At 70.2% G+C, this 52,056-nt stretch carries 34 protein-coding genes and 2 pseudogenes (1 of these 36 running past the window's edge); 20 read left to right on the top strand and 16 right to left on the bottom strand.

What is annotated here, in order from left to right:
- The first annotated feature begins 706 nt into the window (after positions 1 to 706).
- The 3 genes from GPZ80_RS10375 to GPZ80_RS10365 all read left to right on the top strand — a co-directional run bounded on the left by GPZ80_RS10375 (position 707) and on the right by GPZ80_RS10365 (position 13,861).
- The gene (locus GPZ80_RS10375) at positions 707 to 1,231 is read left to right on the top strand and encodes a hypothetical protein (RefSeq protein WP_187220086.1); all 525 of its coding nucleotides are present in this window, start codon (positions 707 to 709) and stop codon (positions 1,229 to 1,231) included.
- 178 nt (positions 1,232 to 1,409) lie between these two features.
- Positions 1,410 to 7,991 carry a LamG domain-containing protein gene (locus GPZ80_RS10370; protein ID WP_187220085.1) on the top strand — a complete coding sequence of 2,194 codons (6,582 nt, stop codon included), beginning with the start codon at positions 1,410 to 1,412 and terminating at the stop codon, positions 7,989 to 7,991.
- A gap of 35 nt (positions 7,992 to 8,026) precedes the next feature.
- Entirely contained in the window at positions 8,027 to 13,861 is a 5,835-nt protein-coding gene (locus GPZ80_RS10365; RefSeq protein WP_246476929.1) for an RHS repeat-associated core domain-containing protein, read from the top strand.
- A gap of 50 nt (positions 13,862 to 13,911) precedes the next feature.
- On the opposite strand, the gene GPZ80_RS10360 is transcribed toward GPZ80_RS10365, so the two are convergent.
- The 3 genes from GPZ80_RS10360 to GPZ80_RS10350 form a co-directional block, all read right to left on the bottom strand.
- Positions 13,912 to 17,037, bottom strand: a complete 3,126-nt coding sequence (locus GPZ80_RS10360; RefSeq protein WP_187220084.1) for an AfsR/SARP family transcriptional regulator — start codon at positions 17,035 to 17,037, stop codon at positions 13,912 to 13,914.
- A 387-nt stretch (positions 17,038 to 17,424) separates the two neighbouring features.
- Entirely contained in the window at positions 17,425 to 17,586 is a 162-nt protein-coding gene (locus tag GPZ80_RS33985; RefSeq protein ID WP_187220083.1) for a tyrosine-type recombinase/integrase, read from the bottom strand.
- A 589-nt stretch (positions 17,587 to 18,175) separates the two neighbouring features.
- Positions 18,176 to 18,823: a Crp/Fnr family transcriptional regulator gene (locus GPZ80_RS10350; RefSeq protein ID WP_187220082.1), complete on the bottom strand. Its 648-nt coding sequence runs from the start codon at positions 18,821 to 18,823 to the stop codon at positions 18,176 to 18,178.
- A gap of 68 nt (positions 18,824 to 18,891) precedes the next feature.
- Here GPZ80_RS10350 and GPZ80_RS10345 point away from each other — a divergent pair, with 68 nt between their 5' ends.
- The 4 genes from GPZ80_RS10345 to GPZ80_RS33975 all read left to right on the top strand — a co-directional run bounded on the left by GPZ80_RS10345 (position 18,892) and on the right by GPZ80_RS33975 (position 22,549).
- On the top strand, positions 18,892 to 20,073 hold the full coding sequence (locus GPZ80_RS10345; RefSeq protein WP_187220081.1) for a hypothetical protein: 1,182 nt from the start codon (positions 18,892 to 18,894) through the stop codon (positions 20,071 to 20,073).
- An 81-nt stretch (positions 20,074 to 20,154) separates the two neighbouring features.
- Entirely contained in the window at positions 20,155 to 20,802 is a 648-nt protein-coding gene (locus GPZ80_RS10340) for a hypothetical protein (RefSeq protein ID WP_187220080.1), read from the top strand.
- A 686-nt stretch (positions 20,803 to 21,488) separates the two neighbouring features.
- Positions 21,489 to 21,899 (top strand): radical SAM protein, encoded by a 411-nt coding sequence (locus tag GPZ80_RS33980; RefSeq protein ID WP_376771663.1) that lies wholly within the window; start codon positions 21,489 to 21,491, stop codon positions 21,897 to 21,899.
- 269 nt (positions 21,900 to 22,168) lie between these two features.
- Positions 22,169 to 22,549 carry an SPASM domain-containing protein gene (locus tag GPZ80_RS33975; RefSeq protein ID WP_376771666.1) on the top strand — a complete coding sequence of 127 codons (381 nt, stop codon included), beginning with the start codon at positions 22,169 to 22,171 and terminating at the stop codon, positions 22,547 to 22,549.
- Positions 22,550 to 22,619: 70 nt separating this feature from the next.
- Here GPZ80_RS33975 and GPZ80_RS10325 read toward each other — a convergent pair whose 3' ends face one another.
- The 3 genes and pseudogenes from GPZ80_RS10325 to GPZ80_RS32595 all read right to left on the bottom strand — a co-directional run.
- Positions 22,620 to 22,916 carry a hypothetical protein gene (locus tag GPZ80_RS10325; RefSeq protein WP_222719115.1) on the bottom strand — a complete coding sequence of 99 codons (297 nt, stop codon included), beginning with the start codon at positions 22,914 to 22,916 and terminating at the stop codon, positions 22,620 to 22,622.
- Positions 22,917 to 23,064: 148 nt separating this feature from the next.
- The gene (locus GPZ80_RS34210) at positions 23,065 to 24,876 is read right to left on the bottom strand and encodes an Ig domain-containing protein (protein ID WP_246476969.1); all 1,812 of its coding nucleotides are present in this window, start codon (positions 24,874 to 24,876) and stop codon (positions 23,065 to 23,067) included.
- Positions 24,877 to 26,911: 2,035 nt separating this feature from the next.
- Positions 26,912 to 27,113, bottom strand: a pseudogene (locus GPZ80_RS32595) (hypothetical protein); the annotation flags it as partial.
- Positions 27,114 to 27,808: 695 nt separating this feature from the next.
- On the opposite strand from GPZ80_RS32595, the gene GPZ80_RS10310 reads away from it, so the two are divergent.
- Positions 27,809 to 30,655, top strand: a complete 2,847-nt coding sequence (locus GPZ80_RS10310) for an ATP-binding protein (protein ID WP_187220075.1) — start codon at positions 27,809 to 27,811, stop codon at positions 30,653 to 30,655.
- Between the two features lie 119 nt (positions 30,656 to 30,774).
- Here the strand turns inward: GPZ80_RS10310 and GPZ80_RS10305 are convergent, their stop codons facing one another.
- Both GPZ80_RS10305 and GPZ80_RS10300 read right to left on the bottom strand, forming a co-directional pair.
- Entirely contained in the window at positions 30,775 to 32,574 is a 1,800-nt protein-coding gene (locus GPZ80_RS10305; protein ID WP_222719114.1) for a fibronectin type III domain-containing protein, read from the bottom strand.
- A 99-nt stretch (positions 32,575 to 32,673) separates the two neighbouring features.
- Positions 32,674 to 34,638 (bottom strand): S8 family peptidase, encoded by a 1,965-nt coding sequence (locus GPZ80_RS10300; protein WP_187220074.1) that lies wholly within the window; start codon positions 34,636 to 34,638, stop codon positions 32,674 to 32,676.
- Between the two features lie 268 nt (positions 34,639 to 34,906).
- On the opposite strand from GPZ80_RS10300, the gene GPZ80_RS10295 reads away from it, so the two are divergent.
- The gene (locus tag GPZ80_RS10295) at positions 34,907 to 35,074 is read left to right on the top strand and encodes a hypothetical protein (protein ID WP_187220073.1); all 168 of its coding nucleotides are present in this window, start codon (positions 34,907 to 34,909) and stop codon (positions 35,072 to 35,074) included.
- Between the two features lie 323 nt (positions 35,075 to 35,397).
- Here the strand turns inward: GPZ80_RS10295 and GPZ80_RS10290 are convergent, their stop codons facing one another.
- Complete coding sequence (locus GPZ80_RS10290) at positions 35,398 to 35,649, bottom strand: hypothetical protein (protein WP_187220072.1); 252 nt, start codon at positions 35,647 to 35,649, stop codon at positions 35,398 to 35,400.
- Between the two features lie 464 nt (positions 35,650 to 36,113).
- On the opposite strand from GPZ80_RS10290, the gene GPZ80_RS10285 reads away from it, so the two are divergent.
- Complete coding sequence (locus GPZ80_RS10285) at positions 36,114 to 36,671, top strand: TetR/AcrR family transcriptional regulator (protein ID WP_187220071.1); 558 nt, start codon at positions 36,114 to 36,116, stop codon at positions 36,669 to 36,671.
- Positions 36,672 to 36,725: 54 nt separating this feature from the next.
- Here GPZ80_RS10285 and GPZ80_RS10280 read toward each other — a convergent pair whose 3' ends face one another.
- On the bottom strand, positions 36,726 to 37,307 hold the full coding sequence (locus tag GPZ80_RS10280; RefSeq protein WP_187220070.1) for a hypothetical protein: 582 nt from the start codon (positions 37,305 to 37,307) through the stop codon (positions 36,726 to 36,728).
- Positions 37,308 to 37,759: 452 nt separating this feature from the next.
- Here GPZ80_RS10280 and GPZ80_RS10275 point away from each other — a divergent pair, with 452 nt between their 5' ends.
- From GPZ80_RS10275 to GPZ80_RS10245, 7 genes are all read left to right on the top strand, one after another.
- A complete protein-coding gene (locus GPZ80_RS10275) occupies positions 37,760 to 38,761 on the top strand; it encodes a protein kinase family protein (protein ID WP_187220069.1) in 1,002 nt (333 codons plus the stop codon).
- A 1-nt stretch (position 38,762) separates the two neighbouring features.
- A complete protein-coding gene (locus tag GPZ80_RS10270) occupies positions 38,763 to 39,743 on the top strand; it encodes a hypothetical protein (protein ID WP_187220068.1) in 981 nt (326 codons plus the stop codon).
- Positions 39,743 to 40,972 (top strand): adenylosuccinate synthetase, encoded by a 1,230-nt coding sequence (locus tag GPZ80_RS10265; protein WP_187220067.1) that lies wholly within the window; start codon positions 39,743 to 39,745, stop codon positions 40,970 to 40,972. The genes GPZ80_RS10270 and GPZ80_RS10265 overlap by 1 nt, the downstream gene beginning before the upstream one ends.
- A gap of 19 nt (positions 40,973 to 40,991) precedes the next feature.
- Entirely contained in the window at positions 40,992 to 41,627 is a 636-nt protein-coding gene (locus GPZ80_RS10260; RefSeq protein ID WP_187220066.1) for an NUDIX hydrolase, read from the top strand.
- 377 nt (positions 41,628 to 42,004) lie between these two features.
- Complete coding sequence (locus tag GPZ80_RS10255; RefSeq protein ID WP_187220065.1) at positions 42,005 to 44,731, top strand: ATP-binding protein; 2,727 nt, start codon at positions 42,005 to 42,007, stop codon at positions 44,729 to 44,731.
- Between the two features lie 108 nt (positions 44,732 to 44,839).
- Positions 44,840 to 45,208: a YciI family protein gene (locus GPZ80_RS10250; protein ID WP_187220064.1), complete on the top strand. Its 369-nt coding sequence runs from the start codon at positions 44,840 to 44,842 to the stop codon at positions 45,206 to 45,208.
- 246 nt (positions 45,209 to 45,454) lie between these two features.
- Positions 45,455 to 45,838 carry a hypothetical protein gene (locus tag GPZ80_RS10245; protein WP_187220063.1) on the top strand — a complete coding sequence of 128 codons (384 nt, stop codon included), beginning with the start codon at positions 45,455 to 45,457 and terminating at the stop codon, positions 45,836 to 45,838.
- Positions 45,839 to 46,054: 216 nt separating this feature from the next.
- Here GPZ80_RS10245 and GPZ80_RS10240 read toward each other — a convergent pair whose 3' ends face one another.
- Positions 46,055 to 46,915, bottom strand: a complete 861-nt coding sequence (locus GPZ80_RS10240; RefSeq protein WP_187220062.1) for a poly(ethylene terephthalate) hydrolase family protein — start codon at positions 46,913 to 46,915, stop codon at positions 46,055 to 46,057.
- A gap of 359 nt (positions 46,916 to 47,274) precedes the next feature.
- Between GPZ80_RS10240 and GPZ80_RS10235 the strand changes: the two genes are divergently transcribed.
- Positions 47,275 to 47,460: a DUF742 domain-containing protein gene (locus GPZ80_RS10235; RefSeq protein WP_187220061.1), complete on the top strand. Its 186-nt coding sequence runs from the start codon at positions 47,275 to 47,277 to the stop codon at positions 47,458 to 47,460.
- A pseudogene (locus tag GPZ80_RS10230) lies at positions 47,441 to 47,825 on the top strand (GTP-binding protein); the annotation flags it as partial. The gene GPZ80_RS10235 and the pseudogene GPZ80_RS10230, both read left to right, overlap by 20 nt.
- Positions 47,826 to 48,080: 255 nt before the next feature.
- Here the strand turns inward: GPZ80_RS10230 and GPZ80_RS10225 are convergent.
- Together GPZ80_RS10225 and GPZ80_RS10220 are read right to left on the bottom strand one after the other, a co-directional pair.
- Positions 48,081 to 48,611 carry an AMIN-like domain-containing (lipo)protein gene (locus GPZ80_RS10225; RefSeq protein ID WP_187220059.1) on the bottom strand — a complete coding sequence of 177 codons (531 nt, stop codon included), beginning with the start codon at positions 48,609 to 48,611 and terminating at the stop codon, positions 48,081 to 48,083.
- Between the two features lie 105 nt (positions 48,612 to 48,716).
- On the bottom strand, positions 48,717 to 49,121 hold the full coding sequence (locus GPZ80_RS10220; protein ID WP_187220058.1) for a CoA-binding protein: 405 nt from the start codon (positions 49,119 to 49,121) through the stop codon (positions 48,717 to 48,719).
- A 34-nt stretch (positions 49,122 to 49,155) separates the two neighbouring features.
- Between GPZ80_RS10220 and GPZ80_RS10215 the strand changes: the two genes are divergently transcribed.
- Entirely contained in the window at positions 49,156 to 50,001 is an 846-nt protein-coding gene (locus GPZ80_RS10215; protein ID WP_187220057.1) for an NmrA family NAD(P)-binding protein, read from the top strand.
- Here GPZ80_RS10215 and GPZ80_RS10210 read toward each other — a convergent pair.
- The 3 genes in view from GPZ80_RS10210 to GPZ80_RS10200 are tightly spaced (at most 12 nt apart) and all read right to left on the bottom strand, a layout consistent with a single transcriptional unit that may run on beyond the window.
- A complete protein-coding gene (locus tag GPZ80_RS10210; RefSeq protein ID WP_187220056.1) occupies positions 49,977 to 50,759 on the bottom strand; it encodes a maleate cis-trans isomerase family protein in 783 nt (260 codons plus the stop codon). The genes GPZ80_RS10215 and GPZ80_RS10210 overlap by 25 nt on opposite strands.
- Positions 50,760 to 50,768: 9 nt before the next feature.
- Positions 50,769 to 51,683: a DMT family transporter gene (locus GPZ80_RS10205; protein ID WP_187220055.1), complete on the bottom strand. Its 915-nt coding sequence runs from the start codon at positions 51,681 to 51,683 to the stop codon at positions 50,769 to 50,771.
- A 12-nt stretch (positions 51,684 to 51,695) separates the two neighbouring features.
- Positions 51,696 to 52,056: the 3' portion of a TrpB-like pyridoxal phosphate-dependent enzyme gene (locus tag GPZ80_RS10200; protein ID WP_187220054.1), read on the bottom strand. The gene runs 1,004 nt beyond the window's last position; 361 of the gene's 1,365 nt are visible here — the last part of the coding sequence; its start codon lies beyond the right edge, outside the window; it ends in the stop codon at positions 51,696 to 51,698.

The following is a 52,056-nucleotide window of genomic DNA, read 5'->3' as shown; positions in this document are numbered from 1 at the left end:
TGAAACCCGGTGTCCGACTCCCGGGGGGAACCTCACTGGGGCGCTTGGGTTTCCGCTGGTCAGAGTCCTTTGTGGTCCCGACTGGCAGTGTGAGGGTCAGGAGCGGATGTGGAGCGGTGGCTATTCCCGTACTCACGTAGCCCGGCCTGAAGTGGCTTGAACGGACCTGTCGTGTGCAGAGGATTCGATGTTTGTGCAGGTCAGCGCATGATCGGGGCGCCGCTGGGGGTCAAGGGGTCGCAGGTTCAAATCCTGTCAGCCCGACGGTCATCGAAACGCCCGTCGTCCTGGAAGTTTACCCAGGTCGGCGGGCGTTTCGATATTGAACGACACTCCCGTTGTTGATCGTCCCTTGTGGACGGAAAGATCGTTCTACCGGCCAGTATGGAGCGAAACTGGAGCCGGGTCCTCCCGCGGTGCCTGTTGATCTCGTTGAGGGGTCATAGTCGATCTTCTCGATGGGTGAACTTTCCCAACCGACCCGTACTGCGGCCATTCGCCCTTGTCAGGCCCGTACGGTCAGCAATCGGTACGTCGCCGATTGACCGCCGTTGACGCCCGCAGACGCCGCCATGGGGCCGTCGCGGCCCGGACCGGGCAGTACATGCTGGTTGACCGCGATGACGCTCCGGCGGCCAGTCTGGAGACGTCCGGGCGACTGTCGATCGTCAGAGGCTGTGCGATCCGGTCGTCGTATGCTCGCTGGATGGGTGACTCTGAGCCGCGCCGGGTCAGAGTGAGTATGGAAGTTGTCGTCGAGGTGCACGACCCGGTGGCGCTGGAGAAATATGCGCTCGACAGCATCGACGCCTGCACCTTCGCCACCGACGACGGTGACAACGAAACCGCACGGCAGCAGGAACGCGCTCTGGTGATGGGCGATGCGGCTCAGGCGGTGAGCTGGATCGCCGACCCCTACGCCGCGATCTCCGACGACGCCGGTGTAGAGGCGACCGAGAGCAGCCACAACGCCGTCGAGCTCGACTCCGACCACCTACCGATCACCGACACGGATATCCCGGACTTCGCCACCCAGTTCCCGGCGTGCACGTGCAACAAAGACAGCTGCGCGGGCTGCTCGGGGCTCCAACTCACGCCCCGCACCGCGTCGGTTCTGTGGTCGTCCTGCCAACTGCGGGCCGATCTGGCCTACGAGGACGTCATCGTGTTCGGCGACGAGCCATCGGGTCGGCGACGTTTCAGCGACGTATCGCTGACGTGGGTCGCCTAGCCGGTGACGGGACCGTCAGAAGCGTGGTTGTCTGCGCTGCGTTCCGACGGGGCGGGACGAATCGACATGCGCACCTGACCTTGGGGGAACAATGCGGCTACGCCGGGTGGTGGTAGCTACCGCGGTCACGGCGGTGGTGGGTTCATCGCTGGCCGTCCTTTCGGCGAGCGTTCCTGTCGTGCCCTCACGGCAGGCGCCCGTCATGGAGGCGCCGGACACGGTTTCGGCGATGGCCGCGTCGAGGGCGCAGGGGACCAAGGTCGAGGCGGTCGATCAGCGAACGGCGACACGGACCGTGTTCGCCAATCCGCACGGAACGCTGACCGCGGAGCTCACGCCGGTCCCGGTCCGGACCAAGGTCGCGGGTGAGTGGCTGCCCATCGACACCACCGTGGTGCGCCGCTCGGACGGAACGATCGGACCCAAGGCGGCCGAGGGCGAGCTCGCGCTGTCCGGTGGCGGGTCCTCCGCGCCGCTGGCCGCGTTGCGGCGAGACGGCAAGACGCTGTCCCTGCGGTGGCCGGACGCGCTGCCCGTCCCTGTCGTCTCGGGCAACCAGGTGACCTACCGCGAGGTGTTCCCCGGCGTTGACCTGGTGATGTACGCCGACCAGGACGGCTTCCGCCAGCACCTCACGGTGAAGACCGCCCAAGCGGCGAAAAACCCGGCGCTCAAGGCGATCCGGATGCCCATCAAGGCTGACGGCCTGACCGTGGCGGTGGACGAGGACGGCGCGCTGCGCGCGCTCGACGACACGGGCGCCGAGCTGTTCAGCGCTCCGCCGTCGATCATGTGGGACTCGGCGGGGAAGCGCGCTCCGATCGGGGTGTCCGTCGCGGGCGGTGCGCTTGACCTTCGACCGGACCAGCGCTTCCTCTCCGATCCGGCGCGGCGGTTCCCGGTCGTCATCGATCCGACGTTGCGGACCCACGAGAAGACCGCCTGGGCGACCGTGCTGTCCGGCAAGCCGGACGACGAGTACTGGAACACCAGCGGCGACGGGGCGAACGCGCAGGTCGGGCAGTGCCCTCGGGACTACCCCGACAGTTACTGCAACGGCATCGGCGAAGCGCGGGCGTACTTCCAGTACGACACGGCGTTCCTCGCCGACAAGGACGTCCTGGGGATCTCGCTGGCGGGGGTTGTGGTGTCCAGCCCCGAGTGCAACGAGCCGTGGCACGACGTCTACCGCGTCGGCGGCACGCTCTGGAGCGGGATGAACTGGTGGAACAAGCTGGAGGGTGACCGCGTCGCCTCCAGCAAGGTCCCCGGCGTGCACTCCGGGTGCCCTGGCTGGAAGAACGCCGGGTTCGGCATCCCCGAGAAGGACATCAACAAGTCGGGCCCGACCGTGTACTTCCTCAAGGCCTTCGACTCGGGCGCGCAGTCCGCATGGCGGAAGTACAACCCGGCGGAGATGAAGCTGAAGGTGACGTGGAACCGGGCGCCGCACGTCCCCGGCAGCCTCACGACCGACCCGTCGCTGAAGGCCCCGTGCCACCACTGCGGCGGCATTGCGTGGGTCGGCGACGAGTGGATCACCCTGAAGGCCCACCTGACCGACCCCGACGGCGACGACCTGCGCGCGCAGTGGCGGATACACGACGGCACGGAGACCGCGTGGGACGCCGACATGAAGGTCAACGGCTCGGTCCACAGCGCGACCATTGATCTGCGGGCCCGGCACGGCAGGGCGATGAGCTGGTGGCTGCACGCCTCGGACGGCGCGACGTCCAGCGGGGCCGCCCACGGGGCGCGGTTCGGCATCGACCGGACCGACGTCACCGTGGCGCCGACCGTGGCCAGTGAGCTCTACACCGAGGACAACCGGTGGCACGGCGGCGTCGGGGTGGAGGACGAGTTCGTGTTCGGCTCCGCCGGGGTCGACGACATCGACCACTACCGCTACGGCTGGCAGGACTCGCCGACCGAGACGGTCGTCGCCGAGACGCTCGGCGGCCCCGCGCGGGTACGCCTCGCGCCGCGCGTGGACGGTCCGCAGACCCTCTACGTCCAAAGCGTGGACCGGGCGGGCAACGACAGTCCGATCCGTGCCTACCGCTTCTACGCCCGAGCCGGGAACGGCCCGCTCGCGCACTGGGCGCTGGACGCCGACGCGAAGGACAGCGCGTTCCTCGGTGACCGGCACGGCACGCTCCACGGTGGCGCGACCTACACCGCGCGGGGCGCGTCGGGGTCCGCGGTGAAGCTTGACGGCGTCGACGACCACGTGAGCGCGCCGAACACGATCCGTAACAGCGCGGGCTTCACCGTCTCGGCCTGGGTGAACCCGCAGCACGCCGGCGGCGCCAGGGCGGTGGTCAGCCAGGACGGCGCGTTGCTGCCCGGGTTCGCGCTGTGGCACCGCGCCGAGCCGGACGGCTCCAACTCGCGCTGGGTCTTCGGCGTGCCCAACTCGACGTCCGCCGACCGGGGCGTGCCGATGGCGACCTCGGCGGTCGGCATGCCGCAGCTGAACGAGTGGACGCACCTCGCCGGTGTCTACGACCCCGTGGCGAAGAACGTCAAGCTGTACGTCAACGGGACCCTGGCCGCGACGACACCGCACACCGCGGTACCGGACTGGGCGTCCGGCCCGGTGCGGATCGGACGCACGATGTGGGGTGCGAACGCGGCGGTCGACCACTGGGTGGGCGCGATCGACGACGTGCAGATCCACGACCGCGTGCTGTCGGCCGCCGACGTGTCGGCCCTGGCGGGGGCGAACAACGTCCAGGTCGCGCACTGGAAGTTCGACGAGACCGAGGGCTCGACCGCGCGCAACTCCGTCGAGGGCGGGGCGGACGCCGTGCTGGCGAACGGGGCCGCGTTCACCACGGGCGGGGCGGTGAAGGGCGGACTCCGGCTGGACGGGATCGACGACGTCGCGTCGACGAGCGGACCGCTGCTGCGCACCGACCAGAGCTTCTCCGTCGCGGCGCAGGTCAAGCTCGACCGGGCGGACGGCGGCACGTACACCGTGCTCAGCCAGGGCGGCGATCGGATCTGCTCGTTCTGCCTGCAGTACCAGAACGGCAAGTGGGTCTTCGTCTTCCCGCAGTCGGACGCGGACAGCCCGACCGGGTACAACTGGGTCGGCACGTCGACCCAGCCACCCGCCGGGGTGTGGACCCATCTGGCGGGCACCTACGACATGGGCGACAAGAAGATCCGGCTGTACGTGGACGGCGAGCTGATCGGGGAGACCACGCGCGTCACGCCGTGGCAGGCGAGGAACGCCTTCCGCATCGGGCGGGCCACCGCGGGCGGCGCCCCGACGGGCTGGTTCCCCGGCGTCATCGACGAGGTCCGCGCCTACAACCGGGCGATCTCACAGGACGAGGTCCGCGGCCTGGTGAGCCGCGACAACGTCACCGCGGGCACCTGGAAGCTCGACGGCAACACCGACGACGTCAACGGCAGGCTCGACGCGACAGCCGGGGGTGGCGCGGACTGGACGTCCGGGCAGACCAGCATGCCCGACCCGGTGGACCTGGCGGTGCGGCTCAACGGGACGACCGGCTACCTCGCCACCGGGCAGAGCGTGGTCGACACCGACAAGAGCTTCGCCGTGACCGCGTGGGCGAAGGTGGACAAGGTCACCGGGGCCCACACCGTCGTGTCCCAGCAGGGGCAGGTCGTCAGCGGGTTCGACCTCGGCGTGCTGCCCGACGGCCGGTGGGACTTCACCGTGGCGAGGACCGACGAGACGGGCGCGTCGGACCACGTGGCAGGCGGCCGTGCCCAGCCGGGCGTCTGGGCGCACCTCGCGGGCGTGTACAGCAAGAGCAGGCAGCGGATCGAGCTGTACGTGAACGGCGCTCTGGTCGCCTCGCAGGCGCACCTCGACGGCGTGGATATCGACGGGCCGATGCAGATCGGCCGCGCGAAGCGGGAGGGCAACGAGAACACCGGGTTCTTCCCCGGCGCGATCGACGACGTCTCGGTCTACAGCCGGGCCCTGCTGGCCACGGAGATCCAGGCGATGGCCGGGCGCGACCAGAACCTGGCGCACAACTGGACCCTCGACGAGGGCGGCGGGACCACAAGCGGCGACACCGTGGGTGCCCGGCCGGTGACCCTGACCGGCGGCGCGAGCTTCACCCGCGGCCGGGTCGGCAACGCGGTCGCGCTCGACGGGGTCGACGACGTCGCCTCCACCACGGGCGTGGACCTGCGCACCGACGCGAGCTTCAGCGTGTCCGCGTGGGTCCGTCTGGAGGGCAACGGCTGCGACATCGACGCCACGCCGCGGTGCGTGGTCAGCGCGGTCTCCCAGGACGGCGGCGGCACCCGGCCGTCGAGCAAGTTCCGGCTCGGCCACATCGAGGACGACGAGGGCCACGACGGGAACTGGGTCTTCGAGATGGCCGAGGAGGACGGCACGATCACCGAAGCCGCCTTCGAGGTCGTCCCCGGCCAGCTGAACTCGTGGGTGCACCTGACCGGGACCTACGACGCCACGGCGAAAGCGCTCTACCTGTACGTCAACGGGGTCCGCAAGGACGACGGCACTCTGCTCGGCCCCTGGCACGCCGACGGCGGGCTGCAGATCGGCCGCGGCAGGCAGGCCGGTGCGGACAACGGCTTCTGGAAGGGCTCGGTAGACGACGTCCGGATGTACGGCGGCGCGTTGAGCGCGGACCGGGTTTCCGCGCTGTACCGCGGCTATCCCGCTGCCCAAGGATCGACGACGCTGCCCGTCGCGAACAAGGGTCACTGGAAGTTCGACGAGACCACCGGCACCGCGGCAGGCGATTCCAGCGGGCGCGGGTTGACCGCGACGCTCCAGGGCGGCGCAGGCTGGCGCCCAGGGCGGAACGGGAACACCGGCTGGTTCGACGGCGTCGGCGGCTACGCCGAAACCGCGGGGCCGGTGGTCGACACCAGCCTGAGCTTCTCTGTGGCCGCCTGGGCGTACCTGAAGGAGGGCACCCGTTACGCGACCGTGTTCGGGCAGGACGCGGGTCAGGTGAGCGGATTCCACGTGCAGTACGACCACGGCTCGAAGACCTGGGGCGTGGTGGTGCCGAAGGCCGACCAGAACGATCCGGACCTGAGCGTCGTGCTGTCCACCGAGCCCGCGAACGTGGGTGGCTGGTCGCACCTGGTGATGGTGTACGACGCCGGGCTGCGGGAGGTGCGCCTGTACGTCAACGGTGCGCTGTCGGGAATGCGGGACGGCATCACGATCCGGCCATCCGCCGGGAAGTTCGCCATCGGCCGTTGTCGGTGGAACGGCGCCAACACCTGCCACTACCCGGGCGGGGTCGACGACGTCCGGGCCTACGGCACGGCGCTCTCCGACGGCGAGGTCCGGCGGCTCCACGACGACGTCCCGCCACAGTCGCACGGCTACTGGCGGTTCGACGACGGCACCGCGCGCGACTACTCGTGGGCGCAGAACGCGATGACGGTGACCGGGACCGCGACTTATCCCGACGGGATAACCGGCAAGGCGCTGCAACTCGACGGCAGTTCTTCCGCGGCGGCGCCGCGGCCTGCGGCGAGCATGCTGGACAGCTTCACGGTCGCCGCGTGGGCCAAGCTCTCGCGGACGGACCGGGTGGCCACCGTGCTGGGCCAGGACGGCGGCAGGCACAGCGGGTTCGTCCTGCAGTACCGGCCGGAGGTCAACCGGTGGATCTTCGGCGCGGCGCGGGAGGATTCGGCCGCCGCGGACCACACGCCGCTGGTTTACGCGAACTCGTCACAGCCGCCTGTGGTGAACACCTGGACGCACTTGGCCGGGGTGTACGACTACCCGGCGAGGCAGCTGCGGTTGTACGTCAACGGGGAACACGTCGGCACCAAGGACAACGTGCTGCTGTGGACCGCCTGGGGCGGTTTCACCATCGGCCGGGGCAAGGCCAACGGCGTCCCGGCGGGGTTCTTCTCCGGCCTCATCGACGAGGTCACCGCCGATCTGGGCGCGGTGTCCGAGGATGAGCTCCGCAAGCGCGCGGGCTGGCCGGAGCCCCCGGGAGGCCAACTGGCCCGGTTCATCCGGACCGGCGGCGACCACCGGACCGTGCTGCTGGGCGGCGACTTCTACAGCAAGGCGGGCGGTCTGCCGCCGGGGTACCGGTTCGAGAAGTCGCTCGGCATGATGCTGCCTTCGGCGCGCCCGGGAACGCAGCGGGTCTACAGCTGCTCGGCCGGGAACACCGACGCCTTCACCTCGACCGACCCGTCCTGCGAGGGCGCGACGAAGCTCGGGGACCTCGGCTGGGTGTACACCCAGAAGCCGACGGGCGTGGCGACGGTCCCGCTGTACCGGTGCCTGCACAACGGTGAGAAGTTCGACACCTACCTGCCCGACTGCGAAGGCCAGCCGGTGGACGTCCTGATCGGCCACGTGCTCGCCTACGCGCCCCTCGCGCGGTATTACCACCCGCGGATCGGCGAGCACGACGTCACGACCAGGGGCACCCCGCCCGGCTACCGCTTCGAGGGGACGTTCGGCCTGCTGGCGATGTCGAACGAGCCGGGCACCCAGCTCGTCAAGTCCTGTGTGGACGGCACCGACCGGTTCCTGTCCCTGGACCCGGCCTGCGGCGGGAAGACCGTGTTCCGGGACGTGGGCTACATCTGGACGCAACCGCCTGCCGGGCTGACCAGCATGCCGGTGTACCAGTGCGCGTTGCAGACCGGCCCGTCGGCGGGTCAGCTGTTCGTCTCCGCCGATGCGGACTGCGAAGGCCAGACCGTGCGTGGGCAGTTGGGCCATGTACTCCGCGCGGCGCCTGCCGCGGCATGAGGCGTAAGGGGACGGTTGTGCGGAGGACTTCGAGCATGAGAACGCGTCGTGCTGTCGTGTTGCTGATCGCGGGTCAGCTCATGGCGTCGTTGCTGACAGTGGTGGCGGCGCCGCCGGCGAGTGCGGCGGGCGGACCGTCGACCGGGCTGGACACGGTTCCGTCGACCCCGGTGCAGAAGCAGGAACGGGTGGCCCCCGGTGCGGATCAGGCCGCCGCGAACCAGCTGTCCGGCGACCAACCGGCCCGCACCGACAAGGAAGGCGCCGGGACGGCCGAGGCGACGTCGTTGTCGCCGTCGGCGACCTGGGCGGTCTCCGCGCACACCGGCGACTTCACCTGGTCGTACCCGATGCGGGTGCCGCCCGCGGCGGGCGGCCTCGAACCGGACCTGGGGCTGAGCTACCGGTCCTCCGCCGTCGACGGGCGGACCAGCGTCACCAACAACCAGCCGACCTGGGTCGGTGACGGCTGGGACCTCTCGGCCGGATTCGTCGAGCGGACCTACGGCGGGTGCGCCGCGGACACCGAGGGCGGGACCACCCCGCCCAAGACCGGCGACCTGTGCTGGCGCAGCGACAACGCGGTCGCGTCCTACGCGGGCGGTGGCGGCATGCTGATCCGCGACGACGCCGGCGGGCAGTGGCGGGCGCGCGGCGACGACGGCTCCCGGATCGAGCGGTTCACCGGCGCGGGCAACGGCGACGACGACGGCGAGCACTGGCGCGTCACCACCGTCGACGGCACGCAGTACTGGTTCGGCTCCCAGCCGGACGCGCGGTCGACGTGGACGGTCCCGGTGTTCGGCGACGACGCCAACGAGCCGTGCCACGGCGCGACGTTCGACGCCTCCCACTGCGTGCAGGCGTACCGGTGGAACCTGGACAAGGTCGTCGACCGCAACGGCAACGTCATGCGGTACTTCTACGAGACCGAGACCAACTCCTACGGGATGAACCTCAAGGACGCCGCGGTGCCCTACGTCCGCGGCGGGAGCCTGGCCCGGATCGACTACGGCATGCGGGCGGACCTGACCACGCCGAGCGGCCGGGTCGTGTTCAGCCCGGCGGACCGGTGCGTCCCCGGCAGCGCGTGCACGTCCGACAAGCCGGACAACTGGCCGGATGTCCCCTGGGACCGCAAGTGCGACACCGCGACGTGCGCGGGCAAGCACTCGCCGTCGTTCTGGACGACCAAGCGGCTCGCGTCGGTGACCACCCAGGTCCTGCGCGGGACGGTCTACACCGACGTCGACCGCTGGGAACTCGACCACCAGTTCCCCGACCCCGGTGACGGGGAGAAGGCCGCGCTGTGGCTCAAGGGCGTCAAGCACACCGGTCTGGTCGGCGGGAGCGCCGAGATGCCGTCGGTGACCTTCCAGGGCAAAGCGCTGCACAACCGGGTGGTGACGGCCGGCGACGGCGTCGCGGAGCTGATCCGGTACCGGGTGAACGGCATCGTCTCCGAGACCGGTGGCGTGATCTCGGTGGAGTACCGGTCGCAGTGCGCGGCGGGCGGCCCGATGCCCGCCGGCCCGGAGACCAACACTCTGAACTGCTTCCCGGTGCGCTGGGCCAAGAAGAACTTCGCCGAACGCACGGACTGGTTCCACAAGTACGTGGTCGCGCGGGTCAGCCAGTCCGATCGGCTGAGGGTGCAGGGCAGCACCACGTCGACGTTCGTCGACCAGGTCGTCTCCTACGAGTACCTGGACGGCGCCGCCTGGCACTGGGACAGCTCGGAGTTCACCAAGGAGGACAAGAAGACCTGGAACGAGTTCCGCGGCTTCGGCCGGGTGCGCATCAGGTCCGGCGCCCCGGACGACCCCGCGGGTCCGGTCACCATGACCGAGCAGCGCTTCTACCGCGGGATGGACGGCGACAAGCTGCCGTCCGGGACGCGCCAGGCGACCGTGACCGACTCCGAAGGGGGAGTGCGGACCGACGCGGACTGGCTGAGCGGCTTCGGCTTCGAGTCCGCTTCCTTCGAGCGGGAAGCCCCGTCGGACCAGCCGGACCCGGCGCGGATCAGCAAGTCGATCACCGACCCCGCCGTCCACGGGCCGACGGCGACCCGGGGCTCGTTGCGCGCCTACCAGGTCAACGTCGGCGCGCAGCGGGACTTCACCGCGCTCTCGTCCGGCGGATGGCGGACGACGAAGACCGAGACGGTCTACGACGACCGCGGCCAGCCGATCCGGGTGAACGACCTCGGCGACCTGTCCACGGCGGATGACGACCGGTGCACGCGGACCGAGTACGCCCGCGACACCGACAAGTGGCTGCTCAACCTGGCCGGGCAGATCAGCACCGTCTCCGTCGCCTGCGGGGCGACGCCCGCCTACCCGGCCGACGCGTTGGCCGACAAGCGCCACACCTTCGACGCCGAGGGGAACCTGACGAAGACCGAGGTCGCCAAGCACCACCCGGCCGAGGGACCGGAGTACGTCGTCACGGCCACGGCGGCCTACGACGTCCACGGGCGGACCGTCTCGGCCACGGACGCGCTGGGCCGCACGACCACGACCGCGTTCGTCCCGGTGACCGGTGGCCCGGTGACCCAGACGGTGAGCACCACCCCGCCCACCGCGGCCGTCGAGACCGGCCTGGTCACGACGACCACCGTGGAACCGGCGTGGGGTCTGCCGACCCAGATCAGCGATCCCAACAAGCGCAGGACCGACGTGTCCTACGACCCCCTCGGCCGCAAGAGCAGGATCTGGCTGCCAAACCGGTCCAAGACGAGCTACCCGAACTCGCCGAGCGCCCGCCACGAGTACCTGGTCCGGGCGGACGCGCCGACTGTGGTGACCACGACGAAGATCGGCCCGAGGGGATCGGCGATCACCAGCGCGGTCGTCTACGACGGGCTGCTCCGGGAGCGGCAGGCCCAGGCGCCCGCGATGGGCGGCGGCAGGCTGCTCACCGACACCCGCTACGACACCCAGGGCCGGGCGTGGAAGTCCACGCAACCGTACTTCCAGGACGCGGCCGTCGACACGGACCTGTGGGTGGCGGCGGACACCGACGTCCCCGGCCACACGCGGACCCTGCACGACGGCGCAGGACGGGCGGTGGCGTCGGTCTACTACGCGGGCGCGCACGAGAAGTGGCGGACCACCACGGCCTACGGCGGCGACCGGGTCCACGTGACGCCGCCGTCGGGCGGGATCGCGACGACCACGATCACCGACGCGCAGGGGAGGACGACCGAGCTGCGGCAGCACCACGGCCCGGCCGCAGGCGGCGGGTTCGACGCGACGCTGTACACGTACACGAAGGCCGGGCTGCTGGAGACCGTGCGGGACCCGTCCGGCGCCCTCTGGCGCAACGGGTACGACTTCCTCGGCCGCCTGACCAAGCGCGAGGACCCGGACACCGGCACGTCGCTGATGACCTACGACGAGCTGGGCAGGCTCAGCACGGTCCGGGACGCCCGCGACGGCACCGTGGCGTACGCCTACGACGCGCTGGGGCGCAAGACCGGCAAGTTCGTCGGCGAGGTCGGCGGCACGAAGCTGGCCGAGTGGACGTACGACACCGTCACCAGGGGCAAGGGCAAGCCCGCGGTCTCCACGGCGTGGGTCGACGGAAAGGCGTACTCGAGCGCTGTCCTTTCCTATGATCCGCTGTACCAGGCGACCGGCACGTCGGTCACGATCCCGGCCGAGGAGGGACTCCTCGCCGGGACCTACAACAGCTATGCCGGGTATAACCCCGATGGCAGCCTCTCCAGCCGGTCGTACGCCGCGGCGGGAGAGCTGCCCGAGGAGACGGTCAACTACGTCCACCACGACCTCGGGCCGGTGAAGTCCAGTTCCGGTGGGTTCAACGGGGTGACCACTGAGCACGTCACCGACACCGAGTACACGCGGTACGGCGAGGTGGCCCGGCTCCAGCTCGGCAGCGGGGCGAAACGCGCGTGGCTGTCGCACTACTACGACAGCGGCACGCGGCGCCTGACGAGGACCGTCGTGGACGCCGAACTGCCCTCGCCGATGCAGTCCGACGTCCGCTACACCTACACGCCCGCGGGCACGATCACCTCGATCGCCGATCTGCGCCCGTCCGCCGTGGACGTGCAGTGCTTCGGGATGGACCAGCTGGGCAGGATCACCGACGCGTGGACACCGGGAGCGGCGACCTGGTCGGCGGGCCAGGGCTGCCAGGAGGCACCCAGCGTCGACGGCCTGGCCGGGCCCGCGCCGTACTGGCACTCCTACACCTACGACAACGCGGGGAACCGCAAGACCGAGACCGTGCACGCGGCGGCGGGGAACACCGTGCGCACCTACACCGGCGGCGTGGCGGACCACGCGCACGCGCTCGGGTCGGTGACCGCGACCGGTCCGGGCGCGACCGGCCCGGTCAACTACGCCTACGACGCGTCGGGGAACCTCGCCAGCCGGACGTCCGGCGGGGTGACCAGGAAGCTCGACTGGGACGCCACCGGCAAGCTGGCGAAGGTGACCGAGGGCGGCAAGATGACGTCGTTCGTCTACGACGCCGCCGGGTCCAGGCTGATCCGGCGGGACCCGGGCGGGACGACGCTGTACCTGGACGGCCAGGAGATCCGGGTGGCGGGCGCGGGCGGCAACCCGACCGCGACGCGGTACTACAAGCACGGCGGCAAGACCGTCGCCATGCGGCAAGGCACTGGTCAGTTGACCTGGCTGGCGGGCGACCACCAGGGGACCTCGCAGATCGCCGTCGAGTCGCAGTCGCAGGAGGTCGTCCAGCGCCGCCAGCTGCCGTTCGGCGGTGCGCGGGGTACGGCAGGCGCGTTCCCCGGTGAGCGCGGCTTCGTCGGCGGCACGACGGATGCCAGCACCGGGTTCACGCACCTGGGCGCCCGCGAGTACGACCCCGAGACCGGCCGGTTCATCTCCGTCGACCCGGTGCTGGACCTGACGGACGCGCAACAGCTCAACGGGTACACCTACAGCAACAACAGCCCGGTGACCCGCAGCGACCCGTCCGGCCTGCTGTCCTGCCCCGACGGCGACTGCACCAAGGGCAAGAGCGGCTCGCGCGCACCCGCCAAGTCCGCGCCTGCGCCGCCTCCGCCCCCGCCGTCGTTCGGGGGGATGGTGGGCTCGTCCCGCACGACCAAGTACAACCCGAAGCTCTACGGGAACCTGGGGTTGTCCAGGAGCGATCTGCAGGTCTGGCGATCGGAGCTGTCGAACCGCTCGATCCACGCGAAGAGCTGCGACGGAAACCGCATCTTCGCCCCGCAGTGCATGCAGGCGAAGGGACAGCTGGACGCGGGGAACAAAGAGATCACCCGGCTGGCGGGCCTGCCGCCCAAGAAGGGGCCGTCGCCGTCCTTCCTGGAGATGTCGAGGGCGATCACCCGGGTGCAGATCGAGCAGGAGGAGAGGTTCCTGCGCAACACCCACCTCCCCGGGCGCGACCACGGCGGCATCACGATCTCCGCCTGCACGGGTGCTGACCTCTTCGTCGGGATGGGCGCCGCCGCCGAGGTGTGCGTCGCCCGCGACCACAAGGGCTGGGGGTGGTCGGCGTCGGCGAAGAAGGGCGGTGGGCAGGTGGCCGGTTACGGCGTCGGTTTCAGCCTCAAGATCAGCGAGGGCACGATCAAGGACCTCGGTGGGACGGGGACCTGGTACAGCACCGAGGCGGGCAGGGCCACCTTCGAGGTCGCGCGCAGTTCGGAGGGACTGCTCTCGGTGTCGGCGGGACCCTCGTGGGGCGCGGACCTCGCGGTGTTGGGCGGTCTTGAGGCCACGTTCGGGGAGGAGTGGGCGGTCTCCGGCTACTTCGCCGACATGAAGCTCCCGGACGGGATGTTCGAACCGGTGGTCGGGCCGCAAGGGCAGTACCTAGGTCCGTCGCTGAGCGCCCGCTGAGCACACCAGGTGGCCGCGGGCCCGCGGCCACCTGGTTCGGCGACGCCCCGCTACACCGACGGCCCGTCCGTCGAGCACTCGGACGCAGGCGGCACCTCCACCAGCCCGCCGAGGCGGCGCAGCAGGCTGAGCGCCTCCCTGGCCCTGGACTCGGCGAGGCGGTGCCCGGTGGCGACCTGCACGCGCACCGCGGCCTCGGCCAGCGCCGGGTCGGCGGTGATCAGTGCGAGGGCCGTCATCGCGTTGCCGCGCTGGATCCGGCGGTCCGCGGCCTCGGCGGCGGCGAGGGCGGCGCGGGCGTGCCACTCGGCTTGGGGGAGGACGTCGAGGTGGCGGTAGGACACCGCCAGGCCGATGCGGGCCTCGCCCGTCAGCCTGCCGTGCTCGTCGGCGCCGAGCAGGGCCAGCGCCTCGGTGAACCGGGCGACCGCGTCGGCGTGGTGGTCGGTGAGCTGGTCGACGGTGCCCGCCACGATGAGCGCCTCGACGAGCAGCCTGGTCACCTCCAGCGACCGGGCGGCCACTAGCGCCTCGCCGACCGCCCGGGCGGCGGGCTCGGCGCGACCGGCGTCGCGGTGCGCGGACGCGAGGTGCACCAGCGTCTCCGCGGCATCCACTGTGGACCCCAGGTGGCGGAACGCGTCGAGCGCCTCCAGCAGGTGTGCCTCGGCGTCGGCGAGGTCGCCCGCGGCCAGCAGCGCCTGCCCGAGATTCGAGCGGGCGGTGGCGGCGGCGTGCGGCGAGATGATGCGTTCGCACAGCCGCAGCGCCGCCTCGCTGCTGTGGCGGGCCTGTGCCAGCTCGCCGAGCTCCAACTGGGCGCCTGCGAGGTTGATCATGCCGTTGGCCTCGACGAAGTCCTGCCCGGTCCGCTTGCCGTGCGCCACGGCCTCGGTGAACAGCCGGGCCGCGCCGCGGGTGTCGCCGACTTCCAGGCGCACGATGCCGAGGTTGCTCAGTGCCGCGCCCTCGATGAGGGCCAGGCCCGCTTCCCGGCTGCCCGCGAGGGCGAGTTCCATCTCGGCCAGCGCCTCGGTGTGCCTGCCCAGCGTCCACGCCAGGATGCCGAGGCTCATCCGCATGGCCGCCTGGGCGCCGATGTCGCCCGCGCGGGTCGCGGCGGCGAGCGCGGCGCGGGCGGACGCGCCCCACTGGGAGGTGGTGCTGCGCGAGTAGAGGTAGCCGCGCAGCGCGTCGGTCAGGTGCCAGGCGTGCGACGGCAGCCCGAGGGAGTCGGCGGCGGCGATCGCGGCGAACAGGGTGGCGTGCTCGTCGTCGAGGAAGTCGCGGGCGGCCGTGGCCGAGGCGAACGCGGTGCGCGGGTGCGGCCGGGCCAGCCGGGACAGGTCTGGGTAGAGCACGTTGCCCGCGCCGTCGGCGGTGTCGAGGTAGTGGTCGAACAGCCTGTGCGCGGCGGCCGCCCGCTCCGCGTGCGGTTCGTCGCGGTGCGCCCGTTCGGCGGCGTAGATGCGCATGAGGTCGTGGAATTGGTAGCGGCCGGGGTCGCGCTCGCCGACGAGGTGACGGGCGCTGAGGCGTTCCAGCAGATCGCGGGCGTCGGTCTCGGCGGTGTTCAGCAGGGCGGCGGCGACGGGCGCGCCGAAGGTCTCCCCGGGCACCACGCCCAGCAACCGGAACAGTCGCCGCTCCGTTGGGCACAGGTCGGTGTAGGACAGGTCGAAGGTGGCGCGCACGGCGGCCTGCGGGTCGCCTGCGACCGCGAGCCTGCCGAGCCGGTCACCGGCCCGTAGCTCGGCCAGGTAGCGCTCGACGCGCCCACCGCCTTCGAGGTTGGCCGCGGCCAAGCGCAGCGCCAGCGGCAGATACCCGCACAGCCGGGCGATCTCGGCGAGGGCGTCGCCGCCCGCGGTGCGGACCCCGACGAGGTCGGCGAACAGGTCGTGCGCCTCGTCGGGGCGCAGCACGTCGAGGTTGACGACGCGGGCGTCGTTGAGCGCGGCCAGCCCGCCGAGGTGGACACGGCTGGTGGTCAGCACGGCGCAGCCGGGCGTGCCGGGCAGCAGCGGGCGGACCTGCGCGGCTGAGGCGGCGTCGTCGAGCAGCAGCAGCACCCGGCGGTCGGCGAGCTGGGCGCGCAGCTGGGCGGCGCGCGCTTGCGCCGAGTCGGGCAGCTCGGCGCGGTCGACCCCGGCGGCGTGCAGCAGCTCGGCGAGCAGTTCACCGGACTCAGCACCGCTGAGCCGCAGGTACCACTGGCCGTCGGGGAACGCGGACCGCACCCGGTGGGCGACCCGCACCGCCAGCGCCGTCTTGCCGACGCCGGGTGGACCGCAGATCGCCGCGATCGGCACCCGACCGACCGAGCGCGGCCCGGTCAGCGTCTCGAACAGGTCTTCGGTCAGTTCGGCGCGGCCCGCGTAAGCGCCCACGTCGAGTGGCAACGTGCAGCGAGGCACCCACCGCCGGGCTGCCCGCGCAGGCCGCTCGACCGGCACGTCGGCGCCGGTCAGCAGGCGCTGCTGCAGGTCCCGCAGACGCTGTCCCGGCTCGATGCCCAGGTCCTCGCGCAGCCGCGCGTGCACGGCGCGGTAGGCGGCCAGCGCCTCGGCCTGCCTGCCCGCACGGTGCAGCGCGAGCATCAGCTGGCCCCAGAAGCGCTCCCGCAGCGGGTGCTCGGCGGTGAGCCCGCGCAGCTCGCCGACCACCTCGGCGTGCCCGCCGCGAGCCAGCTCGGCGTCGATGACCCGTTCCAGCAGGCGCAACCGCTCCTCCTCCAGCGGCACCACCGCGGCCCCGCGCAGCGTTTCGGAAGGCACGTCGCTGAGCATGGGGCCGCGCCACATCGCCAAGGCGTGGCGCAACAGGGAGATCTCCTCGGCGCCCTCGGCGCGGTCGGCGTCGGCCACGGCGGCCCGCATCCGGTGCAGGTCGAGGCTGCCGGGCTCGACGGTGATCGCGTAGCCGTCGCGCTGGGTGGTGATCATGTCAGCGGCGTCCAAGGCCTGCCGCAGCCGCATCACGTAGGTCTGCACGGTGCGGCGCGCGCCCACAGGCGGCGCGCCCGTCCACAGGTAGTGGATCAGCTCCGGGAGGGAGACCACCTGACCGGCCCGCAGCAGCAGAGCGGCCAGGACGATCCGGTGTTTGCCCGCGGGCAGCGGCACCGCCCGGTCGCCCGAGCGCACTTCGAGCGCGCCGAGCACTCGGAACTCCACTGTCGACGACCCCCGACCCGCTCGATGGCGGCCGCACGCCGCGCAACCCGGCCAGCATTCCTGGCAGGCCGAGTTTAGTCCGTCAGAGTCGAGCCAGCTCCTGGGCAGGCTCGCGCGAGGTGTCGGACCTGTGGGACCGGCCGGGGGAGCGAGGTTCGGCGGAATCGGGCGCCTGATTCAGCACATCGTCGCCGAAGCGGCGCCTGCGGCGCGGCCGAAGGCGTCGTGGTGCGGGCAACTCGCTGTGGACGACATCGCGCGGGTTTTCGGGGTGTTGTGGACGCCCTGTGGTCGCAGACGTCGTCAGGCTGCATCTGCCGCGGCGAGGGCGTTGGCGATCGCGTCGACGGCGTCCCGCGCGGCGGGTTTGAGTGGGTGCGTGTAGATCTAGGTGGTCACCGACACCGCGGAGTGGCGCAACGTCTTGCCGGCCATCGGCAACGGCACGTTGGCGCTGAGCATCGTGGGCGCGGCGAAGTGTCGTAGATCGTGGGCGCGGATTCTCGGCAGGCCCGCCTCGTCGCTGAGGCGGTGGAAGCGCCGCAGCACCTATTCAGGGCGCAGGGGTTGTCCACCGCGCCGAGTGAAGACGAGATCGCGGCCGGCTGCCTACGGGCTTGGCGCTGGAACGCATGAGCGACGCGATCTGACAGGCAGACCCAGGCGAGTCTGCTGCGGGGCTTCGGCGTTGTGAAGACCGGCGTGGTGTTGTCGATGTTCGACAGGGTGTAGCGGACCAGCAGGATTCGCTCGTCGAGATGGACGTCAGCCCAGTGCGGCGCGAGGGCTTCTCCACGGCGCATGCCGGTCCCCATGATGAGCTCGAACAGGTCGGTCAGTGGATCATCGTGCCGCTCGTCCTTCGCGAAATAGGCGGCTGCCTTCCGTGGAATCTCGTTCTGCAGCTTCATCCCGGCCACCCGCTTGCGCAGCGCGCGCACCTCGTCCTCGACGGCCGCCACGGTCATCGGTGTCGCCGATCTCAGGGGATACTCGATGAACGGGACACGGGAACATCCTTCGCCAGACCAGCGTCTGGGATCAGGGGGTGTCCGGTCCGAGGGGAACCTCAGGTGTGAGAGTTGTGCCGCTCGCACCAGTTGAGTTCAGCCAGTTCGGCTCAGGTGCGAAGGTGTCGTCATCGGTGGGCGTCGAGCCGATCGCGCCGCAGGACGGTGATTTGCCTGCGCCGCGTCGCGATCGCCCCATCGGCCCGAAGCACGCGCAGCGCTCGGGTGACGGTCTCGCGGGAAGCCGAGACGATGCCCGCGATGTCGTCTTGGCTCAGGTCGAGCGCGATCACCACCCCGTCGGTCGTTCGCCGCCCGAACCGGTCTGCGAGCTCGGCGATCACCACGGCGACCCGGGTGAGGCCCGGCCCGTCGGTGAGCTCAATCCGCCGCAGGTCGGCTGATCGGGAGCGGTCAACCGCAGTACGCCACAGCGCCGGCGCGATGCCGTTGTTCCGCGTGGCGAGATTGTTTAAGCGCCGCGCGGACAACCAGTACGCCGTAGTCGCGGTTCCCGCGACTACGTTCGCCGACCGCGGCTCGCCGTCCGCGGCCGCCATCTCGCCGAGGATGTCGCCGGGACCGCGTAGTGCGAGCACGGCGTCGCGACCTCCCGGCGTCACTGCGATGACTTTGACGAAGCCGGAGATGAGGACAAGCACCCAGCGCGCGCGGTCCCCCTGTCTCATGAGCAGGTCGCCGCGCGCCCAGGTCCGTAAATCGGCCGCGTCGCGCACCGCGTCGCGCTGTGCCTCGGTGAGCAGGTCCCAGAACACACCTGTGGCGGCTTTGGGTTCCAACCATGCCTCCCGCTGGCAAGTGTGTGATCGCTAAGGTACCGGATGTGGTCAATGAGCCGGTGCGTCGTGCGCTGTTCGCTGTCGACGTTGAGCGCTCCGGCGACGTCCGTCGCGACAATGTCGCCTGGGATGAGCTGAAGCGGGCGTTGTACCGCGCGGTACAGGTCGCGTTCGCCGCGAGCGGGATCGACCTCGCGCGGCTTCATGTCCGCGATACCGGCGACGGGATGATCGTGGAGGTGCCGGACACCGTCGACCGTCGGCACCTGCTGCACCCTCTTCTCGCCGTGCTCGGCCAAGAACTGCGCACCCACAACCTGCGGGCGAGCCAGACGGCTCAGATTCGCGTGCGGGTGGCCCTGCACGACGCCGACGTGATGCTCGACGAGTCGGGATTCCCCAATGGCCCGCACATGGTCCACCTGGCCAGGCTGCTGGACAGCGCCCGCCTGCGCGACGAGCTTAGACACGCCCCGGTCACTGCCACTGTCGCGGCGATCCTGTCCGACCGCTTCCACGGCTCGGTCGTTCGGCACGGCTACCCCGGCGTCGACGCCGAACTGTTCCACCAGGTCGAGGTGCGGGCGAAGGAGACCACGACCACGGGCTGGATCCACCTGCCGGGCCACCCGCTCCGACCGCCGCGGCGACGTCGGGCCGTCGCCGTCGCCGTTGTCGTGGTCGTGATGGCTCTGGCCATCGCGGGCGTCGTCTGGCTGGCTCGGGGCGACCAGGAAGCAGGCGGAACCCCCGAGCACCACGACACTCCGTCGGCCCACCTGCCTCCCAGTGACCCGACCACAACGGCGCCGACGACCACAGCGCCGCCTTCCTCCCGACCTACGACGGTCGTGACCACGACGCCCGTCGGGAACTGCACCGACTTGTACTTCGAGCAGGACCCGGAGATCCCGTACCCCTCCATCCACCACTTGCCCGAAGGTGCCACGGCGGAGAGAGTCAACTCAGGGCTGTCGCAGTATCCCGTCGGCGGGTTGCTCCTGCGGGACCGCAAGCCACTCGGCGCGATCAAATTCTTCTACGAGGACCCCGGAGTCGGCTTCTCCGTGATCAACGTGGTCGACGCGACCTGCACCCCGGTCCAGGCGAACTCGAGGAAGGTCGCCACCGACACCTATGTCGCGACGTTTCGCCTCGGCACGGAGGACTTCGAGCTTGTGGTCAAGCACAACGGGCTGGCGGAGGTAACCTTCCGCCGACCATGACCGGGTGCGTCATCTGACGCAGTGCGGTACCGCCCTCCGGGCGCACACTCGCCTCACTCGCGAGTTCCGAGGAGGACCACCGTGCCCAAGCGTTCCGCCCCACGACTGGAAGAGCAGTCCTGGTTGGCGACTGTTCGATCGCTGTTCTTCAACAAGGTGTCCCTGGCCGTGGCCGTCATCGCGACGGCCGCCACCGTCATCGGACTCGCGGGGCGCGATCCGGCCCCGGCGGTCGGCGGCTCCCAGTCCGCCGGATCGGGGAACGGCTGTGCCAACGTGGTCGGAACCTGCAACAACTTCCAACAACTCCGGGACGCCGCGGGTCAGGCCGGGGCGACCGCGGCCACCGACGACGACCTCCGCGGGCGGCTGCGGTCCCGATCAGACTCGAAGGCCACGCCCTCAGGCGATGGGCCGTGGGCGTTTGTGGTCGTTGATACCGCCACCGAGGGACTGTTCGCCCGGCGCGATCCCCGGGGCGCCGTCGACCTCGTGGGCACGGTGCCGAACCGACAGACGGTGTGGGCCGACTGCCAGGTCGCCGACGGTGTGGTCCCAGCGGTCGACGTGGCGAACGACGTCGGCGGGCGGTGGCTGCGGGTCCGGTGGAGACACCTGGACGCACCGTCCGTCCGGGGGATGTCGGAGCCGACCGAGACGCAGGTCGCGTGGATGTACCGAGGCTTCCTGGAGCCGCTCGGCCAGAACGGCGATCTCCGGAGCTGTTAGTGGCTCGAAATGGTCCTTCCCGGCGATGGCTGGGCGCGTCGCACAGCTGCGGGGTAGAGGGTTCAGATCCCGTCCTGTTTGGAATCGGCGCACGGTGCCTGTACCGAGATTGAGGAGAAACATGACGAAGTCAACGGCTGTGCCGGCCGGTATCACCGTGTCCGCCGCAGTGACGGGCGCCCTGCGACGGCACCTACAGGATCGTGGTGGGGGGATTCAACGACCCGGCACCGGGCATTTTCACTCGCGACGTCAGCCAGCGCGTCGGCTATTGTCCGGGATTCCTGCAGCCCCTGTCCAACAACGACGACATCGCGCTGCCATCAGCACACGCTGCCAGGTCATCAGCGTGATGGGTGCCTCTCGACCTAAGAGACCATCCGTGCCACTAAAGGGCAACCACCACATTTGCCTGGTAGTGAACCCTGCTGTCACGGATGTCGATCGGATCCGTGCCGGCACAGATGAACGCGGCCGTCGCAGGGGACATACCTTGAACCTCAAGGTTCACGGTCGTGAAATTCCGGCGATGGCGCACCGATCGGGAACCGTCACAGGACGGGCGTCGATCGCGTAACGCGTTCACGGCCTGTCGTCGGGTTGGCCCCCGACCAGGCGGAGCGCTGATCACCGTAGGAGACGCGTAATTCGTACTCACCGTGCCGTGTCAGTGGCTGCACTGCCAGATGCTCGACCTAGGAAAAGTCAACGAACCTTCGGGAGAAGCAATGACAGTTCGTACCGGATTCGACGCTCATCCAATGTCGGCAGCGGCACCGGGGCCAAGGCACGGCGCCACATTTCTCTGGCTAGAACTGACCGGCCGCTGCCAGCTCAACTGTACGCACTGCTACGCCGACAGCGGACCCTCGAAATCGCATGGCGCAATGACCACGAGTGACTGGCTGCTGCTCATCGATGACGCTGCTGAAATCGGTGTTCGCGAGATTCAGTTCATTGGCGGCGAACCGACGCTGCATCCCGCATTGCCGAACTCATCCGGCACGCGTCGTCGCGTGGGATCGCCATCGAGATTTACTCCAATCTGGTCCACATCCGCGACGGAATCTGGGACACGCTGCTCGAGTACAACGTGAGTCTGGCGACCAGCTACTACTCCGATCAGCCGGAGCAGCACAAGCTGATCACCGGAAGCGCCGTGGCACACAAACGGACCACCAAGAACATCAGCAAGGCGACCCAGCTTGGCCTTCCGGTTCGGGTCGGCATCGTGTCGGTGCTCGAGGATCAGCGGATAGAAGAAGCTCGTCGACTCCTGACCGACCTGGGAGTCGAGGATATCGAGGTCGATCATGTTCGCCGTGCCGGTCGCGCCAACGCGGACGCAGAGGTGCCGCTGGAAGAAATGTGCGGCCAATGCGCCGGCGACGTCCTGGCAATCTATCCCGACGGCGCCGTACGTCCATGTGTCTTCACCCGATCCCTCCAGGTGGGCGACGTGTTGGAGTCCAGCCTCCGACAGGTAGTCAACAGTCCGCAGCTGGCAACAGCCAGGACCGCCATCGCGACCGCGACCGCGCAAAATCAGCACCTTCACGACTCGAATTGCAATCCGAATTGCAATCCGTGCAATCCGCTGCCATCCTGGCTGCAATCCACGCTGTGCGCCTGCCACCATCTGTGGCCCACTTGGGCGGTAGATGTCGGGAAACTGACAGACCCGTCGTCAGCACCGGGCGAGCCACTAGGCCGTATGCGCACACTGCACCCACAGCGGCAGCAGTAGGAGCGTGACGACCGAGCTCTTCATCGAGCCAGATGTGCCCGGGTGCGCTGGTCGAATGGCACCATCGCGGTCAGACCTCCAGGTCGAACAGCATGTCCTGCATGTCGCCGACGAAGGCGACGAAGCGGCGCTGGTGCTGGGTGATGTCGCGGACCGACACGCCGTGCAGCGCGTAGCGGTTGATCGGGTACATGACCAGGACGTTGCTGGAGTAGGGGATCGTGGTGACTTCCTCGACGTACTGCGGGTCGATGTCGAAGCGGCTGTCGCCGTACTCCGACTTCGACGCGTAGAACTTGTGGTCGTCGCTGCGGTACTTGTAGAGCACGAGGTCGCCGCCGACCGCGTCGTCCTCCGGCAGCCGCATGTAGAACAGGCCGCCGAAGAGCCACCTGCGCTCGCCGTTGGAGGCGCGATTTGCCTGCGATCGAAGGTCGCAGTCTCCCCCCGCGCACGGTGGGTAAGGCTTCTGCTCGGAGTGGGTGGGCCGGTGGCTGGTGTGGGCTTCGTATGGGTCAGGGTTGTTCGCGGTGTTGGCGGGTCATGGCCCAGTCGCCGTCGAAGGGGGTCGGCAGGGAGCGGACCTCGCTGTGGAGGTCGTTGACGCCGGGTCGTTGCCACTCGAGGTTGAGGTAGACCTGGCCGAAGCCGCCGAGGACGCGCTGGATGCGGACCGTCCAGCCGTAGCGAGCGTAGGTGCGGTCGAGCTGCACGGCGCCGTTCTCGTCGACGACCACGACCTGCACCGACGAGCAGGTGGCCGGTACTCCGTTCTCGGCGGTGCACGGCTGGTCGCGGGCGACCCAGTAGGCGAGCCTGCCGCGGGCGTCGACGATGTGGTCCACCGTGGCGTCGATCGTGTTGTCGCCGCTGTAGGACACGTTGTAGCGGCCCAGGGCACCGGTCACGTCCCGGGTCCAGGCCAGTGCGCCGGTGGGGGTGATGCGGGTGAACCGGGCCACGTGGTCGGCGTACTGGACCGCGTAGCCGCCGCCGACGCCGTCCGCGGAGATCGCCTGTGCCCAGCACGCGGGGTAGGCCGCAGGCACCTGGACCGACCACATGAGACCGTTCCGTCCACCGCGGCGCACCTCGGTGCCGCAGGCGACGGGGGTGTACATCATGCGGTTGAACGAGTATCCGGTGAGGACCGAGTCCGAGGGGCCCGGGACGGTCTGGCCGTCGTGGCCGTGGCTCGCCAGCGGATAACCGCCGTCACGGCTGCCGTCCGTGCGATTGAAGAAGTCCAGCTGGCCGAAGATGAGGTGGTCGTGCGTGACCGAAGTGAGATCGCCGTAGTAGAGGATGTACGGGTAGTCGATCGCGTACAGCTGGTTCCCGGTGGCGGGGTCGAGCACGTGGTAGTCGCCGCCCGTCTGGACGATCAGCTGCGACCCGTCCGGGGTCAGGTGGACGAGGTGGGCGCGCGGGTAGAGGGCGGACCACCGTTGTGCCCCGTCGGGACCGTACCCGCGGATCTCCGCGCCGTCCCAACCGTTCACGGGGTCATAGATTGTCGCGTAGGACCAGCCGTCGGCACCCCACGTGAGCTGTCGGCGCTGGTCGCCGCGCGGCGATCCCGGCGAGGAGGTCACCTTGCACAGTGACGACACCGCGGGTGTCTGGCTGCCGTCGCGTTGCAGGTAGCGGGCGTCGTAGGCGCCGGCCGCGAGGTTCCAGGTGCAGTAGAGGGTTTCGCCGCTGGGGCCGAGGTCGTCGACGTGGCCGCTGGTCAGGGTGAACTCGCGGGGCGCGGGCGCGCCGGGCAGCGGTATCGTGCCCGCATCGCCCGGTGTCAGCACGGTGATCGTGAACGTGCCGGTGGCCGTGCGGCCCTGGGCATCGCGTGCCCGCACGGTGAACTGGGACCGCCCGGCCTGGGTGGGTGTCCCGCTGATCGTGCCGCCGGTGAAGGACAACCCCGGCGGCAACGCCCCACCGACCACAGTCAGCACCACCGGTGCCGCGCCGCCCTGGGCGGTGACGGTCGTCGAGTACGGCAGCGACCGCTGCCCGGACGGCAGGTGGGTGCCCGCGAGCCGCGGTCCTGGCCAGGCGCCGCCCGCCGAGGTGAGGGTGTAACGCAGGAAGTCGGCACTGGCGAGGGTGTAGCTGGCGCGCAGGAACCAGTAGTCGATGTCGAGGCTCGCCTGTGCGCTGGCCCCGGCGTCGACGGTCCACCACGGGTTCGCGGTCGGGCTGATCTCCGTCTCCAGGAACGCCCCAGCGAGCAGCGACGGCCCGGCGACCCCACCGAACGCCAGTTGCACGCGCGGCCCGAAGGTGGCGCGCAGGGTGGCCGAGGCGGCGTCGGCGGGCGGGGTCATCGACCCGGTCACGCTGGCCTCGCGGATCCACTGCACCCCCTGGCCCGCGTGGAGTACAGCGCCGAAGCGCACCGTCGCCGAGAGCTGCGCGCTGAGTCCGACACCGGCTTCGAACTTCGCTTGGACGACCGGGGTCAGCTTCGGCACGAATCCCCACATCGGTGGCAGCGGGATCGTCGGCCCCACGGGGAAGTCGCACTCGGCGGCGAAACCCGCGGTGAATCCCACCGACCCGTGCAGTTCCGCCTCCGCGGTCAACGAGAACCGCTCGATCCCGCCCGCGCCCCACGCGACGTCCAGGACGACTCGGGCCTGCACGGTGAGGTCGACCGACACGGTCAACGGCCGTCCGCCGCAGTCCACGCCCGCCGCTGCTGAGCTGAGCGGGACCGCGCCGTCGTCCACCGCTTTGCCCGCCAACAGCCCGGCGGCGGTGGCGCCGAGTGCGCGGGTGTCCACGCTGCCCTGGACTGACCCGGACGGGAACGCCTCGTCGATGCGGACCGGGGTGGTGCGCACGCTGGTGCTGCCGCCGGAGGAGGTCACCGCGGTGACCCGGCCCAGCAGCCCGTTGGGGTTGCGGTCGTCGGGCTGGGCGAAGACCACCTCACCGACCGTGGGCGCGGGGCCGGTCATGGTCAGGCCGTCCGGCGCCACGGACACCACCTGCTGTGGCGGCACGACCTCGGTGGTGTCCGGCTTGGCCACGGTGGCCGTGACGCCGGTCGAGATCCAGCCGAACACGTCCACCACCAGGTGAGTGGACCCGCTGTGGTTGTAGAGGGAGACCGTGCCGTTCGATCCGACCTTGACGATCGCCAGGTTGGGCGAGGTCCGTCCCGGGGTCAGGTTGAGGTTGCTGGCGACCGGGAGCGGTTCGCCACTGGGGTGGGCGGTGACGTAGGTGCTCGCGGTCGACTCGGTGCCGGTCAGGTTCAGCACGACGGCCGCGACGCCCTCGGCGGGCACGCCGCCGCGGCCGAGCACAGGCACCTCGATCGACGAACGCGGTCCGACCGGCTGAACCTCCCGGGTATCGAGCAGCCGCGACGGGGACAGCGGCGCCAGATCGGCCCCGGTCGCGATCCAGCCCAACACGTCCACCACCAGGTGCGTGGCCCCGTTGTGGTTGTAGAGCGAGATCCGGCCACCCGCGCCGACCTTGACGATCGCCAGGTTCGGCGCCGTCTGCCCGGCGGTGAGGTTGAGATTGCTGGCCAGCGGGACCGGCTCACCCGCCGGGTAGGCGGTGACATAGGTTCCCGCCGTCGGNCGGCGCCGTCTGCCCGGCGGTGAGGTTGAGATTGCTGGCCAGCGGGACCGGCTCACCCGCCGGGTAGGCGGTGACATAGGTTCCCGCCGTCGGCTCGGTGCCGGTCAGGTTCACCACGACCGCCCCCACACCCGTCGCGGGAACCCCCGCCAACCCGGTCACCGCCACGTCCTCCGACCGACGGGCACCCACCGCGCCACCGGTGGAACGCGTGTCAAGCGCCCTCGCGGGGCTCAGCCCGTGGTAGTCGGACCCAACCGGAAACCACCCGGCCACATCGACGATCAGGTGTACTGAGCCGTTGTGGTTGTAAAGCGAGATCCGCCCACCCGCGCCGACCTTGACGATCGCCAGGTTCGGCGCCGTCTGCCCGGCAGTCAGATTCAGGTTGCTGGCGACCGGCACTGCCTCGCCGGTCGGGTAAGCGGTGACGTAGGTCCCCGCCGTGGCCTCGGTGCCGGTCAGGTTCACCACGACCGCCCCCACACCCGTGGCAGGCACGCCGCCGCGGCCGACCACAGGCACCTCGATCGACGAACGCGGTCCGACCGACTGATCCTCCCGGGTATCGAGCAACCGAGACGGGGACAGCGCGGTATACATCCGGTCCCCGAAGGTCACCGGCGTCGTAGCCGCCGCCTCACCCCGCCCCGGACCGACCGCCAAGAGGGCGGTGGACACCACCGCGGGTAGGACGACCCAAACGACCGAACGCCACCCGCTCATCCGCATGCCCCGTGCATCGGCCCACTCACAACATCGTTACGCGCCCAGGAGTCCATATCCAGCGCGTCCGCACCGGCCGTCGAAGGCGATCTCGAAGGCGTTGAGTGCCGGCTTCCAGCGGATCACCCAGCGTTTGCGGCCGGTGCCGGTGGGGGTCGAGGCTCATGATCGCCAAGTAGACGCGTTTGAGTGCGGCGGCTTCGTCGGGGAAGTGCCCGCGGGCTTTCACAGCGCGGCGAACCCAGTTCGCGGCGGGGACGATGTCGTCGTCGTACGCGGAGATCGCCTGCCGGGTGAGTGGACAGGACCAGCGGGCGATCTTGCTTGTGCGTCCCAAAGTGGATGGTGACACCCTTGGCTGGAGCAAACTGGAGCACGGCCCTGAGTCTTGCGAAATGGGATCACGGATCTGCTCCAGGAGTACGATTCGTTTGGGGTCGGCACCAGGAATCCGGTTATCGGGGTGATTCCGGCGGCGAAGGTGACGCCGTGTTCCTCTTCGAGTGCCTGCACGCCATGGCGCATCGGTCGACGCGATCGCCGCCGCCCGGCGTTCACTCGCCGAGGTCGGGACGGTCGTCGCGACGGACGAGCGGGTCGCGAATCGCTCACTCCCGGCGACCCGACCGCGACCTTCTTCGCACGGCGAGCGTGCTGTGGTGTCTGCCCCAGAGTCGGTGGACCCCACATCGGAGGCCCCGGCACTGCCATGCGCCTCATCTCCTGCCGCCCATGGTTGAGACTCCGCACCTGCCTGCTCCGCGTGTTCCGTGTCGACACGGCGTGACCCGGATCTGGCTCGCGCGGAACCCGCCCGATAGGCGGTTGCCCGGGCGGTGGGTTGGGTCCACAGTGTTCAGCACCAGTCGGCCGCCGGGAACGGTGGTCACGTCGCACGGCAAGGTGGAGCGGTCGCGGAGCATGGAACGATCAGTGACGCCTTTGGTGGGACGCCGAAAGCAGCTGGCCGAGCTGTGCGGGCTGATCGCGACCGCCCCGGCGGTGGTGCGCCTCGAAGGCGAGGCCGGTGTCGGGAAGACCCGGCTGCTCCACGAACTTCTGGCCCACCCCGCCCTGCGCGCCCACCGGCGGATGGTCGGGACGTGCCAGGCGCTGCGTGAACCGCTTCCCCTCGCCCCACTGCTCGACGCGTTGCTGTCCGATGACGGCGCGCTATGGGCACAAGAGCCGGACCCGCTGCTGGGTGCGTTGACACCGCTCTTGCCGGAACTCGCTGCCAAGCTGCCCCCGGCATTGCCGCCCCTCGGCGATCCGCGGATGGAACGGCATCGCCGCTACCGTGCGATCCGGGCGGCACTGGCCGACGCGGGCCCGGCGGTGCTCGTGCTCGACGACGTGCACTGGATCGACTCGGGGACCGCGGAGTTCCTGCATTTCCTCTCCGGGCACCTGCCCGACCGCATCGCCGTAGTCCTGAGCTACCGCCCGGGCGAACTCGACCCCGAGGTGCGCACGATGCTGGGCGGCCCGCGGCTTGCGACCATCCGGCTCGACGCGCTCAAACCCGAGGAAGCGGCCGAGATGCTGCGGAACATGGTCGGTCGGGGCAGGCCGTCGGCGGGCGACGGCGAGGCGCTGATGCGGCGGACCGGCGGAATTCCGTTCGCCATCGAGGAAGTCGTGCGAGCCGCGGTGGAGCGGCTTGGCGACGACTGCGCGCCGGACACCTCATTGTGGGAGGAGCTCCGCGGCGACCAGGTGCCGGAAGGTTTCCGCGACGCGATCGCCCAGCGGCTGTCCCGACTGACCGAGCCCGCTCGGCGAGTCGTCTCGGCCGCGGCCGTGTTCGCCGCGCCGGTGAGTGAGGCCGACCTGTTCGCGGTCGCCGAGGTGACGCGCGAGGAGGGCGAGGTCGCACTCGACGTGGCGCTGGAATCGGGGTTGGTGCGCGAGATCGGCGACCTGTTCGGGTGCAGGCACGAGCTGGCCCAGCAGGCGATCCTGGCGACGGTGGGCCGGGCGCGGCTCAGACAGTCGCACCGCTTGGCCGCGGCGGCGCTGCGCGCGGCGCCCGGGACGCGCGCGGATGTGCGAATCGCCAACCACCTCCAGGCATGCGGCGACCCGGCGGGGTGGCGGCGGCACCTCGAACTTGGTGTCGACCGTGCCATGACGCTGGGCGATACAGCGGCGGCGGTGACAGCGCTGCGGGAGCTGGTCACGGCGGCCCACAACGACGCCGAACGCAGGCGGCTGGCGGTGAAGCTGGGCCGGGCCGCGCTCGACGGTCTCGACTGCGCCGCGACCGTGGCGCTGCTGCGCGACCTGCTGGCCACGACGATCCTGCCCGCCGACATCCGCGGTGAGCTGCGCAGCGACCTCGGTCTGCTGCTGTTGAACCAGGTGGGCGAGCCCGCGGCGGGCTACCGGGAGCTGGAGCTGGCCGCACAGGAGCTGCGTGGGCCCCGGCCGGACCTCGCGGCCCGGGTCATGTCGTCGCTGGCCAACGTGCACGCGGGCCACCATCATGTCGACACCCACCTGCGGTGGCTGGCGGAGGCCGAGACCCTGGCGGGCGCGCTCGACACCCCCGTGGCGCAGACCGCGTTCATGGTCAACAAAGTCACCACGCTGATGACCTGCGGCAAACCGGAAGCATGGCCGCTCGCCGAGCGGATCCTCGACGAGCCGACCGACCCCGACCTCGGCCGCCACCTGATGCGCGGCTGCCTCAACCTCGCCGACGCCTCGTCCTGGCTGGGCCACTACGAACCAGCCGCGCGCTACCTCGCCCATGGCCGCGGCCTGGCGCGCAAGTTCAACGCGCCCTACACCGAGGAGCAGCTGGACGTCGCCGAAGTGCTGCTGGACTGGCTGCGTGGAGACTGGGCAGGGCTGCGTGGGCGCACCACGGAACTGGCCGCCAGACACGTGACCCTGCCTCGCGTGGCCGCGGAGTGCGTGCTGATCACGGGCGCGCTGGCGGCCGAGGCGGGCGACACCGACGACGCCCTTCGGCTGCTGCGCACGGTCAGTTCCGAGTCGCCGTCGGCTCCTCCGGTCGTCGCGACGGCGCGGGTGCTCATGGCCGAGATTCGTCACCGCCGCGGCGGCCGCGCCGACGTCCTGCGCGAGATCGACAGCGCGGTCGAGGTCATCCGCCGCACCGGCATGTGGGTGTGGTCGCCCGAGGTCACCCCGACCGTCGTGGACCTGCTGTGCGGCTTCGACCGGCATGCCGACGCGGCCGCCGTGGTCGGTGAGCACCGGGAAGGCCTGCGGGGCTTGGAATGCCCCGCGTCGGCGGCAGCCCTGGCCCTGGCCGAGGCGATCCTCGTCCACGAGACCGGCGACTTCGCCTCCGCGCGCGCGGGCTACGAGGTGGCCGAGACGATGTTCGCCGCGCTGCCGCGTCCGTTCTGGTCAGCCAGAACCGCCCTGCGCCAAGGAGAATGCGCGTTGGCAGCAGGCGACGACGGCATCGCGCTCATCCGCGCGGCCGAACAGTCCTTCGCCGACCTCGGCGCGATCACCCGGGCGGCTCGCTGTCGGGCGTTGCTCCGCGCCCACCGGGCACTCCCGGCCCGTAAACGCGGCCGCCCCGGCTACGGGGACCGACTTTCGCCGAGGGAGCGACAGGCGGCAGGGCTGGCCGCGGCAGGCCACAGCAACCGCCAGATCGCCACCGCACTGGGATTGTCTGTGCGCACGGTGGAGCAGCACATCGCCCGGACGCTCCACAAGCTGAGACTCGCGTCCCGGATGGAACTCGCGACCGTGCTGCCGGACCTGGATCTGTCCGACGTGGATGGTCACTGACCGTGGAGCCGCCGAGGGTGACCGGCCGGATGTCGCGGCACATCCGACCGGTCGCCCCGGTCATTGCGGTGGGACGCCGGATGTGGGGCCGGAGTCGCACCAGTCTTATGTGGACAGTCCTAGAGTGTGATCACCCAACTGTCCAGGTATCCGATGTCGCCTGGGCCGCCGTCCCGGATGTACAGCGTCCATGTGCCCGCCGCCTGTTCATAAGACACGGGAACGGTGAACGACCGTGTCCCGCCGAACGGGTGGCAGACATAGCCGCCGAAGTCGTGCAATGAGTACCACCGTCCGGACGGAGACAGCACGTCGATGTCCAGATCCTCGACGCACGTGTGCTGGGCCGTGACATCCACCCGAATCTGAGCCGTCGAACCGGTCGTGGTCGACCGGATCGGGCTGGAGATCTGCTGGTAGTCCCGAATCTGGTAGTCCGTGTCCGACCGGAACGTCCGACTCCCGCCGTCCGTGGTCCGCGCGGTGACCGGCGCGCTCGGCGGTGACACGTTGCCCGCGGCGTCCTTGGCTCGGACCGTGAAGGAGTAGCTCGTCGCCGCGACCAGGCCGCCGATCGTCGCGGTGGTGCCCTGGACTGTCGCGGCGAGCGTGCTTCCGTTGTACACCTGGTAACCCGCGACGCCGACGTTGTCGGTCGACGCGGTCCACGCCAGGGTCACGCTGGACGCGGTGGTCGAGGTCGCGCGCACATCACTTGGCGCGGACGGCGCCAGCGTGTCGCCCGTGTTGCCGCCGCCCGTGTACAGCGTCAGGCCCCACTTGCGCAGAGCCTCGTTCACCGGCTGGAACAGCGACTGGTCCGGCGCGTTGCCGGGGCCGCAAGTCGGGTACCCGCCGGAGTGCAGCCCCACCGCTTTGTCGCCTGCCACCCACGCACCACCGGAGTCCCCACCCAGCGAACACGCCGTGGTGAACGACATCCCGTCGATCGGCCCGCTGGAGTACATGACCGTCTGCTCCACCGCCGTGACCCGCCCGCACTGCCACCGCGAGGCCACACCCGAGTGGCACACGGCCTGGTTGACGATCGGCTCGGTCGTCCCCGTCACCGCGACCGGCGCGTTGCCCCACGTGTTCACCGAGGCCGACAGGTTCCAGCCCGGTTCGGTCACCGCGACGACACCCATGTCGCCCTCCCGGGCGAACACGCTGCGCGCACCGCCGACATTGGACGTCCCGATCCGGTTCTGTCCGCCGGAAGCGCCGAAGGCGGGCTGGTCGCGGTCGTTGGTGCAGTGGCCCGCGGTGAGGAAGTGCTTGCCACCGGACGCATCCACGGCCGCGAACCCCACCGAGCAGTTGCCCTCGTAGCCGGGGAACCACGGGTTGCCGGGGCGTACGTCACCCGCTTGCGGTTCAGGGGAAGCGGCGACCTCACGCACCCGGACTCCGGCTCCGAGCTCGCCGACCCGGGCGAGGAACTGTTGTGTGGCAACGTTCTTCTTCGCCGGGTTCACCCGGACCACCACGCTGTTGCCGATCGAGTCGACGCCCCACCCGGCCAGTCCGGGGACGCCGGCTCCGGCGAGTTCGCCGACCGCGCGGGACAGCTGGGCGAGGTCGTCGCGGCTGCGGGAGACCGGTCTCGGCTCACCGCCGAGCGCGCGGACCAGATCCGCGGCGGCCGGTTCGGTCACCGCGACGACAAGCATGCCGGTGTCCTCATCGATCCACCAGCCTGGGCTGTTCGCGCGGACCCGGTCGGGCAGCGCCTCGGCGACCCGCTGGGCTTGCGCCTGCCGGACGAGCTTCGTCCGCGCCTGGTCGCGGCTGATGCCGAGATCGCGGCTGACCGCGTCGACCATGGCCGCCCAGCCCGGCACGTCCTCGCGCGGCGTCGCACCCGCCGAGCCGACGCATACCGCCAGCAGCGCGGTGGCCGCTGTGGTGCTGATCAAGGCAGCGACTTTCCTGCGTGTTCGCATGACACGTTCTCCAATGTGCGGGGGTCCCCGGTCCCTCGGCCGGTGGGCCGAGGGACCGGGCGTCGGGACGGGCTACGCGGTCTGTCGGTGGGTGATCCGGACGTCGTCCACACCCGCTTCGACGAGACTGCCGCCCGAGACGTCCGCGGCCTCGACGACCAGTCGGACGGTCTGACCGCGCCACGCCGACAGGTCGACCTTGGTGGCCGTCCATGCCGCGGCGGTGTCGTAGTAGCCGGTCTTCTTCTCGAAGACGACGGCGTCGGCGGTCGGGGTGACGACCCGCACCCGCAGGTAGTCCGCGCCCGCCGAGTTCGCCAGATGGCCCAGGTACCAGGACATCGAAAGCGTGACCGTGCCGGTCGCGGGCAGGGCGACGGGTGCCGACCCGGCGCTGGTGGCGCCGCCGTCGAGGTCGTGGTCGCCGACCCCCGCGCCCGCCGCGGCGCCGGTCACCAGCGCCTTGACGCCGCTCGCGGTGTTGTTCGGCTGCATGACCAGGCCCGAGTAGCTGGTGCCCTGCGGGTCGCCGACCTCGAACCGGCCCGCTGTGGCGGTGTCGGTGGCGGCCGGGTTGACCGTCCAACCGGTCCCCTGCTCGAAGTCGTTGGTGTAGAGCGTGGTCTCCGGGGTCGGGTCCGGGTCTGGGTTGCCCCCGTCGGAGACGGCCTTGAGCGCATTGGCGATGCCCTCGCCGAAGTGCGAGTTCTTGGCGGCGGTGCCGGTGCAGCGGCTGTCGCCCGTCGGGCACGGGGTGTCGATCGCCTGGGCGAGCAGCATTGAGCGGAGCTGGTCCGGGGTTGCGGTCGGGTGCGCCGATGCCAGCAGGGCCACGACGCCCGCCGCGTGCGGGGAGGACGCGGACGTGCCGTGGAACGTCGTGTAGCCGTTGTTCAGACCGGTGGTGTTGACCATCGCGTACCCGTCACCGCCGGGCGCGGTCAGCTCGACGGTGTCGAGGCCGTAATTGGAGTAGTAGGCGAGTTCCTTGCGGGTGTTCGCCGCGGTGACCGAGATGGCGTTGGGCAGGTCGCCAGGCAGGAACAGGCCTTGCTCGGAGTCGAGGTTGACCGAGTTGTTGCCCGCCGCCGCGACCGTGACCGTCCCCTTGGACTTGGCGTGGTCGACCGCTCGGCGAACCGCCTCGGTCACCGCGTCCTGGTCGGGGTTGGTCGGGTAGTTGAAGGTCCACGGGTCGACGTAGTAGCTGTGGTTCGTGACCTTGAACCCGCGCTCGGCGGACCACATGAGACCGCAGACGACGTTCTCGGCGTACATGTACCCGGTCGGCTCCATCACCTTCACCGACGCGACCCGCACATTGGGCGCCACACCGACGACGCCCTTGCCGTTCTTGGCGGCGGCGATGATCCCGGCCACCGACGTGCCGTGCCCGGCCGCGGGCGCGTAGGAGTCCGGCTCCCAGGCGCCCGGGGTGGTGTTGGGCTTGCCGTAGAGGCACGACACGGAGTTCGCCGCGTCGAAGTTGTCCCGCAGGTCCTCGTGGGTGCCCTGCACGCCGGTGTCGAGGACGCCGACCGTGACAGCCCGGCTGCCGGGGTTGATCGCCCACGCCTTGTCGGCGCCCATCTGCAGCATGTTCCACTCGACGGGCTCGCTCGGCGCCGCGATGTCGGCCCCAATCTGCTTCTCCAGGTACCGACGGGCCGTCGAGTCCTTCCCCGCGGCGGACGCGGTCTGGCCGGTGGCGGGGACGTCGGTCTCGCGGGTCTGTCCGACCTTCTGCACACCGGTGACGGCACGCATCCTGGTGGCGAAGTCGGTCGCGGCGGAGTGCGCGATGACGACCCCGATCGGCGCGTACGAGTTCTGCACCTTCCCGCCGTTCGCGGTCACCGCCTGGACGGCTCCGTTGATGTCGCCAGGGGCGGTGATGACCAGGTAGGACCGCACCCCCGTTGGCGCCTGCGGCTCGGCGCCGGCGTTTCCGTATCCATATCCCGCGGCGGATAGCGAGATCGCCACCGCCAGCACGCTCGCGGCTTTCGACCCGAGGCCGGGACGAGTTCGTTTCATTTGCAGGGACCTCCTCGATGAAGGCACGACTGTCGCCTCGGCGATCAGAATTCCCACTGGTCACAGCCAGTTCAATACGCGACGCCACCTACCGAAATGGGGTCACTACGCAACATATTCGGCACCCTTACCCGCCGCTTCGAGGCCCCGGGCGGGCCCGGGTAAGGGGTCCGCCCGCCAGGACTGCGTGATCACCCCATGCCCCGCCCCCGACCTCAGGGGCACTGTTCTCAATCACCGGAGTTCGAAGCGATGAGGAGACAAGGCGATGTGGACCACCGAAGCGCTCAGGGCCGAGGTCGACTACCGACGCAACGGCACGAGGGACCTCACCAGCAGGTTGCACCTGCACGAGGTCAAGCGCACCGCGCCCACGTGGGTAACCCGGGTGCTGCACCGAAGCGGCCGCCGAACACACGAGCGTTCAACCGACTGACGTAGCGCGCCGTCGGCCGCAAGCCTTGGGCGTGCCGACCGGTCGTTGATCTCAGACATCCCCGCGGGACGAGGCGCTCGACACGCTCAGACGAACTCGGGACCCGGTGTCCTGGGTGGACGGGAACGGCAACTGGTGAAGTTTACCCAGGCCCGCGTTTTGATATTGAACAGTCATCGTTTTGTTGATCGTCCCTTATGGACGGAAAGATCTTTCTACCGGGCCGGTCTTGCCCGGCCCGCCCGGCGGTGCCGTACGGCGCCCATCCTGATCACCGTCGGTGGCCGCGTTCGCAGAGGTGCGGGTGGCTGGAACTTGGCCTGTCACACCTTCTGGGGCGTGCCAAGCTCGTCGAGGCCGAATTTCGGGTGCCGTTCGAGGAACGCCAGGTACCGCGGCCTGCGGTGGATCACGTCGAGGTAGGCGTTGCCCGCGAGCTTGAGTAACTCGTCGGCGAAGCCCACTGCCGGGTCGTGCGGGGCTGTGGCCGGTTGGTCCTGCGTGGTGAGGCCGGAGTCGGCATCGGTGCGCAGGCTGCGGCCTGGGCAGTGGTCGAAGCAGTACTGGGATGTCACCGACGCGTACTGCTACTTCGGCCGGCGGGTGCCAGGTCCCTGGGCGCACAAGGACTCCCGCACCATGAGCTGAATGCATCTATGCGGGGTGGTAGAGGACCAGCCCCAACCGGCCTCCGCTCGTGGCAGCGGTTGGCCGGAGCTCGCGTCACTGGGTGAACAGCACAGTCATCGACGTCGGCTGACCCTCGCTAGTGGCCCGTCCAGGGACGTTGGCCGGGTCTCGGCATGCCCACGACGCCGCTGCCCGCGTTGCGGGAACAGCCAAGTACAAGCCGGTACGAGCGCTGTCCCCGCGCCTTGGCAGCGACGTCGTGACCACGCCGATACCCGGCCAACGTTCCTGGACGAGCCACTAGGCTGGGCCGATGAATGCCCGTGCCGACAAACGCCTGCCCGGCGGTAGGCACGGTTTGAGCAGGGAGGATGTGGCGCGCTCCCAGCGTGAACGCATCATCGGGGCGATGTATGACGCCGCTGCCGCGAAGGGCTTTCCCGCTACCACCATCGGTGATGTGGTCGAGCGGGCCGAGGTGTCCCGCCGGACTTTCTACGAGCACTTCACCGGCAAAGAGGACTGTTTCCTCGCCGCGTTCGACTTCGCCGTGGCAGACGTGGGCGCACGGCTCGGCGTCACACTTGGCGACGTGCCCCAGGAGGACTGGCGCGCGCGGATCCGGCTTTCCTGGCGTGCTTTTCTCGGCGCCTTGGCCGCGGCTCCGGCGGCGACTTGGGCGCTCTACATCGAGACGTTCTCCGCCGGGCCGGAGCTCATCGAGCGCACGACCGCGGTCAACGACGGCTTCGCCGCGATGTTCCGTGAGCTGCACCGCAGGGCCCGTGACCGGGATCCCGCCATCGTCGAGATCGCTCCAGAGGTGTTCAGCCTGTACATCGGGGGGACAGCCGAACGCATCCGGCACTGCTTGCGCACTCGCGGCGCGGCGGCGTTGCCGGAGCTCGAAGACCTTTTCGCCGAGACCGCGTTTCACCTGTTCGGCAAATCCGCCGCCGACAGCTGAATGCATGACTCGGTCGCGGCGCGTCGGGGACGTCGCCGCGACCGAGAGGTGGTGCTATTGCTTGAACGTGAGGCTCATGGTGAGTGAATTCGCCTGACCACCCAGTAGTCCGTTGATGATGTCGGTGTCGAATCCGCAGTCGGCGAACTTCGGCAGCACGTATTTGCCGACGAGCGTGCCACCGATGGTCGGCTCGAACTCACCCTGCGAGGTGAGCGTGATGGGCGTGACGGCGGTCGTCTTGCAGTTGGCCAGTGGAATCCCGAAACCGAAGTGGCCGACCTCGGTGATCTGGACATTCACGCCGACGGAGGCGGTGACCGCGCCGCTGCTGGTGACGGTGCCGGACATGGCCCCGGCCTGGGTGATCTTCACCTTCGCGTGCGTGTCCAGGAAGCCGAACAACGTGAACGCGGTGCGCGACTCGGGCAGGGCCAGTTGCCCGGTGAACTGTCCGGACTGCAGGTCGAAGGCCGCTTCGACCGTACCTGGGCCCAGCGGGAGGGTGGCGCCGAGACCAGTGAGCGTCGACTGGCCCTTCGCGTCATAGGTCACCGCGACCGGGGCGGCACTGCTGGTGCCGGTCACCGCCAGCAGCACGGATCCGGACAGGAAAACCGCTGCGAGACCGAACATGAATCGACGAACAGGGCCCGGTGATCCAGGGATGATCTTCATTTAGCCACGCTCCAGAGAATGCCGGTGGATTGCCGACGGATTCGATTGAAATGTTCCAGAAACTGTTGCGTACCACGATAGAGAACGGCTTCCTCGGATCGCAATGGGCAACGATTTATCCCGACTCTCCTGCCTGTGGCGTGACAATCGTTGACCGGTGGGCTGTTCCTGGTCGCCTAGATCCTTCTGTTCGCACAAAAAGCCGTCAGTCGATTGGTGGTCAGTGATAGATGGGTCGGGTGTTCAGCGCGTCATCCGGCGGGTGGCGGCCGCGCGTCGGCGCACATGAGTTCTCCGGCCATCCGAAGGCTGCGCCCATTGCTCACTCGCGCGCGTCGCCGTCGATGGGTTGGTGTGGCGTAGGACACGCGGTCTCCTCATCGCAAGTTTGAGTCATGTAGACTCAAACTATGTTCACCAGGGAGGAAGCGCTCGAACGGGTCGAGGGGGCCCGTTCGCCCGCGGACTTGTTCGGGCCGTTCGACGCGGCTGGAAAGAAGGAGGCGCAGCGGCTGGTCCGGGCCTTGGCGCTGGTGTTGCATCCGGACCGGGTGGGCGCGGACGACACGAGGGCCTACGCGGCGTCGGTGAAGGTGGCCCAGTTCCATCGCGGGTGGCTTCACTGCGACCAGGTGGTCATGCGTACCGCGCGCTCCAGCTATCCGATCACCGGTCGGCACGCGGTGGGCAGTGTCGCCAACGTGTATCTGACCGACGGGCCCCACGTGGTCAAGGTCGTCCGCGCCCCGGCGCTCAACCCGCTGCTGCACGCCGAGTGGGACGCGTTACGCCGACTCGGCAGGCTCACCGACCAGCACCCGTGGCTGCGGCCCTACTACCCGCGACTGGTCGACGAGTCCGGCGACGTGGGTCGTGGCGAGCGCGCCTTCACTGTGCTGGAAGCACTGCTGGACGGGTTTGTGACGCTGGCGGACGTGCGTCGCGCGTTCCCCGGCGGGCTGGACGGACGCGACTACGCGTGGATGCACCGCAGGCTGCTGCGGGCGGTCGCGGGCGCGCACCGGATCGGCTTGGTGCACGGCGCGATTGTCGCGGAAAACGTGCTGGTGCACCCCGAGCGGCACGGGATCGTGCTCGCGGGCTGGACATTCGGCGTCACGGCGGGCGAGCGGCTGCTGGCGACGGACAAGACCATCTCCTACCCGCCGGAGGTTCGCGACGGGCGCCCGGTCACCGCCGCCACGGACGTCCACATGGCACACACGCTGATGCTGGACCTGTTGGCGGACAGCGAACACCGGCAGCGGGCGTTCGCGCGGTGGTGCACGCAGGACGACCCCGGTCGACGGCCGGACTGCGTCGACCTGCTCACCGAGTACGACGAAATACTCGAAGAACTCTATGGCGAACGGACCTTCCGTCCGTTCGCCCTACCCAGGACAGGAGCCTGACATGGGACACGGCAAATGGGACGACAACGCCTACGCGGCGGCCCGGACCTTCCGCGCCGCCAAGGGAGTCGACGATTTCGGCTACACCTCCGCGCTGCGGTCGCGGGCCAGGAGCGAGTGGAAGGCCGACCCCTCGCTCGACCCGAAGGGCGTGGTGGCGCGCGAGTGCCGCGACTCGGCCGACCACGCCGACTCCACGCCGATCGCGGTGCTGTTCGACGTCACCGGCTCGATGGGCACCGTGCCGAAGATCATGCAAGGCAAGCTGGGCAGGCTGCACGGCCTGTTGCAGCGCAAGGGTTACCTGGCCGATCCGCAGCTGATGTTCGGGGGCATCGGCGACGCCGACAGTGACCGGGTGCCGCTGCAGGTCGGGCAGTTCGAGTCGGACAACCGGATGGACGAGCAGCTGCGCACCATCTTTCTTGAGGGCAACGGCGGCGGGCAGAAGAGCGAGTCCTACGAGCTCGCGGCCTACTTCGTGGCCCGGCACGTGGTGACCGACGCGTGGCAGAAGCGTGGGCGCAAGGGCTACCTGTTCCTGATCGGCGACGAGCTGAACAAGCCGCGGCTGGAGGCGCGGCACATCCGCCGGATCATCGGGGACGACGTGCGGCACGACATCGACCCGGCCTCGGTTTACCGGGAACTCGAACGCAAGTGGCACGTGTACTTCGTGCTGCCCAAGCAGTCGTCGTACTACGACGACCCGCAGATCGCCGACCACTGGCGCGGCCTGCTCGGCCAGAACTTCCTCAAGCTGGACGATCCGGGCGCGGTGTGCGAACTGATCGCCGCCACCATCGGCATGGAGGAGCGGGTGGTCGACCTGGATCAGGCGATGGTGGACCTGACCGAGATCGGGTCCGCGGCGGAGAGCGTGTCGGTCGGCAAGGCGCTCGTCCACGCGGGCGGCAAGGCGATGGCCGCATCGCCCACGCCCCCGCTGCTCGACGGCCCCGACGACGTGACGTTGAGCTGATGGCCGGGCACCTCATCGTCATCGGGCTCGGGTTCGGCGACGAGGGCAAGGGAGCGGTGGTCGACGCGCTGTGCCACGAAGGCCCGGTGGTGTCGGTGGTGCGGTTCAACGGTGGCGCGCAGGCCGCGCACAACGTGGTCGTCGGGGACCGCCACCACACGTTCAGCCAGTTCGGGTCCGGCACGCTCACGGGCGTGCCGACCCACCTCTCCCGGCACGTCCTGGTCGAGCCGATCGCCTTGGCCCGTGAGTCGGAGGAACTGGCGGCGCTGGGCGTCGCCGACCCGCTGCGGCTGTTGTCCATCGACGCTGACGCCCTGCTCACCACGCCGATTCACGTGGCCGCGAACCGGGCGCGGGAGGACGCCCGCGGCCGCGCCCGGCACGGCTCGTGCGGCAAGGGGATCGGCGAGACAGTGTGGTACTCGCTGCTCGCGGGGGCGAGCCCTGGTGATGTGGTGGAGAGCCAGCGGGTGCTCGGTGTCCCCGGTCCGCCGCCCGTGGTGGGCGACTGCGCGCGACCGTCGGTGCTGCGCGGGAAACTCGACGCGCTGGCCCGCTTCTACGAGCCGCTGATCGGGGCGGGCACGTCGGTGGATGATCTGGTTGCCCTGTACCGGGACTTCGCGGGCGCGGTCCGCGTCACGACCGGCGACGAGGTCGGCAGGCTCGCCGATCGGGGCAGGCTGGTGTTCGAGGGCGCCCAGGGCGTGCTGCTCGACCAGTGGCGCGGATTCCACCCGCACACCACATGGTCGACGGTGACCCCGGACAACGCCCTCGGCCTGCTCGGGGGCCGCGAGGCCACGGTGATCGGCGTGACGAGGACGTACCAGACCCGCCACGGCGCGGGGCCGTTCCCGACCGAGGACCAGAGCACGCTGGAGCGGTTCCCGGAGCGGCACAACGGCGCGGGCGAGTACCAGGGAGCGTGGCGCGCGGGGCACCTCGACGCCGTGCTGTTGCGCTACGCGGTGGCGGCGTGCGGTGGCGTGGACGCCCTGGCGGTGACGCACCTGGACGTCGACGGGCTCTCCGTGGCCACCTCGTACGACGCGCCGCTCCCGGAATCCGGGCTCACCGAGTTCCTCGCCGACCGCACGCCTGAGTTGGTCGACATGCCGGACCCGGTGGCGTGGCTGCAGGAGCACCTGGGCGTTGCGGTGGTGGTGGCGGGCGCGGGGCCCGACCGCGCCGACTACGCGGTGCGGGCGCCGGTCCACCGGTGAGATGCGGGAGAATCGGCCCGTGATCGAGTCAACCCTCGTGTCGGTGGACGTGCTGGCGTTGCGCTTCGACCCGCACTCCAGAGCGGTCCTGCTCGGGGTCGCTCCCCGCGCGTTCGACCCGTTCGCGGGCGCGATGGCCCTGCCCGGTGTGCTGCTGGGCAAGGGCGAGCGGCTGCGTGACGCGGCCCGGCGCGCGGTGACCGGCAAGCTCGGGGTGCCCGCGGCGGCCATCTCGGCGGCGGGTCAGCTGACGACGTTCGACGAGCCGTCCCGAGACCCGCGCGGCCCGACGTTGTCGATCGCGCTGTGGTGCACCTTCGACGCGAGCCGGATGGACGGCGACCGCGCGACGTGGGCTCCGCTGGACGATGTGCCGCCGTTGGCCTTCGACCACGACCGCATCGTCGGCGACTGCCGCCCGATGCTCGCCGACCGGCTGTGGCGGGACCCGGCGTTCACCGCGGGACTGCTGGGCGAGGAGTTCACCACCGCACAGGCACTGGACGTGACCGAGTCCCTCACCGGCGACCGTCCCTATCCGGCCAACCTCAGCCGCACGATGGAGCGGGTGCCGGGCCTGGAACGCACCGCGCGACACGCCGCCGCGCAACCCAAGGGCGGCAGGCCGCCGCTGGTGTGGCGCTGGAGGCGGTGATGTCGAGCTGGTAGACCACAGCGTGGACGCCGACCATGGTGACCCCGAGCGCGCCGGCAGCAACAGCACTGACCCGCCAGGGATGTTCGTGATCAGCGCGATCAGCAGAGGTATGAACAATTCCACGAGCGCCGCGACCGCGGCGATGCGCAGCAGCCGCCCACGTGTCATTCGCCAGGCAGGTAGGGCGAAGCTGACAACGCTTTCTCCAAGCCACGGCCCACGTCGAGCAATCGTCGCTGGTTGCCGCCCGAGTGGTCCAGCGACAAACCCTCTTTCGGTCAACCGGCCACGGACCACGCGGTTCGAGGCCCCCCGGCCGGGAGCCTGGACTTGGCGCGGCGATCGAGTTCGCCACCGGGGATTAGGGTGCCCGCATGTCGATGGTGGGAAGGGATGTCGAGCGGGCGCGGATTCGGCGCCTGCTGGCGGACGCGCGTGACGAACGCAGCGGCGCGCTGGGGCTGCGGGGCGCACCGGGGATCGGGAAATCGGTCCTTCTCGACCACGCCATGGCGACCGCCGAAGCCGAGGGCATGCGGGTGGTCCGCGGGGTCGGGGTCGAGTCCGACTCCGAGCTGGCGTACGCCGGCCTGCACCAACTCTTGTTCCCACACCTGGATCGGTTGGACGCCCTGCCCACCCCCCAGGCCACCGCACTGCGTTGCGCTTTCGGTCTGGCCGACGGGGACGAGGCCAACCGGTTCCTGATCTCCGCGGGCACCCTGTCCTTGCTCGCCGATCTGGCCGAGGACGCCCCGCTGCTGTGCGTGGTCGACGACCTGCAATGGCTCGACCAAGGTTCCGTGGAAGCGCTGTTGTTCGCCTCACGTCGCTTCGTGGCCGACCCGATCGCGCTGCTGTTCGCGGTGCGCGAGACGTCGGTGGCGTTCGAGATCGCGGGCGTCGAGGTCCTGGATCTGCCCGGCCTCACCGCGCCGGACGCCGCGCGGCTGCTCGACGGCCACGCACCGGACCTCATCGGACCGGTTCGGGACCGTGTCCTCGCGGAGTCCGGCGGCAATCCGCTGGCGATCATCGAGCTCGGGTCAGCGCGGCTCGCGGCACGTGAGGTCGACGAGTCCGACCCCGCCGAACACGTCGGCCCGCTGCCGGTGACCCGCCGCGTCCAGGAGACATTCCGCCACCAGATCGTGGAGCTTCCCGAACTCACCCAACGCGCGCTCCTGGTGGCGGCGGCCGACACCGCGGCTCCCCTCGCGACGATCCTGCACGTGATCGAGTCCCTCGGTGGCGCCCCCAGTGACCTCGCGCCCGCCGAACGCGACCGGCTGGTCCGCATCGACAACCGAGTGACCTTCCGCCACCCCTTGGTGCGGGCGGCCTCCTACCAGGACGCGCCCCTGCACCGGCGGATCGAGGTGCATCGCGCGTACGCCGAGGCGCTGCGGGCGGACGCCGACGCCGACCGGCGAGCCTGGCACCTCGCCGCTGCCACCACCACACCCGACGAGGGCGTGGCCGCCGAACTCCAAGCCGCGGCGGAGCGGGCCTGGCACCGAGGCGGCGCGACGGCGGTATCCGCCGCCTACGAACGCGCCGGTCGACTCAGCGTCGACCGAGAGCTCAAGGCCCGGCGTATCGCCCGGGCCAGCCAGGCCGCGTTCGACGCGGGCAAAGCCGACCGCGCCGCCCGGCTCGCGGCCGAAGCGCTCTCGCTCACCACCGACCCTGGCATCCGGGCCGACGCGACCTACACCCGCGGTGCCGTGGAGTACGAACGCACCTCACCGCGGGCCGACGCGGAGCTGACACTCGAGGCCGCCGCGTTGGTGCGCGACACCGATCCGGAGCGCGCCGCGCTTCTGCTCTTCGAGGCGGTGCACGCCGCCCGGCACGGAGCGGCGCACGAACTGCTGCAGCGTGCGGCCGATTTGCTGCGCGGGTTCACCCCTCCCGCGCAGTGGGCACCCGTTGTCGCCGCCCTGCTCGGGTGGGCGGAGCTCTTCGCCGGACGCCCGGAGCCCGCCGTCGGCCCCATGCGCGATCTCGACACCGTGACGGCACTGGGCGGCGGACAGGACCTGATGCATCGCATCACGGCCGGGTTCGGCGGTCTCATGATCGCCGACGACGACCGCGTCATCGCGGAGACCGAGGACATGCTGGCCAAGGTGCGGGCCACCGGGGCCTTGGGATGGGTCCCGTACACCCTCAACGTCCTCGCCGTGGCGCGGCTGTTTCGCGGCGAGTTCGCGGATGCCCGCGCGTGTGTGGCGGAAGGCGCAGCCGTCAGCGCCGAACTCCGGAACACGACGGAGACCCTGGCCCACCGATCGGTTGAGGTCTGGTTGCACGCCGTGTCGGGTGACGAGGCACGCTGCCGAGCCCTTGCCGAGGAGGTGCTCCCGCGTGCCCGAGCCCGGCACCGGGTCAATGCCGAGATCGCGGCCTGGGGTCTCGGGATGCTCGAGCTTTCCGCCCGGCGGTTCGGCGACGCTTTCGACCGGCTGGAGCAAGTGGCCGGGGGACCGGCGAGCCGCGACCTCCTGGTGCGGGCGGTGCCGGATCTGGTGGAAGCGGCCGTGCGCGGCGGCATGCCGGATCGCGCCCATGGACCGCTGACGGCTTTGCGGCACTGGGCTGAGCACGTCGACCGCCCGGTCGCCACCGGGCTCGCACTGCGCTGCCAGGCCCTGTTGGCCGACGACGGCGACGCCGACGCGCTCTACGCCGAGGCCCTGCGGCTCCACGAGCGGCAAGGCGGCCCCTATGAGCGCGCCCGTACCCAGCTGGTCTACGGCGAGTGGCTGCGCCGCAGGCGCCGTCGCTCCGAGGCCCGCGGCCATCTCGCCGCGGCGGTGTCCGCGTTCGAGCGCCTCGGCGCGGAGCTTTGGGCCGAGCGCGCGCGCGGCGAGCTGGCCGCCTTCGGCGAGCGCGGCGACGAGCCCCAGCGCAGTGGCCCGCTCACCCTGTTGACCCCGCAGGAGCTGCAGGTCGTGCGGCTGGCCGCCGATGGTCGTACCAACAAGGAGATCGCCGCACAGCTCTTCCTCAGCCCGCGGACCGTCGGCCACCATCTGTACAAGGCGTATCCGAAACTCGGCGTCACCGGTCGCTCCGAGTTGGCCCATCTCGTCTGATGCCGGTGACCGGTTCCCCGGACACCAGTCACGATGACTGATGCCGCGCCGGGCAGCCCCGCCCTAGGGTTTCCGGCATCAGCCAGTGACGCCCGAACGGAGACGGCAATGACGAAGTACTTCCTGAGCCTGCCCCACGACTCCGCCGAGGAGCCGACGATGGAGGACATGGACCCCGCGGAGCTGCAGGAGATCATGGCCGAAGTCGGCGCCTTCAACACCGCCGTCCAGGAAGCGGGCGCGTTCGTGACCGCGGGCGGCCTGCACCCGCCGTCGACCGCGACCACGGTGGACTACACCGGAGACAGCCCCGTCCTCACCCCTGGCCCGTTCGTCGACGCCAAGGAGTACCTCGGCGGCTTCTGGATCATCGAGGCCGAAAACGACGACGTCGCGATCGAATGGGCCAAGCAGGCCTCACGGGCGCTACGGAGCAGGATCGAGGTCCGTGCCCTCCAGGAGGAACCCCCGGCCTGACAGTCCGACTGGCACCGCGGGGCTGATCGGCAGGTCTTGCGGACTTATGGGTTGGCGTGGGTTGAGTAGGTGAGCCGCGCCAACCCGTAGGCATTCCCCGCATGCCACCACGAGAGGTATGTCGATGGTTCCCGAAGATCTCGCCGTTTGGCGCCGTCCGCAGGACGCGGGCGAGCCGAATCCCTGGTCGGATGGCCTGCGTCTGCTTGCCGGCGGCGAGCAGCCGCGGCGCTGGACTCCAACTGCTTGACCGCCGAGGACCTCGCGAATCCCGACATCGCCGCCAACGTCCGGGCGATCGAGGAGACGGCCGCGCTGGTCACGTGGGTTGGTGAAGATGAGGACGAGGGTCAGGCGTTCGGTTACCGGCGTGGGCCGAACGCCCTCCGGCTCGCCTCGGCGCCCGTTGTCAGCCTCGACGGCGAGGGCCAGTTCCAGGTCCTCCGGGTCACCAATCTCAGCGAAGCCCTCAGTGACGAGTACGGCCAGTGGTCCGACGACGGCTATCCCGGCCTGGTCGCGCGGAGTCGGTCCGAGGGCGTGGCGATCAGCGCCGAGGATCCCGCTGGGCTCCTGGAGTCGACGGTGTCGCCGACACCCGGCGGAGCGCGGCGTCGCTCGGTGCCGTGAGTCGCACGCGGGCGGGGACCAGCCGGATGACTCGCGGGCTCGATGACACTCGTCCCCGCCGCGACCGTTGACCACATCGGCTTGGGCATGGCCGCCGCTCGCACGGATTGGCTGTGCGTAGGGGCTCTGAGACGCCCAGCCGGTGACCGGAAGCGAACCTCAGCCACGCCGCTGCCCCGCCGGACCATGGCCAGGCGGGGCAGCGGCGTTCGGTGATCAGGTGTGCGGGCAAGTCCCCTTGGACACCGAGAGCGCGGCAGCCTGTGGGACCGGGCACAGGAACTGGTCGTAGCGGGTGTCGTTGTCGACGAACCGCTTCAGCCACGCGATGCTGTACTTCGCGATCGTGACGTTCGGGGACATCGGCACGAAGTGGCTTCCGCCCGCGAGTTCGATGTAGGCCTTGTTCACGCCCGCCGGAATGCTGTTGTAGAACGGGACGGCGTGCTGACCGACCGGTGCGATCCAGTCGCTCTGTCCGCCGACGATCAGCGTCGGGGTGCGCACCGCGCTGAAGCTCTTGCCCAGGTCCCACGGTTCGAGCGGGATGGCGGCCTTGAGCGCAGGATATGCCTCCGCGGCCTCAAGGGAGCCGCCACCGCCCATGGAGTGGCCCATCACCGCCAGCCGGGAGCCATCGACGCGGTTCTTGACCGGGCTCTGCTCCACCAGATACCTCAACGCCGCCAGCATTTGCGCCGCCCGCGCACCCGGCTGGTCCACCGCCGTGTTGGTCGCGATGGTGAGCACGACGAAGCCCTGCGAAGCCAGCCGCGGGCCGTACCACTTCATCTCCGGCGAGAGGAATCCCGGCGTGACCACGACCGCGCCGAACGTGCCCTGACTGGTGTCGGTCGGGTAGGTCAGTGTTCCGCCGCCGAAGCCGTTCCCGCCGGGAACCGACGCGTTGGACACCGCGAACGCTCCGGTGGGCGCCTCGATACTCGCCGTCGTCGGCGCGGGGCCCCGCTGGTAGGGATTGCCCTCCATGCCGGGGCCCGCGTTCGCCAGTCCGGTCTCGGCAGCGATCATGGCCGCGATACCCACCGCGGCCCCTAGTTTGCGCCACTTCCGCATCTGTCGATTCCTCCGTCAGCCGAACAGTTGTCGGCGGCATCAGCACCCCAACCCGCGCGGGCGCGTCGGCAAGGCCGCTTGTGATGGATAGGGACAAACGCACCGCGCGGATTGCGACTCAACGCGGTACGACTCTCCGTGGCGGGAATTCGGCCCCTCCACGTAGACCGCGAGCCTCCCGTGGCGCGGGCTGATCAGGCATCGGTCGTTTGACGTAGAGACATACGTGTTCCACGTCGCCACCTTGGTCGCGGCGGCGCCCGAGGTGCACGCGCTACAGGTCGACGCCGTCTGGCAGGCACCGACGGCACCCACAGCTACGCGCTGTCCAACGGCGAGTCCGCGCGGCTGCCGCGGGTGTGCGAGTACCCGCAGTCGGTGCCGAGGCCGCGGCCGGAGTCCGGCTTCCGCCGCGGGTGGTGAAGGTGCTGCTCGCCGACCTGATCCAGCGGCGGTACGTGATAGACCGCGCGGGCTGGAACGCCACCGTGGCACCCGATGTCCTCACGATGCAGAAGGTGCTCGATGGTCTCCGCGCGCTCTGACGCCCATGCGCTGGGCGCCTCCGTCAAGATCCTGGTGTCCGGCGGGGTTCGGCGTCGGCAAGATGACCCTGATCGGCTCGGTGAGCGAGATCCCGCCGCCGCGCACGGAGGAGACGATCTCCGAGGCGAGCAAAGGGATCGTCGACCTCACGGGGCTCACCGGCAAGACCACCACGACGGTCGCGTTGGACTTCGGCCGCATCACCATCAGCGACGAGTTGGTGCTGTACCTGTTCGGCACCCCCGGCCGGGACCGCTTCTGGTTCCTCTGGGACGAACTGGCCTACGCGCTCGGCGCCGTGGTCCTCGCCGACACCCGAAGGCTGTGGAGCTGCTTCGCCGCCGTCGACTTCTTCGAACGCCGGCGATGAGCGTCGCCCGCCTGGTGCGGTGACCTTGACGTTGATCCAGTGCCGAGTGGCGACGTCCGGGCCGAACCGGCAAGCGGGTAGCGGAGAACGGTACAGCTGCTCAAGGAAATCCCGCGCGCGGTGCGCCTCCGCAGTGCGCTCGGGCTGACCGCCCAAGTGGCAGCAGACGGCGACCAGCTGTCAGCGAGGGCGGGGCACGGAGAGCGTGCGGTCGGCCATCGGCGAGGCCGTCGCCTGCCTGGATCGCCGCTACCAACGGTGGGCGACGTCGACGACCATGCGTGACCCGGTGCCGGGTCCGTCGAGCAGGAGCACCCGCAACGGCAGGCGCGCGCGCACGCCCAGCCCGATGGTGGTCTGCCCTTCGAACTGCCCCGCCCACGCGACGTGTCGGAAAGTGCTGTAGCCGGTGACGTCGGCGAGTTCACCGTTCGGCAGGAAGATCGCGTCCGTCGGTGTTGTCGGGACCTTCGCGATGACCTCGAGCCGCGCGCCGCCGCGCACGGGAACGAGCTCACCCGACCCGTCCTTGCCGATCTCGTCGACGTAGCGCACCGAGTAGCCGCGCACGTCGCCGTGCACGTCGAGGACCATGCGGTCGAAGCAGGTGTGGCGGCCGGTGCGGATGGCGTAGAGCTCGTCAGTCGAACCGGGGGTTGCCTGCTTCGCCAGGGAGCCCCAGGTGATCCCGCAGTACGGCGTACTGGCCCCCGCGGTGGCGGGCACCCCCACGAGCACACCGAAGACCATCGCCACCATGACCACCAGGGAACGCCTCATCACGGCCTCCTCGACGAAGTAGTGCTGCCTTGAAGGACGTCCATCGCCGCGGCCGGTTGCTTGGTTGTCGGCGACTCCGCGTGGTGTTCCCGCGCCGCCGTCGGGTTACCACTCGATCGCGGGGCAGCGGTCCATGACCATGCGCAGGCCCGCGGCTGTGGTGCGCTCGAAGGCGGGCTGGTCGAGCACGCCCAGTTGGAACCAGACGGCCTTCGCGCTGATCGTGACAGCCTCGTCCGCGAAGGCGGGGGCGGCGCAGGATCGGCGGAAGACGTCGACGCAGTCGACTTCGAAGGGGATGTCGCTCAGGGAGGCATAGCCCGGTTCGCCCCAGACGGTCTCCGCTGAGGGATGGACCGGGACGATCCGCTTTCCCTTCCGCTTAAGGAACTTGGCCACGCTGTGTGCGGCGCGGGACGGGTTGTCCGCCAAACCCACGATGGCCCAGGTCTGGCACTCGTCAAGGATCCAGCGGATTGTGTCCGGGTCACCCCACGGTTCTGGTCGCATGCCCTCCAGCATGCCACTTGGTACCGTCAGGGCCGTGGAAGATCGACTCGTCACCGTCATGGGGCCGACCGGCAAGACCGGCGGGCACGTCGCCCGGCAGGCCGCTGAACGCGGCTGGACGGTGCGGGCCGCGGGCAGGCGGCCCGCCGCGCACGGTCAGTGGACTCCGTTCGAGTGGGACGACCCGGCCACCTGGGAACCCGCCTTCGCGGGCAGCGACGCCGCCTACATCCTCATTCCGTTCAACCACCCGGGCGCACCGGAACGCGCGCCCGAGGTCATCGAGGCTGCTGTGCGGGCCGGTGTTCCCCAACTCGCGCTGCTTTCGACCATCGACGTCGACCACGCAACGGACGACGATCCCACCAAGGTCGCCGAACGGACACTCGCGGCCCTTCCGGTCCGGTCGGCGATGGTGCGACCGACGTGGTTTCTGGACAACTTCACCGTCGGGTCGTTCCAAGGCATGCTTGAGGTGGGCGAGTTGCGGCTGCCCGCCGGCGATGGGCTGATCCCGTTCGTCGACACGCGGGACGTCGCCGCGGTCGCTGTGGCGGCCATGGCGCCGGGTGGGCCCGAAGGGGTGCTGCCGGTCACCGGGCCCGCGGCCGTCGACCACCACGTCGTCGCCGCGGCGTTGGCCGACGCGCTGGGGGTTCCGATGCGGTATGTCCCCGTGTCGGGGGAGGAGTTCGTCGACCTCTTGTGCGGCCGTGGGTTCTCCACCGGGTACGGCGAGTTTCTCGCCGAGGCGCTGATCAAGGTGGCGGACGGGCGGCTGGACCTGCCCGTGTCGGACACCGTGCCGCGGGTCGTGGGCAGGCCCGCGTACTCGGTGTCCGACTTCGCCCGGGACTACGCCGCGAACAGGCGGCCGTAACCGGACACGCCCGCGGGATCCACCCGCGCCGTGCGCAGGCAGTGCCACAGGCAGGCCTGGTTCGACGTGACCACCGGAACTCCCAGGTCGGCCTCCAGTGGCCCGATGGTGTCGACGCACCGCAGGCCGTTGCCCGCGATCACCACACCGTCGGCGTCCGCTGGGATCATCCGCCGGACCTGGTGGTAGACCTGTTCCGGGCGCACCTCCCACTGCGCCCCCGCGTCCCACAGTTCCCATGGCCGCAGGGTTCCGCCGACGTCCAACCGGTCCATCGCCACCGGCGGGAAACCGGCCGCCGTCAGGTACTGCCTGCCCGCGGCCACTATCTCGTCCTTGAACCAGGGCGGCACCATGACGTACGGCGCGGTCATCCCCACCGCGCCCATGGCCGCGACGGTCGCCTGGGCGGCCGTCAGTGCCGGGATGCCCTGTGCGCGAACGCTTGCCTGCTCGGCGAAGGCTTTGTCGAACTCCGCTCCGCCGAGGAAGCTGCTGGTGGTGAAGCACACGCAGATCGCGTCGAGCCGCATCCCGCCGAAGCAGTCCAGGCCGCGGGCGATGTCCGGGGACTGCGCCACCTCCCGCGCCTGGTCGCCGTACTCCGAGGTCCCCGGCCTGCGGGGACTGGCGAAGCGGGCCGCGTTGACCGCCACCCCGGCGGGCGCCATCGCCCAGAACTCCGCCTCGGCCACGGGATCGTGGTCGATCACCAGAATGCCGAACGCCGCGCGCCAGCCCCAGCTGTCGGTGAGCATCGGACCTCCCTAGTCGGCGGCTGCCTTGGCCGGTTCGGCGACGGGCTTGGTGGCCAACCGGTTCTCCGCGAAGGCGAGCGCGGCGAGGACGACGAGCGTGCCGACGATCATGTTCCAGGTGATCGGCTCGCCCAGCAGGCCGACGCTGATCGCCACGGCGGTGATCGGCACCAGGTAGTTGACCGAGGACGCGGTGGCTGCTCCGGCGTCGGTGATGAGTCGGAAGTAGATCAGGTACGCGACGCCGGTGCCGACCACGCCGAGGAGCACGATGCTGACCACGACCGACACCCGCAGGTCCGGGGTCTGCCAGGCGAAGAACGGGGTGATGGCGGCCTGTAGGACACTGGCCGCGATCACCTGCGTGGTCGACGAGACCAGCGGCGGGATTCCCTTCTGCGACAGCATCTTCCGCACGTACACCGTCTGCGCGGCATAGCACGCCGCCGCGCCGAGCACGGCCAGCTGGCCGGGCAGCGAACCCAGTTCGCCCTCCTCGGCCCACGGCTTGATCACGATGACGACGCCGACGAAGCCGAGGCCGAAGCCTGTGATCTTGCGCCAGGTGGCGCGTTCGGTGTCGAGCGCGACGGTCGACGCGGCCAGGGTGAGCAGCGGGGTCGCCGCGATGAGCACGCCCGCCATCGCCGCGGTGGTGCGCTGTTCACCCCACGCCAGCAGCAGGAACGGCGCGACCATGCCGAGGACCGCGGTGACGCCGATGTGTCCCCACACCACGAGCGCCTTCGGCAGCCTGCCGCCGGTGAAGCGCAGCACCGAGTAGAGCACCGCGGCGCCCAGCACCACCCGCACCAACACCAGTTGCGCCGGGGTCAGGCCGCCGACCGCGACCTTGATGAAGGTGTAGCTGGCGCCCCAGATCGCGGCGAGCAGCAGGAACAGCAGGAGGTTCACACGACTCATCTTGTGCGGTCCTTAAACGTGGGCGAGGGCTGGGATGCTGGCCAGCCCGAAGTCGAGGACCTCGTCGGACAGCGCGTCGTCGGGCAGTTCCCCGGCAAGGTAGCGCTGATAGGCGACAAGGTCGAAGTCCCCATGTCCCGACAGCCCGAGCAGGATGGCCTTGCTGGTGCCGTCCTCGCGGCAGCGGATGGCCTCGTCGATGGCGCCGCGGATCGCGTGCGTCGACTCGGGGGCGGGCACGATGCCCTCGGTCCTGGCGAACAGCACGCCCGCCTCGAAGCAGTCGTTCTGCCGCACCGAGACCGCTTCCATCAGCTTGTCCTCGACGGCGCGGCTGATCATCGGGGCGATGTTGTGCGCGCGCAGGCCGCCC

Origin of the sequence: Actinokineospora xionganensis, assembly GCF_014323725.1 — a bacterium.
Lineage (GTDB): Bacteria > Actinomycetota > Actinomycetes > Mycobacteriales > Pseudonocardiaceae > Actinokineospora > Actinokineospora xionganensis.
The sequence above is the reverse complement of the archived record's forward strand: the minus strand, read 5'-3'. Positions and strand labels throughout refer to the sequence as shown.

Coding starts and splice junctions, on each gene's coding strand:
- GPZ80_RS10275 (WP_187220069.1), top strand. CDS start 37,760: ATGTTCACCAGGGAGGAAGCGCTCGAACGGGTCGAGGGGGCCCGTTCG.
- GPZ80_RS10325 (WP_222719115.1), bottom strand. CDS start 22,916: ATGCGGCTGCCGGAGGACGACGCGGTCGGCGGCGACCTCGTGCTCTAC.
- GPZ80_RS10270 (WP_187220068.1), top strand. CDS start 38,763: ATGGGACACGGCAAATGGGACGACAACGCCTACGCGGCGGCCCGGACC.
- GPZ80_RS10220 (WP_187220058.1), bottom strand. CDS start 49,121: ATGCGACCAGAACCGTGGGGTGACCCGGACACAATCCGCTGGATCCTT.
- GPZ80_RS10205 (WP_187220055.1), bottom strand. CDS start 51,683: ATGAGTCGTGTGAACCTCCTGCTGTTCCTGCTGCTCGCCGCGATCTGG.
- GPZ80_RS33975 (WP_376771666.1), top strand. CDS start 22,169: ATGTGCGGCCAATGCGCCGGCGACGTCCTGGCAATCTATCCCGACGGC.
- GPZ80_RS10300 (WP_187220074.1), bottom strand. CDS start 34,638: ATGAAACGAACTCGTCCCGGCCTCGGGTCGAAAGCCGCGAGCGTGCTG.
- GPZ80_RS10240 (WP_187220062.1), bottom strand. CDS start 46,915: ATGCGGAAGTGGCGCAAACTAGGGGCCGCGGTGGGTATCGCGGCCATG.
- GPZ80_RS10365 (WP_246476929.1), top strand. CDS start 8,027: ATGAGAACGCGTCGTGCTGTCGTGTTGCTGATCGCGGGTCAGCTCATG.
- GPZ80_RS10210 (WP_187220056.1), bottom strand. CDS start 50,759: ATGCTCACCGACAGCTGGGGCTGGCGCGCGGCGTTCGGCATTCTGGTG.
- GPZ80_RS10250 (WP_187220064.1), top strand. CDS start 44,840: ATGACGAAGTACTTCCTGAGCCTGCCCCACGACTCCGCCGAGGAGCCG.
- GPZ80_RS33980 (WP_376771663.1), top strand. CDS start 21,489: ATGCTCGACCTAGGAAAAGTCAACGAACCTTCGGGAGAAGCAATGACA.
- GPZ80_RS10255 (WP_187220065.1), top strand. CDS start 42,005: ATGTCGATGGTGGGAAGGGATGTCGAGCGGGCGCGGATTCGGCGCCTG.
- GPZ80_RS10280 (WP_187220070.1), bottom strand. CDS start 37,307: ATGTTCGGTCTCGCAGCGGTTTTCCTGTCCGGATCCGTGCTGCTGGCG.
- GPZ80_RS10225 (WP_187220059.1), bottom strand. CDS start 48,611: ATGAGGCGTTCCCTGGTGGTCATGGTGGCGATGGTCTTCGGTGTGCTC.
- GPZ80_RS10295 (WP_187220073.1), top strand. CDS start 34,907: ATGTGGACCACCGAAGCGCTCAGGGCCGAGGTCGACTACCGACGCAAC.
- GPZ80_RS10265 (WP_187220067.1), top strand. CDS start 39,743: ATGGCCGGGCACCTCATCGTCATCGGGCTCGGGTTCGGCGACGAGGGC.
- GPZ80_RS10375 (WP_187220086.1), top strand. CDS start 707: ATGGGTGACTCTGAGCCGCGCCGGGTCAGAGTGAGTATGGAAGTTGTC.
- GPZ80_RS10285 (WP_187220071.1), top strand. CDS start 36,114: ATGTATGACGCCGCTGCCGCGAAGGGCTTTCCCGCTACCACCATCGGT.
- GPZ80_RS34210 (WP_246476969.1), bottom strand. CDS start 24,876: ATGACCCCGCCCGCCGACGCCGCCTCGGCCACCCTGCGCGCCACCTTC.